This window comes from Variovorax sp. TBS-050B (assembly GCF_029893635.1).
Taxonomy (GTDB): domain Bacteria; phylum Pseudomonadota; class Gammaproteobacteria; order Burkholderiales; family Burkholderiaceae_C; genus Variovorax.
In genome coordinates this window covers 725,409-778,574 of sequence record NZ_JARXYR010000002.1, presented here as the reverse complement: position 1 = coordinate 778,574, position 53,166 = coordinate 725,409, and the positions used below count along the sequence as shown (strand labels likewise).

58 protein-coding genes and 1 tRNA gene (2 of these 59 running past the window's edge) are annotated in these 53,166 nt (G+C 70.1%); 27 read left to right on the top strand and 32 right to left on the bottom strand.

Translation table 11 applies throughout. The annotated features are described in order from the left end of the window. The 3 genes from rpsI to mdtD all read left to right on the top strand — a co-directional run. On the top strand, nucleotides 1-5 hold the end of the coding sequence (gene rpsI, locus M2165_RS06680; RefSeq protein WP_280813892.1) for a 30S ribosomal protein S9. The gene continues 388 nt to the left of window position 1, outside the view; 5 of the gene's 393 nt are visible here — the last part of the coding sequence; its start codon lies off the left edge, out of view; its stop codon occupies nucleotides 3-5. A gap of 184 nt (nucleotides 6-189) precedes the next feature. After that, entirely contained in the window at nucleotides 190-555 is a 366-nt protein-coding gene (erpA, locus tag M2165_RS06675; RefSeq protein WP_007827949.1) for an iron-sulfur cluster insertion protein ErpA, read from the top strand. 120 nt (nucleotides 556-675) lie between these two features. Then, nucleotides 676-2,130: a multidrug transporter subunit MdtD gene (gene mdtD / locus M2165_RS06670; protein ID WP_280813890.1), complete on the top strand. Its 1,455-nt coding sequence runs from the start codon at nucleotides 676-678 to the stop codon at nucleotides 2,128-2,130. 10 nt (nucleotides 2,131-2,140) lie between these two features. On the opposite strand, the gene M2165_RS06665 is transcribed toward mdtD, so the two are convergent. Both M2165_RS06665 and M2165_RS06660 read right to left on the bottom strand, forming a co-directional pair. Further along, nucleotides 2,141-3,274, bottom strand: coding sequence for an anhydro-N-acetylmuramic acid kinase (locus M2165_RS06665; RefSeq protein WP_280813889.1), 1,134 nt, complete (start codon nucleotides 3,272-3,274; stop codon nucleotides 2,141-2,143). 35 nt (nucleotides 3,275-3,309) lie between these two features. Then, a complete protein-coding gene (locus M2165_RS06660) occupies nucleotides 3,310-4,650 on the bottom strand; it encodes a M23 family metallopeptidase (RefSeq protein ID WP_280813888.1) in 1,341 nt (446 codons plus the stop codon). Between the two features lie 158 nt (nucleotides 4,651-4,808). Here M2165_RS06660 and tyrS point away from each other — a divergent pair, with 158 nt between their 5' ends. Continuing rightward, on the top strand, nucleotides 4,809-6,041 hold the full coding sequence (gene tyrS, locus M2165_RS06655) for a tyrosine--tRNA ligase (RefSeq protein ID WP_280813887.1): 1,233 nt from the start codon (nucleotides 4,809-4,811) through the stop codon (nucleotides 6,039-6,041). 28 nt (nucleotides 6,042-6,069) lie between these two features. Here tyrS and M2165_RS06650 read toward each other — a convergent pair whose 3' ends face one another. After that, nucleotides 6,070-6,687, bottom strand: coding sequence for an OmpA family protein (locus M2165_RS06650; RefSeq protein WP_348541045.1), 618 nt, complete (start codon nucleotides 6,685-6,687; stop codon nucleotides 6,070-6,072). A gap of 2 nt (nucleotides 6,688-6,689) precedes the next feature. Then, nucleotides 6,690-7,187, bottom strand: a complete 498-nt coding sequence (locus M2165_RS06645; protein WP_280813885.1) for a FecR domain-containing protein — start codon at nucleotides 7,185-7,187, stop codon at nucleotides 6,690-6,692. Between the two features lie 151 nt (nucleotides 7,188-7,338). Here M2165_RS06645 and M2165_RS06640 point away from each other — a divergent pair, with 151 nt between their 5' ends. Together M2165_RS06640 and dtd are read left to right on the top strand one after the other, a co-directional pair. After that, entirely contained in the window at nucleotides 7,339-8,253 is a 915-nt protein-coding gene (locus M2165_RS06640) for a cation diffusion facilitator family transporter (RefSeq protein ID WP_280813884.1), read from the top strand. After that, entirely contained in the window at nucleotides 8,250-8,690 is a 441-nt protein-coding gene (gene dtd / locus M2165_RS06635) for a D-aminoacyl-tRNA deacylase (RefSeq protein WP_280813883.1), read from the top strand. Before M2165_RS06640 ends, dtd begins: the two co-directional genes overlap by 4 nt. A 14-nt stretch (nucleotides 8,691-8,704) precedes the next feature. On the opposite strand, the gene M2165_RS06630 is transcribed toward dtd, so the two are convergent. From M2165_RS06630 to M2165_RS06620, 3 genes are read right to left on the bottom strand one after another with little or no spacing between them, the layout of a single operon-like run. Further along, nucleotides 8,705-9,337, bottom strand: coding sequence for a class I SAM-dependent methyltransferase (locus tag M2165_RS06630; RefSeq protein ID WP_280813882.1), 633 nt, complete (start codon nucleotides 9,335-9,337; stop codon nucleotides 8,705-8,707). A gap of 2 nt (nucleotides 9,338-9,339) precedes the next feature. Then, the gene (gene ybeY / locus M2165_RS06625; RefSeq protein WP_280813881.1) at nucleotides 9,340-9,804 is read right to left on the bottom strand and encodes an rRNA maturation RNase YbeY; all 465 of its coding nucleotides are present in this window, start codon (nucleotides 9,802-9,804) and stop codon (nucleotides 9,340-9,342) included. Nucleotide 9,805: 1 nt separating this feature from the next. Beyond that, nucleotides 9,806-10,753 (bottom strand): PhoH family protein, encoded by a 948-nt coding sequence (locus M2165_RS06620; RefSeq protein ID WP_280813880.1) that lies wholly within the window; start codon nucleotides 10,751-10,753, stop codon nucleotides 9,806-9,808. A gap of 113 nt (nucleotides 10,754-10,866) precedes the next feature. Here M2165_RS06620 and ruvA point away from each other — a divergent pair, with 113 nt between their 5' ends. Then, complete coding sequence (gene ruvA, locus M2165_RS06615) at nucleotides 10,867-11,439, top strand: Holliday junction branch migration protein RuvA (protein WP_280813879.1); 573 nt, start codon at nucleotides 10,867-10,869, stop codon at nucleotides 11,437-11,439. A gap of 11 nt (nucleotides 11,440-11,450) precedes the next feature. On the opposite strand, the gene M2165_RS06610 is transcribed toward ruvA, so the two are convergent. The 6 genes from M2165_RS06610 to M2165_RS06585 are packed head-to-tail and all read right to left on the bottom strand — an operon-like array spanning nucleotide 11,451 to nucleotide 17,370. Next, nucleotides 11,451-12,410, bottom strand: coding sequence for a phosphatidate cytidylyltransferase (locus tag M2165_RS06610; protein WP_280813878.1), 960 nt, complete (start codon nucleotides 12,408-12,410; stop codon nucleotides 11,451-11,453). Continuing rightward, nucleotides 12,407-13,081, bottom strand: coding sequence for a lysophospholipid acyltransferase family protein (locus M2165_RS06605; protein ID WP_280817483.1), 675 nt, complete (start codon nucleotides 13,079-13,081; stop codon nucleotides 12,407-12,409). Before M2165_RS06605 ends, M2165_RS06610 begins: the two co-directional genes overlap by 4 nt. 58 nt (nucleotides 13,082-13,139) lie before the next feature. After that, on the bottom strand, nucleotides 13,140-13,580 hold the full coding sequence (locus tag M2165_RS06600; protein WP_280813877.1) for a hypothetical protein: 441 nt from the start codon (nucleotides 13,578-13,580) through the stop codon (nucleotides 13,140-13,142). Beyond that, on the bottom strand, nucleotides 13,573-14,922 hold the full coding sequence (locus M2165_RS06595) for a phosphatase PAP2/dual specificity phosphatase family protein (RefSeq protein ID WP_280813876.1): 1,350 nt from the start codon (nucleotides 14,920-14,922) through the stop codon (nucleotides 13,573-13,575). The genes M2165_RS06600 and M2165_RS06595 overlap by 8 nt, the downstream gene beginning before the upstream one ends. A 7-nt stretch (nucleotides 14,923-14,929) precedes the next feature. Beyond that, a complete protein-coding gene (locus M2165_RS06590; RefSeq protein WP_280813875.1) occupies nucleotides 14,930-16,723 on the bottom strand; it encodes a bifunctional alpha/beta hydrolase/class I SAM-dependent methyltransferase in 1,794 nt (597 codons plus the stop codon). Then, a complete protein-coding gene (locus M2165_RS06585; RefSeq protein WP_280813874.1) occupies nucleotides 16,720-17,370 on the bottom strand; it encodes a CDP-alcohol phosphatidyltransferase family protein in 651 nt (216 codons plus the stop codon). Before M2165_RS06585 ends, M2165_RS06590 begins: the two co-directional genes overlap by 4 nt. Nucleotides 17,371-17,482: 112 nt before the next feature. On the opposite strand from M2165_RS06585, the gene ruvB reads away from it, so the two are divergent. The 3 genes from ruvB to M2165_RS06570 all read left to right on the top strand — a co-directional run bounded on the left by ruvB (nucleotide 17,483) and on the right by M2165_RS06570 (nucleotide 20,465). Continuing rightward, a complete protein-coding gene (gene ruvB / locus M2165_RS06580) occupies nucleotides 17,483-18,547 on the top strand; it encodes a Holliday junction branch migration DNA helicase RuvB (protein WP_280813873.1) in 1,065 nt (354 codons plus the stop codon). Nucleotides 18,548-18,556: 9 nt separating this feature from the next. Then, the gene (gene dmeF / locus M2165_RS06575) at nucleotides 18,557-19,525 is read left to right on the top strand and encodes a CDF family Co(II)/Ni(II) efflux transporter DmeF (protein ID WP_280813872.1); all 969 of its coding nucleotides are present in this window, start codon (nucleotides 18,557-18,559) and stop codon (nucleotides 19,523-19,525) included. Nucleotides 19,526-19,595: 70 nt separating this feature from the next. Beyond that, complete coding sequence (locus M2165_RS06570) at nucleotides 19,596-20,465, top strand: UDP-2,3-diacylglucosamine diphosphatase (RefSeq protein ID WP_280813870.1); 870 nt, start codon at nucleotides 19,596-19,598, stop codon at nucleotides 20,463-20,465. Nucleotides 20,466-20,484: 19 nt separating this feature from the next. Here M2165_RS06570 and M2165_RS06565 read toward each other — a convergent pair whose 3' ends face one another. Genes M2165_RS06565 through M2165_RS06555 form a run of 3 tightly spaced genes read right to left on the bottom strand, consistent with a single transcriptional unit; the run spans nucleotide 20,485 to nucleotide 22,701 of the window. Then, nucleotides 20,485-21,771 carry a cytochrome c gene (locus M2165_RS06565; protein WP_280813869.1) on the bottom strand — a complete coding sequence of 429 codons (1,287 nt, stop codon included), beginning with the start codon at nucleotides 21,769-21,771 and terminating at the stop codon, nucleotides 20,485-20,487. A gap of 7 nt (nucleotides 21,772-21,778) precedes the next feature. Next, on the bottom strand, nucleotides 21,779-22,516 hold the full coding sequence (locus M2165_RS06560; protein WP_280813868.1) for a c-type cytochrome: 738 nt from the start codon (nucleotides 22,514-22,516) through the stop codon (nucleotides 21,779-21,781). Continuing rightward, on the bottom strand, nucleotides 22,513-22,701 hold the full coding sequence (locus tag M2165_RS06555; RefSeq protein WP_280813867.1) for a DUF2970 domain-containing protein: 189 nt from the start codon (nucleotides 22,699-22,701) through the stop codon (nucleotides 22,513-22,515). The genes M2165_RS06560 and M2165_RS06555 overlap by 4 nt, the downstream gene beginning before the upstream one ends. A gap of 96 nt (nucleotides 22,702-22,797) precedes the next feature. Between M2165_RS06555 and M2165_RS06550 the strand changes: the two genes are divergently transcribed. Together M2165_RS06550 and alkB are read left to right on the top strand one after the other, a co-directional pair. Continuing rightward, nucleotides 22,798-24,246 (top strand): PLP-dependent aminotransferase family protein, encoded by a 1,449-nt coding sequence (locus tag M2165_RS06550; RefSeq protein ID WP_280813866.1) that lies wholly within the window; start codon nucleotides 22,798-22,800, stop codon nucleotides 24,244-24,246. After that, nucleotides 24,243-24,902 carry a DNA oxidative demethylase AlkB gene (gene alkB / locus M2165_RS06545; protein WP_280813865.1) on the top strand — a complete coding sequence of 220 codons (660 nt, stop codon included), beginning with the start codon at nucleotides 24,243-24,245 and terminating at the stop codon, nucleotides 24,900-24,902. The genes M2165_RS06550 and alkB overlap by 4 nt, the downstream gene beginning before the upstream one ends. A 9-nt stretch (nucleotides 24,903-24,911) precedes the next feature. On the opposite strand, the gene M2165_RS06540 is transcribed toward alkB, so the two are convergent. Together M2165_RS06540 and M2165_RS06535 are read right to left on the bottom strand one after the other, a co-directional pair. Next, the gene (locus M2165_RS06540) at nucleotides 24,912-25,118 is read right to left on the bottom strand and encodes a hypothetical protein (protein WP_280813864.1); all 207 of its coding nucleotides are present in this window, start codon (nucleotides 25,116-25,118) and stop codon (nucleotides 24,912-24,914) included. Between the two features lie 17 nt (nucleotides 25,119-25,135). After that, nucleotides 25,136-25,212: transfer RNA gene (locus tag M2165_RS06535), tRNA-Met, on the bottom strand. A 146-nt stretch (nucleotides 25,213-25,358) separates the two neighbouring features. Between M2165_RS06535 and M2165_RS06530 the strand changes: the two genes are divergently transcribed. Both M2165_RS06530 and M2165_RS06525 read left to right on the top strand, forming a co-directional pair. After that, nucleotides 25,359-26,027 (top strand): sigma-70 family RNA polymerase sigma factor, encoded by a 669-nt coding sequence (locus M2165_RS06530; RefSeq protein ID WP_280813863.1) that lies wholly within the window; start codon nucleotides 25,359-25,361, stop codon nucleotides 26,025-26,027. Beyond that, nucleotides 26,024-27,283 carry a hypothetical protein gene (locus M2165_RS06525; RefSeq protein WP_280813862.1) on the top strand — a complete coding sequence of 420 codons (1,260 nt, stop codon included), beginning with the start codon at nucleotides 26,024-26,026 and terminating at the stop codon, nucleotides 27,281-27,283. The genes M2165_RS06530 and M2165_RS06525 overlap by 4 nt, the downstream gene beginning before the upstream one ends. A gap of 24 nt (nucleotides 27,284-27,307) precedes the next feature. Here the strand turns inward: M2165_RS06525 and M2165_RS06520 are convergent, their stop codons facing one another. From M2165_RS06520 to M2165_RS06505, 4 genes are all read right to left on the bottom strand, one after another. After that, a complete protein-coding gene (locus tag M2165_RS06520; RefSeq protein ID WP_280813861.1) occupies nucleotides 27,308-28,087 on the bottom strand; it encodes an enoyl-CoA hydratase in 780 nt (259 codons plus the stop codon). A 96-nt stretch (nucleotides 28,088-28,183) separates the two neighbouring features. Further along, nucleotides 28,184-30,028: a peptidase M61 gene (locus M2165_RS06515; RefSeq protein WP_280813860.1), complete on the bottom strand. Its 1,845-nt coding sequence runs from the start codon at nucleotides 30,026-30,028 to the stop codon at nucleotides 28,184-28,186. Further along, nucleotides 30,028-30,750 carry a DsbC family protein gene (locus M2165_RS06510; protein WP_280813859.1) on the bottom strand — a complete coding sequence of 241 codons (723 nt, stop codon included), beginning with the start codon at nucleotides 30,748-30,750 and terminating at the stop codon, nucleotides 30,028-30,030. Before M2165_RS06510 ends, M2165_RS06515 begins: the two co-directional genes overlap by 1 nt. Nucleotides 30,751-30,773: 23 nt before the next feature. Continuing rightward, a complete protein-coding gene (locus tag M2165_RS06505; protein WP_280813858.1) occupies nucleotides 30,774-31,907 on the bottom strand; it encodes an FAD-dependent monooxygenase in 1,134 nt (377 codons plus the stop codon). Nucleotides 31,908-31,995: 88 nt separating this feature from the next. Here M2165_RS06505 and M2165_RS06500 point away from each other — a divergent pair, with 88 nt between their 5' ends. Beyond that, complete coding sequence (locus M2165_RS06500; RefSeq protein ID WP_280813857.1) at nucleotides 31,996-32,877, top strand: MOSC N-terminal beta barrel domain-containing protein; 882 nt, start codon at nucleotides 31,996-31,998, stop codon at nucleotides 32,875-32,877. A 19-nt stretch (nucleotides 32,878-32,896) separates the two neighbouring features. On the opposite strand, the gene rbsD is transcribed toward M2165_RS06500, so the two are convergent. From rbsD to M2165_RS06470, 6 genes are all read right to left on the bottom strand, one after another. Next, nucleotides 32,897-33,295, bottom strand: coding sequence for a D-ribose pyranase (rbsD, locus tag M2165_RS06495; protein ID WP_280813856.1), 399 nt, complete (start codon nucleotides 33,293-33,295; stop codon nucleotides 32,897-32,899). Next, complete coding sequence (gene rbsK / locus M2165_RS06490) at nucleotides 33,292-34,263, bottom strand: ribokinase (protein WP_280813855.1); 972 nt, start codon at nucleotides 34,261-34,263, stop codon at nucleotides 33,292-33,294. Before rbsK ends, rbsD begins: the two co-directional genes overlap by 4 nt. After that, entirely contained in the window at nucleotides 34,260-35,360 is a 1,101-nt protein-coding gene (locus M2165_RS06485; RefSeq protein WP_280813854.1) for a LacI family DNA-binding transcriptional regulator, read from the bottom strand. Before M2165_RS06485 ends, rbsK begins: the two co-directional genes overlap by 4 nt. 190 nt (nucleotides 35,361-35,550) lie before the next feature. Continuing rightward, on the bottom strand, nucleotides 35,551-36,531 hold the full coding sequence (locus M2165_RS06480; protein WP_280813853.1) for an ABC transporter permease: 981 nt from the start codon (nucleotides 36,529-36,531) through the stop codon (nucleotides 35,551-35,553). Then, nucleotides 36,528-38,120 carry a sugar ABC transporter ATP-binding protein gene (locus tag M2165_RS06475; RefSeq protein ID WP_280817482.1) on the bottom strand — a complete coding sequence of 531 codons (1,593 nt, stop codon included), beginning with the start codon at nucleotides 38,118-38,120 and terminating at the stop codon, nucleotides 36,528-36,530. Before M2165_RS06475 ends, M2165_RS06480 begins: the two co-directional genes overlap by 4 nt. A 49-nt stretch (nucleotides 38,121-38,169) precedes the next feature. Next, nucleotides 38,170-39,129 (bottom strand): sugar ABC transporter substrate-binding protein, encoded by a 960-nt coding sequence (locus M2165_RS06470; protein ID WP_280813852.1) that lies wholly within the window; start codon nucleotides 39,127-39,129, stop codon nucleotides 38,170-38,172. A 197-nt stretch (nucleotides 39,130-39,326) separates the two neighbouring features. Here M2165_RS06470 and ychF point away from each other — a divergent pair, with 197 nt between their 5' ends. Both ychF and M2165_RS06460 read left to right on the top strand, forming a co-directional pair. Then, on the top strand, nucleotides 39,327-40,418 hold the full coding sequence (gene ychF / locus M2165_RS06465; protein ID WP_280813851.1) for a redox-regulated ATPase YchF: 1,092 nt from the start codon (nucleotides 39,327-39,329) through the stop codon (nucleotides 40,416-40,418). Next, on the top strand, nucleotides 40,418-41,092 hold the full coding sequence (locus M2165_RS06460) for a glutathione S-transferase (protein WP_280813850.1): 675 nt from the start codon (nucleotides 40,418-40,420) through the stop codon (nucleotides 41,090-41,092). Before ychF ends, M2165_RS06460 begins: the two co-directional genes overlap by 1 nt. A gap of 31 nt (nucleotides 41,093-41,123) precedes the next feature. On the opposite strand, the gene M2165_RS06455 is transcribed toward M2165_RS06460, so the two are convergent. Next, on the bottom strand, nucleotides 41,124-41,594 hold the full coding sequence (locus M2165_RS06455; protein WP_280813849.1) for a YqaA family protein: 471 nt from the start codon (nucleotides 41,592-41,594) through the stop codon (nucleotides 41,124-41,126). 181 nt (nucleotides 41,595-41,775) lie between these two features. Between M2165_RS06455 and dusB the strand changes: the two genes are divergently transcribed. From dusB to purH, 3 genes are read left to right on the top strand one after another with little or no spacing between them, the layout of a single operon-like run. Further along, entirely contained in the window at nucleotides 41,776-42,834 is a 1,059-nt protein-coding gene (gene dusB, locus M2165_RS06450; protein WP_280813848.1) for a tRNA dihydrouridine synthase DusB, read from the top strand. Nucleotides 42,835-42,852: 18 nt separating this feature from the next. Next, nucleotides 42,853-43,089, top strand: coding sequence for a Fis family transcriptional regulator (locus tag M2165_RS06445; RefSeq protein WP_007838304.1), 237 nt, complete (start codon nucleotides 42,853-42,855; stop codon nucleotides 43,087-43,089). Nucleotides 43,090-43,104: 15 nt separating this feature from the next. Beyond that, nucleotides 43,105-44,712, top strand: a complete 1,608-nt coding sequence (gene purH / locus M2165_RS06440) for a bifunctional phosphoribosylaminoimidazolecarboxamide formyltransferase/IMP cyclohydrolase (protein WP_280813847.1) — start codon at nucleotides 43,105-43,107, stop codon at nucleotides 44,710-44,712. 34 nt (nucleotides 44,713-44,746) lie between these two features. Here the strand turns inward: purH and M2165_RS06435 are convergent, their stop codons facing one another. Then, nucleotides 44,747-45,478 (bottom strand): TetR/AcrR family transcriptional regulator, encoded by a 732-nt coding sequence (locus M2165_RS06435; protein ID WP_280813846.1) that lies wholly within the window; start codon nucleotides 45,476-45,478, stop codon nucleotides 44,747-44,749. Between the two features lie 136 nt (nucleotides 45,479-45,614). Here M2165_RS06435 and M2165_RS06430 point away from each other — a divergent pair, with 136 nt between their 5' ends. Next, nucleotides 45,615-46,058 (top strand): hypothetical protein, encoded by a 444-nt coding sequence (locus M2165_RS06430; protein ID WP_280813845.1) that lies wholly within the window; start codon nucleotides 45,615-45,617, stop codon nucleotides 46,056-46,058. A 25-nt stretch (nucleotides 46,059-46,083) separates the two neighbouring features. Here the strand turns inward: M2165_RS06430 and hemL are convergent, their stop codons facing one another. Beyond that, complete coding sequence (gene hemL / locus M2165_RS06425; RefSeq protein ID WP_280813844.1) at nucleotides 46,084-47,370, bottom strand: glutamate-1-semialdehyde 2,1-aminomutase; 1,287 nt, start codon at nucleotides 47,368-47,370, stop codon at nucleotides 46,084-46,086. 140 nt (nucleotides 47,371-47,510) lie between these two features. Continuing rightward, nucleotides 47,511-48,473 carry a bifunctional hydroxymethylpyrimidine kinase/phosphomethylpyrimidine kinase gene (locus M2165_RS06420; protein WP_280813843.1) on the bottom strand — a complete coding sequence of 321 codons (963 nt, stop codon included), beginning with the start codon at nucleotides 48,471-48,473 and terminating at the stop codon, nucleotides 47,511-47,513. A gap of 111 nt (nucleotides 48,474-48,584) precedes the next feature. On the opposite strand from M2165_RS06420, the gene M2165_RS06415 reads away from it, so the two are divergent. The 6 genes from M2165_RS06415 to M2165_RS06390 form a co-directional block, all read left to right on the top strand. After that, the gene (locus M2165_RS06415) at nucleotides 48,585-48,755 is read left to right on the top strand and encodes a rubredoxin (protein WP_007838397.1); all 171 of its coding nucleotides are present in this window, start codon (nucleotides 48,585-48,587) and stop codon (nucleotides 48,753-48,755) included. Between the two features lie 80 nt (nucleotides 48,756-48,835). After that, nucleotides 48,836-49,234 (top strand): response regulator, encoded by a 399-nt coding sequence (locus tag M2165_RS06410; RefSeq protein WP_280813842.1) that lies wholly within the window; start codon nucleotides 48,836-48,838, stop codon nucleotides 49,232-49,234. After that, nucleotides 49,234-49,599, top strand: coding sequence for a response regulator (locus tag M2165_RS06405; RefSeq protein WP_015867389.1), 366 nt, complete (start codon nucleotides 49,234-49,236; stop codon nucleotides 49,597-49,599). Before M2165_RS06410 ends, M2165_RS06405 begins: the two co-directional genes overlap by 1 nt. Before the next feature lie 19 nt (nucleotides 49,600-49,618). After that, entirely contained in the window at nucleotides 49,619-50,170 is a 552-nt protein-coding gene (locus M2165_RS06400) for a chemotaxis protein CheW (protein WP_280813841.1), read from the top strand. A 22-nt stretch (nucleotides 50,171-50,192) separates the two neighbouring features. Then, nucleotides 50,193-52,514, top strand: coding sequence for a methyl-accepting chemotaxis protein (locus M2165_RS06395; RefSeq protein ID WP_280813840.1), 2,322 nt, complete (start codon nucleotides 50,193-50,195; stop codon nucleotides 52,512-52,514). 89 nt (nucleotides 52,515-52,603) lie between these two features. Then, on the top strand, nucleotides 52,604-53,166 hold the 5' portion of the coding sequence (locus M2165_RS06390) for an Hpt domain-containing protein (RefSeq protein WP_280813838.1). The gene runs 5,566 nt beyond the window's last position; only the first 563 of its 6,129 coding nucleotides appear in the window; the start codon lies at nucleotides 52,604-52,606; its stop codon lies beyond the right edge, outside the window.

The window sequence follows — 53,166 nt, the reverse complement described above, 5'->3', positions numbered from 1 at the left end:
GCTGATCCTGTTCGCTGCCGAGAAGCCGCCTCCGGGCGGCTTTTTTCTTTTGCCGTCGCGCCTTGGCCGGCCGGTGTTCGACCCCACTTGCATTGGGTGCTCGGTGCCGCCGTCCTGCCAGGAATGCGGCATTGCAGTAGCATTGGTTCCATGGGCCGCATGTCCGGCCTCCCTAGGAGTGATTCCCACATGAGCGCTGTTGCCGAAAACATTCAGACCCAGATGCCCGAGCCGATCGTCTTCACCGACAGCGCGGCCGCCAAGGTCGCCGACCTGATCGCCGAAGAAGGCAATCCCGACCTCAAGCTGCGCGTGTTCGTGCAGGGCGGCGGCTGCTCGGGCTTCCAGTACGGTTTCACCTTCGATGAAATCACCAACGAGGACGACACCACCATGACCAAGAACGGTGTGTCGCTCCTGATCGACGCCATGAGCTACCAGTACCTGGTCGGCGCCGAGATCGACTACAAGGAAGACCTGCAGGGCGCGCAGTTCGTGATCAAGAATCCGAACGCCACCAGCACCTGCGGCTGCGGCTCGAGCTTCTCGGCCTGATCGTCCAGCCGGTGGTGGTGGCCTCCCGCACCAGGCCCGTCACCCCACCCGCTCTCCCTCCAAGCCGCCTCCGGGCGGCTTTTTGCTTCTTCCGGCCGCCATGCGGCCTGCAGACACGCCATGCCCCCGCCCGACACCACCGCCATCGCCGCTGACCCCGGCGCCGCGGCCCCCGTCCGCAAGAGCCTGCTGTGGCTCGTGGCGGTCGGCTTCTTCATGCAGACGCTGGACGCCACCATCATCAACACGGCACTGCCGGCGATGGCCGCGAGCCTGGGCGAGAGCCCGCTGCGCATGCAGTCGGTGGTGGTGGCCTATGCGCTCACGATGGCGATGCTGATCCCGGCCTCCGGCTGGATCGCCGACCGCTTCGGCACGCGGCGGGTGTTCTTCTCGGCGATCGTGCTGTTTGCGGTCGGCTCGGTGCTCTGCGCGGTGTCGCAGGGGCTCGGGCAGCTCGTGGCGGCGCGGGTGGTGCAGGGGCTGGGCGGGGCGCTGCTGCTGCCCGTGGGCCGGCTGGCGCTCCTGCGCACCGTGCCGCGCGGCGAGTTCCTGCAGGCGATGAGCTTCGTCGCGATCCCGGGCCTGATCGGCCCGCTGCTGGGGCCCACGCTGGGCGGCTGGCTGGTGCAGTACGCCTCGTGGCACTGGATCTTCCTGATCAACGTGCCGGTGGGCCTGGCGGGCTGCCTGGCCACGCTGCGCTTCATGCCCGATCTGCGCGGCGCCGCGCCGCGGCGCTTCGATGGCGTGGGCTATGCGCTGCTGGCCTTCGGCATGGTGGCGATCTCGCTCTCGCTCGACGGCGTGGCCGAGCTCGGCCTGCGCCAGGGCGGGGTGATGGTGGTGCTGGTCTTCGGCTTCGCGAGCGTCGTCGCCTACTGGCTGCATGCGGCGCGCACGGCCGAGCCGCTCTTCGCGCCCACGCTCTTCAAGGTGCCGACGCTCTCGATCGGGCTGCTCGGCAACCTGTTCTCGCGGCTGGGCAGCAGCTGCATGCCCTTTCTCGTGCCCTTGCTGCTGCAGGTGGCGATGGGCTATTCGCCGGTGCGCGCGGGGCTGATGATGCTGCCGGTGGCGCTCGCCGGCATGGCGATGAAGCGCTTTGCCACCCCGCTGATCACGCGCCACGGCTATAGGCGGGTGCTGGTGGCGAACACGGTGCTCGTCGGGCTGGCCATGGGCAGCTTCGCGCTCACGGCGCCGGGCCAGCCTTTCGTGGTGCACGTGGTGCAGCTCGCGCTCTTCGGCGCGGTCAATTCGCTGCAGTTCACGGCCATGAACACCATCACGCTCAAGGACCTCGACGGCGGCATGGCCAGCAGCGGCAACAGCCTGCTGTCGATGGTGCAGATGCTCGCGATGAGCATGGGCGTGGCCGCGGCAGGCGCGGTGCTGGCGGGCTACAACGGCGTGTTCGGCACCGACACGCCGGCGCACACGCTCGACGCCTTCCAGTCGACCTTCGCGAGCATGGGGCTGATCACGATCGCATCCGCGTTCATCTTCTGGCATCTGCCGTCGGAAGCGCGTGCGCCGCGCCCGGCGCAGCCCGAGGTCTCGGGCCAGGGCTGAGCGCGCCGGCTCAGCCGGCCGGATAGAGCGCGCCGAGCACGCGCGGGCCGGCCGCGCCCGTCACGCTCGCGAGATTGCCGGCTTCGCGCGCCACCATGCGGCGCGCGAGCCACGCAAAGGCGGCAGCCTCGACCTGCAGCGGCGGCAGGCCGTGCCTGGTGGAAGTACTTACCGCTACGCCCGGGAGCAGCGCGCGCAGCCGCGCGAGCAGATGGTCGTTCAGGGCGCCGCCGCCGCACACGATCAGCAACTTGCTATCGTTTCCGTAGCGCAGAAAATCCGCGGCGCAGACGCTGGCGGTGAATTCGGCGAGGGTGGCCTGCACGTCGGCCGGTGCGGCTGCCGTGGCCGTGCCCAGGCAGGCGGCCAGCCAGGGCGGATTGAACAGGTCGCGGCCGGTGCTTTTGGGCGGCGCCTTGGCGAAATAGGGGTCGGCACGCAGCCGCTCGAGCAGGTCGGGCAGCACGCGTCCGCTCGCCGCCCATTGCCCCGCGTGGTCGTAGGGCGCGCCGGTGTGGTGCTGGCACCAGTGGTCCATCAGCGCGTTGCCGGGCCCGCAATCGAAGCCGAGCACGTCCGGCCGGCCCGCCGCGCCGTCGGCGGGCGGCAGCAGGCTCAGGTTGGAGATGCCGCCGATGTTGAGCACCGCGACCGCTTCGTCGGCGCGGCCGAACAGCGCGCGGTGGAATGCGGGCACCAGCGGCGCGCCCTGGCCGCCGGCCGCCACGTCGCGGCTGCGGAAGTCCGCCACCACGTCGATGCCGGTCAGTTCGGCCAGCAGCGAAGGATTGTTGATCTGCAGTGTGTAGCCGACGCCGTCGAACTCGCCCGGGCGGTGGCGCACCGTCTGGCCGTGCGCACCGATGGCGGCCACGCCGCCGGCCGGCGTGCCGCTGTCCGCCAGCAGCCGGCCGACCACGTCGGCGTAGATCCGCGCCAGGCCGTTGCCGGCGAGCGCGGCGCGGTGGAGTTCGTTGTCGCCCGGCGTGTTGAGCGCCATCAGCTCGGCGCGCAGATCGGCGGGGAAGGGGGCGGTGGCATGGGCCTGCACGGCCATGCGGTCGCCGGCGAAATCGGCCAGCACGCCATCGACGCCGTCGAGCGAGGTGCCCGACATCAGGCCGATGAAGCGCGTGGCGGCCATGGCGGGAGTGCCCGGGCGGGCCGTGCTGCGGAGCCTCAGTCGGCGCTGGCCTGGACCACCGAGAACGCGGCGGCCAGCTCGGTGCGGGCGCCGACGGCGATGCGCTCGAAGGCCGGACGCATCGCCGCGGTGATCGGCGCGCCGCCTTCCTGGGCGATCGAGGTCGGGTCGCGGTATTCGCCGTTCACGCGGAACTCGAAATGCAGGTGCGGGCCCGTGGCCCAGCCCGTGGAACCCACGGCGCCGATCTTCTCGCCCTGGCTGACGCTCTCGCCGGCCTTGACGTCGATGCGGCTCAGGTGCGCGTAGGCCGTCTGCTGGTTGTTGCGGTGCTTGATGATGACGATGTTGCCGTAGCCGCTCTGCGTGCCCGCGAAATCGACCGTGCCGTCGCCGACGGCGCGCACCGCGGTGCCCGTGGGCGCCGCGAAGTCGATGCCGTTGTGTTGGCGCCAGCTGTTGAGGATCGGGTGCATGCGCATCGCGAAGCCGCTCGACACGCGCGTGAACTCGACCGGCGAGCTCAGGTAGGCCTTGCGCAGGCTGTCGCCGTTCGGGCGGTAGTAGCTGCCCTTCTGGCCCGGCGGCTGGAACCACACGGCCTGGTGGATCTTGCCGTTGTTCTCGAACTCGGCCGACAGCACGCGGCCGGTGCGCAGCGCCTGGCCGTCGGCTTCGAAGGTCTCGTACACCACGGCGAAGCGGTCGCCCTTGCGCAGCGAACGCACGTCGACGTCGCCGGCGAAGATGTCGGCCAGCTGGCTGGCCACCGCGTCGGGCACGCGCGCATCGTCGGCGGCCGCGAACAGCGAAGTGCGGATGGTGCCGCTCGCCAGGCGCGAGCCGGGCGTCAGCACATCGTTCTCGGTGAGCGCCACGAAGCCCACTGGCGTGCGCTCGATGACGAAGCGCTTGAAGCCGCCGTCGCCGTCGGGAATCCAGCGGGCGCTGAGCTTCTGGAGTTGGTTCTCCTGCGTGGCCTCGGCCGTGACGGTGCGGCCGGCACGGGCGAAAAGGGCCTTGCGGGCCTCGCCGCTGCCGCGCACGAACGCCGCGGCGGCCGGGTCGGAAATGCCCAGGCGCTTCAGCAGCGCCTCGGCGGTGTCGCTCGAGCGCGTGATGTCGGTGCGAAACAGCGTGAAGCTGAAGTTCTCGAGCGATTCGCTCTGTTCCGCGAAGGACATGGGCGTCGTCGCCTCCAGCACCTGCTGCACCGGGAGGTCGGACGCGTCGGGGCCGAGAGAGGCCACCGCCAGGGTTCCGGCGCTCAGCAAGGCCGCCGCAATCGCTGCGGTGATTTGCTTGGGATAGGTCCGGAATGTATAGGCCACGCGAGAAGCCAGAAGCTCCTCGGCGGCGAGAATGCCGTTGATCAAACTGTGAATTCCAGCTCAGGTTCTGCAAATCCGCGCTGCAAAGCCCAGGACGGTCAGGGCGGCAGGACGGTGCGGAAAGCGGCGCCGCTTAGAATCCGGCGCTCGAAAGTCGGGCTGAGTATAGCTTCGGCAACCGGAAAAACTGCCAAAAAAGCCCTATGAAAGCCGAATCTGTTACATCCGCCAGCCTCTCCGATGGTGTAAGACGAGCGCTCGAAATCTCCCTCCGGGGCGCCGACGAGCTGCTGCCGCAGGACGAGTGGGTGCGCAAGCTGCAGCGCGCCGAGGCCACCGGCACGCCGCTGCGCATCAAGCTCGGCCTGGATCCGACGGCCCCGGACATCCACATCGGTCACACCGTGGTGCTCAACAAGATGCGCCAGCTCCAGGACCTGGGGCACCGGGTGATCTTCCTGATCGGGGACTTCACCACCACCATCGGCGATCCGTCCGGCCGCAACAGCACCCGCCCGCCGCTCACCCGCGAGCAGATCGAGGCCAACGCCCAGACCTACTACAAGCAGGCCAGCCTGGTGCTCGACCCGGAGAAGACCGAGATCCGCTACAACTCCGAATGGAGCGACCCGCTCGGCGCCCGCGGCATGATCCAGCTCGCCGCCAAGTACACGGTCGCCCGCATGATGGAGCGGGACGACTTCAACAAGCGTTTCAAGGCCGGGCAGTCGATCTCGGTGCACGAGTTCCTCTACCCGCTGATGCAGGGCTACGACTCGGTGGCGCTGAAGAGCGACCTCGAGCTCGGCGGCACCGACCAGAAGTTCAACCTGCTCGTCGGCCGGCATTTGCAGCAGGAATACGGCCAGGAGCCGCAGTGCATACTCACTATGCCGCTGCTCGAAGGGCTCGATGGCATCGAGAAGATGTCCAAGAGCAAGAACAACTACATCGGTATCAGCGAAGACGCCAACACCATGTTCGCCAAGGTGCTGTCGATCTCCGACGAACTGATGTGGCGCTGGTACACGCTGCTGAGCTTCCGGTCGATCGAGGAGATCGCGGCGCTCAGGGCCGAGGTCGCGGGCGGCCGCAATCCGAAGGACGCCAAGGTGGCGCTCGCCAAGGAAATCACCGCGCGCTTCCACGACGAGGCGGCGGCCGATGCGGCCGAGCAGGATTTCATCAACCGCAGCAAGGGCGGCGTGCCCGACGAGATTCCCGAGCTGTCGCTGTCGGGCGCGCCGCTGGGCATCGCGCAGTTGCTCAAGCAGGCCGGACTGGCGCCGTCGACGTCCGAGGGCAACCGCCTGATCGACGGGGGCGGCGTGCGCATCGACTCGGTGGTGGTCAGCGACAAGGCGCTCAAGCTGCCCGCCGGCTGCTACGTGGTGCAGGTCGGCAAGCGCAAGTTCGCGCGCGTGACGCTCGGCTGAAGCGGAGGGCGGCGAGGCGCCGCCGGGCTCACCGGACCTCGATCGTGACGCGGCGGTTCAGCGGCTCGTCCACTTCGTCGGCGGTCGAGATCGCGAGTTCGCGTTCGCCGCGGCCCACGGCCTCGATGCGGTTGGCCGGAAACTGCCGTTCGACGAAGAGCTGCGCCACTTCCTGCGCGCGGCGCCGCGAGAGGCCGTCGTTCTGCTCGAGCGCGCCCATCGTGTCGGTGTGTCCGGTCACCACGATGTCGCTCCCGCTGCGGGTCTGCGCCGCCATCAGCGCCTCGGTCATGACGCGCTGCGAATCCGCCGTGAGGGTGGTGGTGCCGGCCTGGAAGTAGACCGTGTAGCGCTGCGGCGGCGGCGGGCGCATGTCGAACAGCGCCTTGTTCTGCGCCTGCACCTTCGCCGGGTCGGCCTGGTCGACCGCCGGTGCGCCGCTGGCGCCCACCGCGGCGGTGGCGCGCTGATAGGGCCTGGAAAGCACCTCTTCGCCGTCCTTCATGCGCACCACCACCGCCGAAGGCGAGCCGTCGGCCTGGGGCAGCAGCACCACGCGGGTGCCGGGCGTGGAACATGCGGCGAGCAGTGCCGTGGCGAGCACGGCCAGCGGCGGGAGGAGGGTGTAGCGGGTCCTGGACTTCATCGTCATTGCTGGGCGTCGGCCTGCACGATGAAATCGGTCCCGCGGATGCCGATGGTGGCGGTCTGGGTCTCCACCCGCACCGCATCGGGGTTCTTCTTCCCGATCAGGCCGGTGATCATGCGCATCGAGCCGCGCAGCAGCGAAACCAGCATGCCGCCTTCCTGCGTGGTGGCATTGAAATGGAATTCCTTCAGGTCGAGCCGTGACGAGGGGCCCACCACCAGCGTGGTGTCGTCGCGCAGCACCACCGAGGCCGACGAATCGGGGCCGGTCACAATGCGGTCGACCGTCGCGAGCGCGTCGCCGGCGCTGGCCGGACGCGCCGTGCCGGCGGCGCTGAGCAACTGCACGTCGCCGCGCACCGACTTCACGAAGCCCGCCTGGGGCTGTTCGGCGGAGGGGGCAGCGGCGGCGGCGGACGACGAGGGCGTCTGCGCGTGGGCCAGGGTCGCTGCGCCCCACAGGGCAACGCTGCCCACGGCAATCAGGAATTTGTTCATTTCACTTTCTACTGTGATTTTTTTCGCGAATTCACAAATATTACGTCTGGCGTGCGGTGCGTGGGACCCCCATTCGATAATTCAGCCGTGATATGAGACCTTTTCCCACATTTTTGCGGTCTTTTCGGGCCTCTGTCTTCGATCGCGCCGAATGAACCTTGCTCCCGCGACGCTTCTGCGCGTGTCCGTCGTGGTGGCGCTGGCCACGATCCTGCTCAAGGGACTGGCGGGCTACCTGACGAACTCGATGGGCCTCATTTCCGATGCCATGGAGTCCTTCGTCAATCTGGCCAGCGCCATGTTCGCGCTGGCGATGGTGACGGTGGCGGCGCGGCCGGCCGACGAGGACCATCCGTACGGCCACCACAAGGCCGAGTATTTCTCGTCGGGCTTCGAAGGCATCCTGATCGTCGGGGCCGCGGCGGCCATTCTCTGGGTCTCGGTGCAGCGGCTGCTTTCGCCGCAGCCCCTGGAGCAGCTCGGCTGGGGGCTCGGGCTCTCGGTGCTCAGTTCGGTCTTCAATGCGGCCCTGGCGTTCGCGTTGTTCCGCGCGGCGCGGACGCACCGCTCGATCGCGCTCGAAGCCGATGCGCGCCACCTGATGACCGACGTGTGGACGTCCGCCGCCGTGCTGGTCGGCATCGTCGCCGTCCATTTCAGCGGCTGGCTCTGGCTCGACCCCTTGCTGGCCATCGGCGTGGCGCTCAACATCGTGCGCGAAGGCGTGCGGCTGGTCTGGCGCTCGTCGCAGGGGCTGATGGACGAGGCCCTCGATCCCGAAACCATCGCCACGCTGCGCGCCACGCTCGACCGCTTCGCGGCGCGGCTGCCCGAGGGCGCGCGCGTCCGCTTCGACGACATGGTGACGCGGCGCGCGGGACAGCGCCGCTTCGCCGACCTGCACATGCACGTGCCCGGCGAATGGACGCTGCAGCATGCCGCGGCCATGCGCGACGAGCTCGAACAGGCGCTGATGGACGCGGTGCCCGGCCTGCGCGTGACGATCCAGCTGCTGCCGCTGGGCATGGAGGCGCGGGCCAATCAACTCGAAGAGAAGAACGGATGAAGGCGGTGGTTCAGCGCGTCGCGCAGGCGCGCGTGGAGATCGGCGGCGAGACCGTGGGCGCGATCGGCGCCGGGCTGCTGGTGCTGCTCTGCGCGGAGCGCGGCGACACCGATGCGCACGCCGACCGCATGCTCGCCAAGCTCCTGAAGCTGCGCATCTTTTCCGACGAAGCCGGCAAGATGAACCGCAGCGTGCAGGACATCGGCGGCGGCCTGCTCGTGGTGAGCCAGTTCACGCTCGCGGCCGACGTGAGCGGCGGCAATCGCCCGAGCTTCACGCAGGCGGCGGCGCCGGACGAGGGGCGGCGGCTCTACGACGCTTTCGTGGCCAGGGCGCGCGCGGCGCATCCGGTGGTGGCCACCGGCGAATTCGGCGCCGACATGCAGGTGCACCTCGTCAACGACGGGCCGGTGACGATTCCGGTCCAGATGAACTGAGCCGCGCGCGGCCCTCAGGCCGGGTCGGGCGTCCGCCGCAGCACGGCCTCCCAGAGCACCTTGGGCATTTCGTAGCGCATGACGGTGCGCTCCTCCAGGCCGATCCATTCCCATCCCGCGGCGAACATCCGCTCGACGGCCGCGCGGTCGAAGAAGCGCTTGTCCCAGCCGTCGACGCGCAGGAAGTCGGGGTCGGCCGGATCGATGCGCGGATGGTCGCCGCCGGCGCCGTGATGCACGTCGCGCACCGAGTTCAGGCGGCACAGCAGCAGTCCGCCCGGCGCGAGCGCATGGCGGATGCGCGCCGCGAGCGTCAGCGTCTCGGGCCAGCTGAAGTAGTGCAGCGACAGGCTCGCGAGCACCGCGCCCACCTCGCCCGGTCCGTGCGCGCCGATCGGGAACGGCGCCCGGAGGTCCTGCTGGTGGAAGACCGCGCCCGCGCGCACCCGTTCGCGCGCCTGTTCGAGCTGGCTCGGCAGCAGCTCGACGGCCACCACCGGCAGGCCGGCCGCCACGAGCGTTTCGGTGTCGCGGCCGGTGCCGCAGCCGAGTTCGAGCACCGGTGCGCCGTTCGCCGCCCGCACGCTCTCGCGCAGGTGCGGCAGCCAGCGCGGCAGCCAGTCGTCGGGATTGCCTTGCAACGACATCGTCAGGCGCCCTGGCGGTAGGGATTGCGGATGCCCAGCCCGGCGAGGATCTCGATCTCGCGCGCTTCCATGGCCTCGGCATCGGCCTCGCCGGTCTCGTGGTCCCAGCCCTGCGCGTGGAGCGTGCCGTGCACGAGCAGGTGCGCGTAGTGGGCGGCGAGCGTCTTGCGTTCCTGCTTCGCCTCGGCGGCGACCACCGGCGCGCACAGCACCAGGTCGGCCATCACCACGGGGCTCTGGGCGTAGTCGAAGGTCAGCACGTTGGTTGCGTAGTCCTTGCCGCGGAACTCGCGGTTCAGGCGCTGGCCCTCGTCGGCATCGACGATGCGCACGGTGATCTCCGCATCGGCGTCGAGCGCGTGGCGGATGCAGCGGGCGACGCCGTGGCGCGGCAGCGCGGCGCGATGGCGGTCGGCGCCCTGGAAGCGGCCGAACTGCAGCGACAGCGAAAGTGCGGGAAGCGCCATCTCAGTGCCCGCCCGCGCGCTTGCGCTGGCTGTCGTAGGCGTCGACGATCTTCGCCACCAGCGGATGCCGCACCACGTCGGCGCTCGTGAAATGGGTGGTCGCGATGCCGTTCACGCGCTTGAGCACCCGCTCGGCATCGATCAATCCGCTGAGCTGCTGCTTGGGCAGGTCGATCTGGCTCACGTCGCCGGTGACCACGGCCTTGGCGCCGAAGCCGATGCGCGTGAGGAACATCTTCATCTGCTCGGGCGTGGTGTTCTGCGCCTCGTCGAGGATCACGAAGGCGTTGTTCAGCGTGCGACCGCGCATGAAGGCCAGCGGCGCGATCTCGAGCGCGTTGCGCTCGAAGGCCTTCTGCACCTTGTCGAAGCCCATCAGGTCGTAGAGCGCGTCGTACAGCGGCCGCAGGTACGGATCGACCTTCTGCGTCAGGTCGCCGGGCAGGAAGCCGAGGCGCTCGCCGGCTTCCACGGCCGGGCGCGTGAGCACGATGCGCTGCACCGCGGCGCGCTCCAGCGCGTCGACCGCGCAGGCCACCGCGAGGTAGGTCTTGCCGGTGCCGGCCGGGCCGATGCCGAAGGTGATGTCGTGCTTCGCGATGTTGTCGAGGTAGCGCGCCTGCGTCGGCGTGCGCGCGCGCAGGTCGGCGCGGCGGGTGACGAGCATCGGCGCGTCCTCCTCGCCCTCGAGCATGGAGCCGTCGCCCGCGAGGGTGAGCTGCACCACGGCCGGGTCGATCGGACGCTGGGCGATCTCGTACAGGGCCTGCAGCACGTCCATCGCGCGCTGCGCGGCGGCCTTGGGGCCGTCGACCTTGAACTGCTCGTGGCGGTGAGCGATCTTCACGCCCAGCGCTTCCTCGATGCGGCGCAGGTGCGCGTCCAGCGCGCCGCACAGGTGGCCCAGACGCGTGTTGTTCAGGGGGGTGAAGGTGTGTCGCAGAATCACGCGGTTTCCATTTCCATCTTTTATTGGCAACCCATGCAAGACCGACCATTCTCGAAGAGACGCGATCCGAACCGGGGAACACCGCGGAACCGGCAAGCAACGGGGGTGGGCCAATGATAGGCAAACTCACGGGCACGCTGGCGGAACGCAATCCGCCGCAGGTGGTGGTCGACTGCAACGGCGTCGGCTACGAGGTCGACGTGCCGATGAGCACCTTCTACAACCTGCCCAACGTCGGCGCGAAGGTCTCGCTGCTCACCCACTTCGTGGTGCGCGAGGATGCGCAGATCCTCTACGGCTTCGGCAGCGCCGAGGAGCGCGCGGCCTTCCGCCAGCTCATCAAGATCACCGGCGTGGGCCCGCGCACCGCGCTGGGCGTGCTCTCGGGCATGAGCGTGGGCGAGCTGTCGCAGGCCATCACCACGCAGGAGCTCGGCCGGCTGGTGAAGATCCCGGGCATCGGCAAGAAGACGGCCGAGCGGCTGCTGCTCGAGCTCAAGGGCAAGCTCGGCGCCGACATCGGCCTGCCGGCGCATGCCGCCAGCGACGCCCAGGCCGACATCCTGCAGGCGCTGGTGGCGCTGGGCTACAGCGACAAGGAGGCCGCCGCGGCGCTCAAGGCGCTGCCGAAGGACGTGACGGTGAGCGACGGCATCAAGCTGGCGCTGAAGGCGCTCGCGAAATAGCGGCGGCGCCCTCAGGGCACCCACCAGTAGCGCAGCGCGTGGAAGTAGATCGGCGCCGCGAAGATCACCGAATCGAGGCGGTCGAGCATGCCGCCGTGGCCCTCGATCATCGAACCCCAGTCCTTCACGCCGCGGTCGCGCTTGATGGCGGACATCACGAGCCCGCCGAAGAAGCCCATCAGGCAGATCGTCAGCGACATCAGCGCGGCCTGCCACGGGTTGAAGGGCGTGGCCCAGTAGAGCGCGGCGCCGAGCGCGGTGGCGCTCGCGATGCCGCCGACCAGGCCCTCCCAGGTCTTGGACGGAGACAGTTCGGGCGCGACCTTGCGCTTGCCGAACAGCTTGCCCCACACGTACTGCAGCACGTCGCTGCCCTGCACCACGATCACGAGGAAGGCGATCAAGAGCAGGTTGCGCCCTTCGAAGCCCGGGATCTGCAGCGTGAGCAGCGCCGGCACGTGGCTGATGCAGAACACGCACACCATCAGCCCCCACTGGATCTTGGAGGTGCGCTCCAGAAAGCGCTGCGTGTCGCCGCCCACGGCCGCGAGGATCGGCAGCACCAGGAAGGCGTAGACCGGAATGAAGATCGAATAGAGCCCGTACCACTCGATCCACACCAGGAAGTACTGCACCGGCAGGCCGATGTAGAAGGCCGCCGCGATCGCGTGGTGGTCGCCGCGGCGGGTGTAGGCGAGGCTGATGAACTCGCGCAGCGCGTAGAACGAGATCAGGTAGAAGAGCACGATCACGCCGCCCTTGCCGAAGGCGAAGGCGAGGCCGATGGCCGCCACCATCACCCACCAGGCGTTGACGCGCGCATTGAGGTTGTCGATCACCGAATGCGGCTGGCCGTGCGCCACGCGCCACTTGAGCGCGGCGCCGATGGCCGAGGCGAGCAGCAGCACCCCGAGCACGCCGCCGAAGAGCTGCAGCGTGGTCTGCGCGAAGGGAGAGAGGCTCGCGGTCATGCGGCGCTCCGCGCGCTTCCGGCGGCGTCTTCGCCGCGGTCGTATTCGGGCCGCAGGTCCAGCATCGCGGCGCGCGCACGCGCCAGGAAACCGGCCTTGTCCTCGCCCTCGGCCAGCACCACGGGCGCGCCGTAGCGCACCGTGCAGGCCAGCGGGATCGGCACCAGCGTGCCCTTGGGCAGCACGCGCTTCAGGTTCTCGATCCACACCGGCACCAGCCGCACGTTGGGGCAGGCGCGCGCTAGGTGATAGAGCCCGCTCTTGAGCGGCAGCAGGATCTCGTCGCCGGTGTTGCGCGTGCCCTCGGGAAACATGATCAGCGAGTCGCCGGACTCGAGCGCGGCCTTCATCTGCTCGACCGGGTTCTCGCCCTGGCCCGTGCCGTCGCGCCGGATCATCAGCGCGTTGAACACGTCCACGCCGATGAACTGCCGCAGCTTCGAGGCCATCCAGTAGTCCAGCCCCGCGACCGGCCGCGTGAGCGCGCGCAGGTCGGGCGGCAGCGTGGCCCAGAGCAGCACGAAGTCGCCGTGGCTCGTGTGGTTGGCGAAGTAGAGCGTCTGCTCGGCCTTCGGGCTGGTGCCGGACCAGATTCCGCGCACGCCGGTCAGCAGCCCGGCCGCGCCGATGATCAGCTTGCCCGCCGCCAGGGCGAGCGCGCGCCGCGCGATGCCGGGCCGGCGGCGGAAGAGGAGGGCGCGGGTGCCCTGGCGGAGAAGTCGTCTGGATTCAAGTGAGGTCCTGTGTCATGAGGGCGAGCAGGAACATCGCGCTCTGGCAGGCCACGACGATCGCGTGGCGCTGCAGCAGCTGGCGGGTGCCGAGCACGCGGTCGGCCAGCGGCCGCGCGGATGCGGTGGATGGCGCGTTGCGCAGCCCGAGGCGGTCGAGCGCCTGGTCGAGCGCATCGAGCGATGCGATGGCGCCGCGCGCGAGGTCGTCGAACAGCGCGCGGTCGAGCCGCAGGCGGAAGGCGAAGTAGCGTTCGAGCGCGCCCAGGATCGCGACCGCGCCGAAGGCCATGCTCGGCGTGGCGGGCAGCGAGCGCAGCGTGAGCGCCAGCACCAGTGCCGAGATCGCGCTCAGCGCGAAGCCCCAGCCCGCGAGCACGCCGGCTGCGCGCAGCAGCCCGGCCAGGGCGCGGCAGGTGGCGCGGTCGGTGTCATTCATGCGGCGTTGCGCCCGAAGCGGCCGCGTCGGGCGGCGCGAGCGACACGCGCCAGGCCGGCCGCAGCACGATCTGGGGCCGTGCACGGCGCACGGTGGCTTCGGCCTGCGCGAGGCCGCCGCCGTCGCCGTAGCGGCCGAGCCAGGCGATCACCGCGGCGGCGCTGCGCGAGAAGCCGAGCGCGCAGCAGACCCACACCGGGCCGCCTGCCGCCGCGCGGCGCTGGCCTTCGATGACCGCCGCCGCGCGCCGCAGCCGCACCGGCGGCGGCACGGCCAGGTCGAGCAGCGGCACGCAGCGCGCGTGCGGCACCACGCGCGGCAACTGCAGTTCGGCGCAAAGGCTCACCAGCCGCGGCCGGCCGGCCGCCTGCCATTCGGCGAGCGTGGGCACGCGGCCGAGCCGGAGCCCCGGCACCACCTCGACCGCAGCGGGCAGCCTGCGCGTCCAGAGCCAGGCGTTGACCGCGGCGCCGAGCCGGTAGGGCGCGAACAGCCAGCGCGCCGCCCAGCCCATGCGGCCGGCGCCGTCCATCTGGAAGCCGCGGGCGCCGAAGCCGGCGTAGTTGAGCGCCACCAGCGCGAGCGCGGCCGCCGGCCAGGCGAGCCACAACGCCATGCCGCCGAGCGCCAGTCCCAGAGAGAGGCACGCCGCCGCACCCGCCGCATAGAAGCCCGCGAGCTTCCAGCGCTGCGGATCGCGCGCGAGCCGCCAGGCGCGCGGCATCGACACCGTGCGCGCCAGCGGCCAGAGCCAGATGCAGAACAGGCCGAGCAGCGCGCCCGTGGGTATGTCGATGAAATGGTGCTGCCAGGTGGTGAGCACCGAGGCGCAGATCGCGAAGGCCCACACATGCAGCACCCAGCGCGCCCAGGCCGCGCGCAGGAACTGGCGGTACCAGTCCCACAGGATGACCGCGAGCGCGATGTGCAGCGAAGGCGCCTGGTTGTAGGGCTGGTCGAAGCCGCGCAGCGCCTCGAACAGGAAGGCCGGCGCGCCTTCGACCGCGGGCTGGCCGAAGCTGAAGTGCAGCGGCCAGATCACGAAGCAGCTGCAGGCGACCAGCGTGGCCGTGAGCAGCCGCGCGCCGTGGCGGTCGAGCGTGTGCCGGTCGCGCGCGAGGAACAGCGACAGCGCGTAGAACACATTGATCGTCCAGTACGGAAAGATCGTCCACGGCCAGAAGGGCACCTGCCGCTCCCACGCGAACACCATCGAGGGCACGTGCGCCCGCGTGGTGGCCCACCAGTTCGCGAGGCCGTAGCTCAGGTAGAAGAGCGGCCCGAGCAGCACCAGCCAGGCGGCGGCCCGCTTCCACGGTCTTGCGGCGAACCAGGCGCGCATCGCTCGTTCAGTGGCCGGTACGAACCGCGAGCGAGACCGTGAAGATGCCCCACTCGTCCACGCGCTGGTCGATCTTGCGGAAGCCCGCCTCCTCGACGAGCTGGTCCATCTCGGCCTGCGTGCGGCGCCGCATCACCCAGGCCTGGCCCTGGCGGTGGCTGGTGAGCGCGCGCGCGATCATCTCGAGCTGCGGATGCCAGGGCTGGCCGGTGTAGACCAGGTAGCCGCCGTCTTCCACCGCGTCGCCCACGCCCGCGAGCGAGCGCTGCACCATCTCGTTGTCGGGGAAGAGCTCGTACAAGCCCGAGACCACCGCGAGCGTGGGCCGCGGCACCACGCTCGCCAGGCTCATGCGGTCGAAGGCGTCGGCCTGCACGAACTGCGCCACGTCCTCCAGTCCCTTCTCGGCGATCAGCGCGCGGCCGTCGCGTACGTTGATCTCGCTGTAGTCGCGCAGCAGGATCGAACTCGCCTTCACGGGGCTCGCGAGCACCGCGTCGAGCACGTAGCGGCCATGGCCCGCGGCGATGTCCATCACGCGCACCTCGCGGTGCATCTCGGCCAGCCGCTCCATCGCGATGCGCAGCAGCTCCTCGACGTGGATCTTGCGCTGCCGGATGCCGCGCCAGCCGATCGCGTCGAGGTAGTTGCGGTCGACCATGCGGCCCAGCGCGCCCTTGCCCTGCGCCTGGTTGCGGTAGACGTAGTCGAGCGTGCTGCCGGAGTCGAAGCCGGTCTCGTGGCCGAGCTTCACGCCGCTCGCGAGCGTGCCGCCGAAGCGCAGCCCCGCGCGCGTGAGCGACCAGTAGAGCCCGCGCGGCGACAGCGCCGGCAGCGGTTCGGCCAGCGCGCGCGATTCGTCGGCGGTCGGGCCGGCGAGATGCGCGGCGCGCAGGTCCACGGGCGCCGGCGGTTCGTCGAACAGCTGCAGCACGAATTCGCGGATCGACTGCACGGCGCTCGCGCGGTCCCGCTCGCCGAGCGTGTCGTGGAAGAAGCCCGGCAGCTCCACCTTGGTCTTGACCGCGCTGCCCAGGCGCTCGAAGAACTGGCGCTGGGGCTTCTGGTGCACCACCCAGTCCGCGCCCGAGATCAGCAGCTGCACCGGCCGCGTGATCGCCTGCGCGTCGGCCACCACGCGCTCGGCCGCCTCGTACAGGCCGAGCAGGATGTTGACCGCGATCGGCCGCGTGATCAGCGGATCGCTTTCGTAGCTGGCGATCCGCGCGGGATCGTGCGTGAGGAACTTGGCCTTCACGTAGCTGTTGACGAAGAACAGGCCGCGCAGCCTGTGCATCAGCGCCAGCCCCGGCCGCGCGAACGGCACGTAGAGCTTGACCTTGAAGGCCGGCGAGGCGAGCGTGAGCCCGCGCACCTTGGGCGCATAGTCGTGCGCCCAGGTCGCGACCAGCACTGCGCCCACGCTCTGCGCGACGACGTGGATGTCGGCCTCGGCCACGCCGTGCGCCCTGACGATGTGCTGCACGAAGGTCTGCACGTCGCGCACCGAGGTCGCGAAGCTCGGGCTGTAGCCGCGCTGGCCCGGCGAGCGGCCGTGGCCGCGGGCGTCCCAGGCGAAGAAATCGAAATCGGGCAGGTCGAGCTCGTCGACCAGGTGCGCCATGCGCGCGCCGTGCTCGTGGCCGCGGTGGAACAGCACGATCGCGCCGCGCCGCGCGCCGCCGGTGGCGGGCCAGTGGCGGTAGAACAGCGACTCGCCGTCGTGGGTGCGGAACTGGAGTTCGGCCAGCGGTCGCCGGGTGATGGCGCCCTGCGGGTCGCCGGTGGTGTTGTCGGTCATGGAGTCCCTGAGGTGGTGGGCCGGGGCGCCTCGGCCCCGGGTTGGCGCTCGGCTTCGGCCAGCGCGCGCCGCACGCGGTTGACCACGGTCCAGGCCACGAGCAGCGCCACGAGCGGCATGAGCCAGGCCGTCCAGCCCGGCAGCGGCCCGCCCAGCGCGACGTAGAGCCCGAGCGCCCCGAACACGAAGGCGCGGTCGCTCTTGCCGAGCGGGCCGTCGTAGCGGCGCGAGGCGCCCACCGTGGGGCCGAGCGCCCCGGCGAATTCGCTGAGCCCCGCCAGCACGATCGTGGCGCCGACCCAGAACGGGTCGAAGGGCGCCACCAGCGCGAACGGCAGGTACAGCGCCGCGTCGGAGAGCACGTCGGTCAGTTCGTTGAGGAAGGCGCCGAGCCTGCTCTGCTGCCCGTGTTCGCGCGCCAGCATGCCGTCGATGGCGTTGAAGGCCATGCGCACGAACATCCAGGCCGGAATCAGCCCGAAGGCGGCGAGCGAGGGTGCCGCGAAGAAGAGCCAGAGGCCGAGCGCGACCGACACCGCGCAGGCGGCGAGCGTGACCTGGTTCGCGGTCACGCCGGCGGCGTGCAGCCGCCCGACCAGGGGGCGCAGCAGCGCCTGGAACCGCGGCTTCAGCTCGTAGATCGACACGTTCTGGCTTCCCCTCGCTTTGTGGCTCGATTGTTGTTTGGCCGAGCATTCTGCCAGTGCCCGGGAGGGGTGCCACGCTCGGACTAAACTTGCCGGTCCGGCCCCTTCCTCCATGACCATCCAGACCGACGATTTCGCCCCCGCACCGCCCCGCGTGGTGTCCGCCGCCCCGGCTTCCCCGCAGGAAGAGGCGATCGAGCGGGCGCTGCGGCCCAAGCTGCTGGACGAGTACGTCGGCCAGGCCAAGGTGCGCGAGCAGTTGGAAATCTTCATCGGCGCCGCGCGCAAGCGCAGGGAAGCGCTGGACCACGTGCTGCTGTTCGGCCCGCCCGGCCTCGGCAAGACCACGCTGTCGCACATCATCGCGGCCGAACTGGGCGTCAACCTGCGCCAGACCTCCGGGCCGGTGCTCGAGAAGCCCAAGGACCTGGCGGCGCTGCTGACCAACCTCGAGCCGAACGACGTGCTCTTCATCGACGAGATCCATCGCCTGAGCCCGATGGTCGAGGAAATCCTCTATCCCGCGCTGGAGGACTACCAGATCGACATCATGATCGGCGAAGGCCCCGCGGCGCGCAGCATCAAGCTCGACCTGCAGCCCTTCACGCTCGTGGGCGCCACCACGCGCGCCGGCATGCTCACCAATCCGCTGCGCGACCGCTTCGGCATCGTCGCGCGGCTGGAGTTCTACACGCCCGAGGAGCTCGCGCGCATCGTGCACCGCAGCGCCGGGCTGCTCAAGGTCGCGACCGACGAGGCCGGCGGCTTCGAGATCGCGCGCCGCTCGCGCGGCACGCCGCGCATCGCCAACCGCCTGCTGCGCCGCGTGCGCGACTATGCCGAGGTCAAGGGCAACGGCCGCATCACCGAGGACATCGCCCACAAGGCGCTGGCCATGCTCGACGTCGATCCGCAGGGCTTCGACCTGATGGACCGCAAGCTGCTCGAGGCCGTGGTGCACCGCTTCGACGGCGGGCCGGTGGGCCTGGACAACGTCGCGGCCAGCATCGGCGAGGAGCGCGACACCATCGAGGACGTGATCGAGCCCTACCTGATCCAGCAGGGCTTCCTGCAGCGCACGCCGCGCGGGCGGATCGCCACGCTCGCGGCCTACCGTCACCTCGGCGTGGCGCCGCCTTCGAGCCGCGCCGACGGCCAGGACCTTTTCGGAATCTGAACCACAGCTATGCACACCCATGACCTGAGCGCCTGGCAGCACGACCACCATTTCGGCGCGGGCAACGAATCGGCCGAGCGCAGCACGCGGCTCGTGATGTGGATCACCGTGGCCGCGATGGTGGTCGAGATCGGCGCCGGCTGGTGGTTCAACTCGATGGCGCTCCTGGCCGACGGCTGGCACATGAGCTCGCATGCGCTCGCGATCGGCCTCAGCGCCTTCGCCTATGCGGCCGCGCGGCGCTACGCGCGCGACCCGCGCTTTGCCTTCGGCACCTGGAAGATCGAGGTGCTCGGCGGCTTCGCGAGCGCGCTGATGCTGCTCGGCGTGGCCGCGCTGATGGTGGTGGGCTCGATCGAGCGCCTGCTCTCGCCCTCGGCCATCCATTACCGCGAAGCGGTGGCGGTGGCGGTGCTCGGGCTGATCGTCAACCTCGTCTGCGCGCGGCTGCTCGGATCGGCGCACCACCACGGGCATGGGCACGGGCATGAGCACCACGGCCACGACCACCACCACCACCACGGGCACGCGCACGGCCACGACCTGAACCTGCGCTCCGCCTACCTGCACGTCGTGGCCGATGCCGCGACGTCGGTGCTCGCCATCGCGGCGCTGCTCGGAGGCTGGTTCTTCGGCTGGGCCTGGCTGGACCCGATGATGGGCATCGTCGGCGCGGTGCTGGTGGCGGTCTGGGCCAAGGGCCTGCTCAAGGAAACCGGCAAGGTGCTGCTCGACCGCGAGATGGACCACCCGGTGGCGGCCGAGATCCGCGAAGGCATCGAGACCGGCCTGGCCGATTCGGAAACCCGCGTGGCCGACCTGCACGTCTGGCGCGTGGGCCGCGAGGCCTACGCCTGCGCCCTCACCGTGGTGACGCACTCGCCCACGCTCTCGGCCGACGAGGTGCGGGCCTGCTTCTCGATGCACGAGGAGATCCGGCACTCGACGGTGGAAATCCAGCGCTGCGGGCACGGCTGAGCCTTCAGGTCACCGGAATGTCATGCGCGCGCCATGATGCGGTCATGGCGCGGTGGGAACCTGCCCGTCCATGCAACGCGACGACGCTTTCCTGCGCGCATGGCGCGACACCGCCACCCGGATCGACGAGCCGGAGGACGACGACGCCGCGCGTCCGGCGCAGCGATTCCGCACCCTCTGGATCTCCGACCTGCACCTGGGCACGCCCGGCTGCCAGGCGCGCGCGCTGCTCGACTTCCTGAAGCACACCGAGTGCGAGACGCTGTTCCTGGTCGGCGACATCATCGACGGCTGGCAGCTCAAGCGGAACTGGCACTGGCCGCAGGCCCACAACGACGTGATCCAGAAGCTGCTGCGCAAGGCGCGCAAGGGCACGCGCGTGATCTTCATCCCGGGCAACCATGACGAGTTCGCCCGCAAGTACCTCAACCACAACTTCGGCGGCATCGACGTGGCCGAGGAATGGATCCACGAGACGGCCGACGGCCGCAAGCTCTGGATCATCCACGGCGACCTGTTCGACGGCGTGATCCAGTGCGCCAAGTGGCTCGCGCACGTGGGCGACTCGCTCTACGAGTTCACGCTCAAGCTCAACCGCCACCTCAACTCGCTGCGCGCGCGCATGGGGCTGCCGTACTGGTCGCTGTCGAAGTACCTCAAGGGCAAGGTCAAGCGCGCCGTGAGCTACGTCGGCGACTTCGAGAACGCGGTCGCGCGCGAGGCCCGCAAGCTGGGCGTGCAGGGCGTGGTCTGCGGCCACATCCACCATGCCGAGATGCGCGACATCGACGGCATCCTCTACTGCAACGACGGCGACTGGGTCGAGAGCCTCACGGCGCTGGCCGAGCACGCCGACGGCACGCTCGAGATCATCGACTGGGCGCAGCACATGCCCGCGCCCGCGAAGGCCGGCGCGCCGCGCCAGCCGGTGGCCGCCTGAGGCCCGGCGGACCGGCCGCTCAGCGGCGCATCGTGTCGAGCTGCGTGACCGGCGCGGCGTCGTTGCCCCACGAGCCCCGGATGTAAGTCAGCACGGCCGCCACGTCCGACGCGTCGAGCTCCTGCCCGAACGGCGGCATGCCGTAGGGCCGCGGGTTGCCCGCGGTCGCAGGCAGGTAGCCGCCATGGGCGATCACCTGGATCAGGTTGGTCGGCCGTGCCATGGTCACGGCGCGGTTGCCCGCGAGCGCAGGAAACGCGCCCGGCTGGCCCTGGCCCTGGTCGCCGTGGCAGTAGGCGCAGCGCTGGTCGTAGATGCGCGCGCCGCGCGCCATGGCGGCGGCGTCGCGGCGCCCTGGCGCCGGCGCGGCGGCCGGGCGCGCCGAGGCGGCGGGGGCGCCGGGCAGGTCCTTGAGGTAGCTGGCCATCGCCGCGAGGTCGGCATCGCTCAGGTACTGCGTGCTGCGGAACACCACCTCGGCCATCGGTCCCATGACCGAGCCGCGCGGCGCCGTGCCGGTCTTGAGCAGCGCGACCACCTCGGCCGTCGGCCAGTCGGCCACGCCGGCCTCGTGCGGATCGGTGAGCGAGGGCGCGTACCAGTTCTCCGCCGCGATCAGCCCGCCCGAGAGCCCGAGCTTGGTCTGCGTGGCGCCGAGCGAATCGCGGCTGCCGTGGCAGGCGATGCAGTGCCCCAGGCCGCCCACCAGGTAGGCGCCGCGGTTCCATTCGGCCGGCTTGCCCGCGTCGGGCCGGAAGGTCTCGGGCTGGAACGAGAGGGCCCGCCACACGGCCAGTGCGGCCTGCGTGTCGTAGGGAAAGCGCAGCCGGTGCGGCTGGTTGGGCACGGCCGCGGCCGGCACGCTGCGCAGGTAGGCGTAGATCGCGTCCGAGTCCTCGCGCGTCACCTGCGTGAAGTTCGGATAGGGGAAGGCGGGGTACAGCAGCCGGCCGTCCTTGCTGCGGCCGTTGTGCATCGCGCGCCAGAAATGCGCGCTGCTCCAGCTGCCGATGCCGGCCTGCGCGTCGGGCGTGAGGTTGCTCGAGTAGACCGTGCCGAAGGGCGTCTCGATCGGCAGCCCGCCGGCGTAGGGCTGGCCGCCGCGCGTCGTGTGGCAGCCGGCGCAGTTGCCGGCGAGCGCCAGATAGCGGCCGCGCTCGACCTGCTGGGGCGTGGACTGGAAGGCTTCGGATGCGGCGGGCAGCGGGTCTTCGCCGCGCAGGTTGAGCGCGACGACGCCGGCGGCCGCGGCCCCGAGCAGCAGCAACAGGGCCAGAACCGTCCAGCCGAGATGGCGCAACTTCATGGCCGCCTCACTTTCCCGGCATCCCGCCGCAGGCCATCGGCAGCGGCGCGGGCAGGGCGGCGACCGGCCTCGGGTCGGCCGGCATCGGCTGCACCGCGAGCCAGCTGGCCACGGCATTCACGTCGGCGGTGCTCATGCGCTGGCCGATCTCGGCCATGCAGTCGGGCGCGAGCGCATGCCGCTCGCGCGTGAGCCAGGCGCCGAGCTGCGACGACACATAGAGCCGCGGCAGCCCCAGCAGTCCCGGAATGGCCGGCTGCACGCCAGTGAGCGCGGCGCCGTGGCACTGCACGCAGGCCGGGATGCGGCGCGCCGCGTCGCCTTCGAGCGCGAGCTGGCGGCCGCGCGCGAGCTGCGCGGGCGTCGCATCGCTGGCCGGCGAGACGGGCGGGTAGGGCAGGTCGAGGCCGGCGAAGTAGGTCGCCATTTCCATCAGGTAGGCATCGGAGAGGTGCTGCACCATGTAGGTCATGTCGGCGTTGAAGCGCCGGCCATCGCGAAAGCTGCGCAGCTGGTTGAACAGGTAGCCCGCGGGCTTGCCGGACAGCCGCGGAAAGTAGCCGGCGTTGCTGGTGGCGCCCACGCGGCCGTGGCAGGCGATGCAGGCGGCGACGCGCTGCGCCATGTCGTTGGCCGCGGGCGCCGCGTCCGTGGCCGCGAGGGCCGTGCCACCGTGGCCGAGCAGCAGCGCCAGCGCCAGCCCCGCGAGCCGGCGAAGCGCGTTGATTCCGTTCCTGCGCCTCATGTGCCGGCCGCGACGTGCGCCAGCGCCAGCAGCCCCGCCACGAGCAGCAGCACGGTGACGAAGGCGACGCCGATGAGCGGCAGCAGCCCGACCCGGGCGGTGCGGCTGTCGGCGTCCGCACGGCGGCCGCCCAGCCCGATGAAGCTCCAGAGAACGGCGCGGATCGCGCGCAAGAGAGAGGACATGCACCGACTGTGCCGCAACCGCGCCGGAAAAAACAGATGCAGATCCGATGCAAATCACCGGAGCAGATAAAGTCGCCCGACCAGACCGCCTGCCCCATGAAGCGCTACGAAGCCCTGGCCGCCGACATCGAGTCATCGATCCGCAGCGGCACCCTCAAAACCGGCGACCGCCTGCCGTCGGTGCGGCACACCGGCGAAAGCCGCGGCGTGAGCGCCTCCACCGTGTTCCAGGCCTACTACCTGCTCGAGGCCCGGGGCCTGGTGCGTGCGCGCGACCGATCGGGCTACTACGTCACGGGTGGCGGTGCGCGCGACGTGCCGCCCGAGGCCAACCTCACCTCGCGCCCGGCCGACGGCCCGAAGTCGCTCGAGGTCAGCGACCGCGTGTTCGAGATCCTCGAAGCCAGCATGTCCCGGCAGGTGGTGCCCTTCGGATCGGCGTTTCCGAGCCCGCTGCTGTTCCCGCTCGCGCGGCTCGGCCAGTTCATGGCCGCGAGCGCGAAGTCGCTCGACCCCTGGCGCACGGTGGACGACCTCACGCCCGGCAGCGCCGCGCTGCGCCGGCAGATCGCGCTGCGCTACCTCGGCGACGGCATGCAGGTGCCGGCCGAGGAGATCGTCGTCACCAACGGCGCGCTCGAGGCGCTGAACCTCTGCCTCGCGGCCGTCACGCGGCCCGGCGACTCGGTGGTGGTGGAGTCGCCCACCTTCTATGCCGCGCTGCAGGCGCTGGAGCGCATGGGCCTGCGCGCGATCGAGGTGCCGACGCATCCGGGCGAGGGCATCGACCTCGGCGCGCTCGAACGCGCGCTCGCCGCGCACAAGCCCAGTGCCTGCTGGCTCATGACCACCTTCCAGAACCCGCTCGGCAGCCTCATGCCCGACGCGAAGAAGAAGGCGCTGGTCGAGCTGCTCGCGCGCCATGCGGTGCCGCTGATCGAGGACGACGTGTATGCCGAGCTCTATTTCGGCGACCGGCGTCCGCCGCCCGCCAAGGCCTTCGACACCCAGGGCATGGTGCTGCACTGCACCTCGTTCTCGAAGTGCCTCGCGCCGGGCTACCGCATCGGATGGGCCTCGGCCGGCCGCTTCGCGCGCGCCGTGGCACGGCTCAAGCTCACGACCACCCTCAGCACCTCCGTGCCCGCGCAACTCGCGCTCGCGGGCTACCTCGAGAAGGGCGGCCTCGACAAGCACCTGCGCAAGCTGCGCCAGGTGCTGGCGGTGCAGCAGGCGAGCTTCGCGCAGGCGCTGGGCCACTACTTTCCGCCCGGCACGCGCGCCACGCGGCCCCTCGGCGGCTACTTTCTCTGGGTCGAACTGCCGGCGCACGTCGATGCACTCGACATCCACCGCCAGGCGCTGGAGCGCGGCATCAGCGTGGCGCCCGGGCCGATCTTCTCGGCCACGCGGGGTTTCTCGCATTGCCTGCGCCTGAACTACGGCCACGCCTGGAACGCGCAGAGCGAACAGGCGATGCAGACGCTGGGCCGGCTCGTCGCCGAGGCAGCGGACCGGCCGGCGCAGCGGCAGGCGGCGCCATGACGCTCGATCTTTTCGACGACGCGCCCGAGGCCGAGCCGCAGCGCGGCAAGGAAGCGATCGGCCCCGGCGCCTTCGTGCTGCGAGGCTTCGCGCTGCCCTCGGTCGGCGAACTGCTGCCGGCGCTGGAGGCGGTCGCCCAGCATGCGCCCTTCCGGCACCTCGTGACCCCCGGCGGCTTCACGATGTCGGTCGCCATGACCAACTGCGGCCGGCTCGGCTGGCTCTCGGACCGCCGCGGCTACCGCTACGCCGAACGCGATCCGCAGACCGGCGCGCCCTGGCCCGCCATGCCTGCGGCCTTCGAGCGGCTCGCCCGCACCGCCGCGGCCGAGGCGGGCTTCGAGGGCTTCGCACCCGACGCCTGCCTCGTCAACCGCTACGAACCCGGCACGCGGCTGTCGCTGCACCAGGACAAGGACGAGCGCGACCACGGCGCGCCGATCGTGTCGGTCTCGCTCGGCATGCCCGCCGTCTTCCTGTGGGGCGGCCTCGCGCGCAGCGACAAGCCGCGGCGCATTCCGCTCGCGCATGGCGACGTCGTCGTCTGGGGCGGACCGGACCGCCTGCGCTACCACGGCGTGCTGCCGCTCGAGGACCGGCCGCATGCCCTCTTCGGCAGCCGGCGCATCAATCTCACCTTCCGCAAGGCCGGCTGAGTGCAAATGTCAAAACAATGACTTGTCCCGCTTTTCTGTGCACAACTCTGTGGGTTGTCTGAGGACCGGGCCCGCCGCAGCCAGCATTGGCGCGGCTTCCCACTGCATTGCCTGCCGAACGGGCACCGGTCCGGGCAGTGGAAAAATCAGGCCGAAAACACGCCCCAAAACCGCACGGCGCAAAACAAAAAAGCCTTGCAAGTCATTGACCTGCAAGGCTTTTTGATGATGTCTGGTGGCTCTTCACGGACTCGAACCGCGGACCTGTGGATTATGATTCCATCGCTCTAACCGACTGAGCTAAAGAGCCGTTCGGGGCAGTGCTGCACCGAGCCCAAGATTATAGCGCAGGCTTTGGGCCCCTGATCAAGTCGCGGATGCGCGGCGGTGTCTTTTTTGGATCGGCCGACCCCGAAGCCTCCCGGCCGCCGTACAAGCCCGGGTGACAATCCGTTCATGTCCGCGCTGCCCCGCGCCCCTTCCGCCAAAGCCGCCTCCGGGCGCGAAGCCATGCCCGACGACCAGTTGATGCTGGCCTACGCGCAGGGCGACGGCGCGGCCTTCGATCTGCTGTACGCGCGCCACGAAGGGGCGCTGTTCCGCTTCGTCAAGCGGCTGCTCGGCACGCGGCTCGCCGCGCAGGCCGACGAGGTGTTCCAGGACACCTGGGTGCGGATCATCACGGCGCGCGAGAGCTTCTCGCCGCAGGGCGCCACCTGGCGCACCTGGGCTTTCACGATCGCGCACAACCTGGCGATGGACCGGCTGCGCGTGAGCGGGCGCGAGGTGGCGCTCGACGCCCATGCCGACGACGCCGACGATGCGGTGCCGCTGCTCGACCGCGGCGTGCGCGGCGCGGCCGCCGACGTGGCGGCGCATCCTTCGGCCGAGGAACTCGCGTTCTGGCGCGCCGCCGGCCGCCGCCTGCTGGCCTGCCTGGACGAACTGCCGCCCGAGCAGCGCGCCGCCTTCCTGCTGCACCACGAGGACGGCCTCACCGTCGAAGCGCTCGCGGCCAGCCTGCAGATCGGCTTCGAGACGGTTCGCAGCCGGCTGCGCTACGGGCTGCAGAAACTTCGCGCCTGCATGTCGCGCTACCTCGCGGTGCTGGAGCAGGGAACATGAGCGGGAACGGCGACAGCGGCAGCGCCGACGACGCGCTGCGCGACGCGGCCCTGCGCCGTGCGCTCGACCATGCGCCCGACCGCGACGCGGTACCCGACCCGCGCACCCGCGACGCGATCCGGAAGATGGCGCACAACCTGACCGCCGTGCCGCCTTCGGCGTCCGCCGCATCCGACGCGGGCGCCGGCTGGTGGCGACGCTGGTTCGGCGGCGGGGCCGCACCCGGCCGGCCGCGCGCCCGCATGCCCTGGAATGCCGCCTTCGCGACCGTGCTCGTGGCGACCTTCGTCACCGTGCTCTGGCACCGCGAGCCGGTTCCCGATGCGCGGCTCGACGGCGAAGCGCATGTCGCGCAGGCACCGGCACCGGCACCGGCACCTGCACCGGCTGCGCCGGTGGCCGAGGCGCCGCCGGCGGCCTCCCCGGCTGCGCCCGAGGTCGCGCGCGAGCGGGCGCAGCAGGGAGGTACGGCGCAGGGCGGGACGGGCGCCGCGCGGGACCTGGCGGCGCCTGCGGCATCGCCGGAACGCCGGGCGAGGGCGCCGGAAACCCCTGCGCCGGTTCTGCGCGCGGAGCCCGCGCCGGCGGCCGAGTCGGCGCCAGCACCTGCGGCAGCACCGGCACCGGCGCCGGCACCGGCACCGGCACCGGCACCGGCACCGGCATCAAGCCTCGCACCGGCGCCAGCCGCACCGCCGCCTCCTCCAGCACCTGCGCCAGCCATCGTCGCCGCGCCGCGCGCCGAGCTTCCACCGCAGGCCGCGCCCGCCGCCCCGCCGTCGGCGCGCGAGGCGGCTGCGGAGAGCGCCGCCGCCCCCGCCGCGCAGCGCAGTCCGGCCGCCGAGGCATCCGGCGCCCTTCTTCGCCAATCACCGGCACCGCGCGCTGCCGCTGCCGCTGCCAAGTCCGCCGCCACGCCGGCGGCCATGCCGGCCTTCTCGGCCCTCGACCGCTGGCGCTTCCTGGAGGCGGCGATCGATAGCCAGCCGCCGCTGCGCCAGGCCCGCGGCGACACCGAAGGACTGGCCGCGCTGGTGAATGCCGTCGCCCGCTCCGCCACCACGCCGGGCGAGGGCACGACCGCCCCGGTCGATCTGCGGCTGGAACTGCATGGCGATGCCGGCCTGCTGGCCGTGCTCGAAGTCGCGGGGGATCAGGTGCGCTGGCTGCCGCAGCCGGGCGGCGCCGGCTTCGTCGGCACGCCGCCCGCATCGGCGCTGGCGGCCCTGCGTGCGGCGCTCGCAGGCCGCCGTTAGCGGCGGCTGCGTTCTCTCACTCTCTCAGGCGTTCTTGAAGTCGGGCTGGCGCTTGGCGAGGAAGGCGTCCATGCCTTCCTTCTGGTCCTGCGTCGCGAACAGCGCATGGAACAGCCGGCGCTCGAACATCACGCCGTCCGACAGGCCGCTCTCGAACGCGCGGTTGACCGATTCCTTGGCGGCCATCACCGCGATCTGCGAGAAGCCGCAGATCACGAGCGCGGCGCCGAGGGCTTCGTCGGCGAGTTTCTCGTAGGGCACCACGCGGCTCACGAGGCCCGCGCGCTCGGCCTCGGCCGCGTCCATCATGCGGGCGGTGAGCGCCATGTCCATGGCCTTGCTCTTGCCCACCGCACGCGGCAGGCGTTGCGTGCCGCCGGCGCCGGGGATCACGCCGATCTTGATCTCGGGCTGGCCGAACTTGGCGTTGTCGGCCGCGATGATGAAGTCGCACATCATCGCCAGCTCGCAGCCGCCGCCGAGCGCGAAGCCGCTGACCGCGGCGATCACCGGCTTGCGGATCGAGCGGATGGTCTCCCAGTTGCGCGTGATGTAGTCGCCCTTGTAGGTGTCGATGAAGCTGTACTTCGCCATCGCCGCGATGTCGGCGCCGGCCGCGAAGGCGCGCTCGCTGCCCGTGACGATGATGCAGCCGATGGCCTCGTCGGCATCGAAGGCCTTGAGCGCCTGGCCCAGCTCGGTCATCAGCGCGTCGTTGAGCGCATTCAGGGCCTTCGGACGGTGGAGGGTGATGATGCCGACCTTGCCTGCTTCGGTCCGCACTTCGATGTTTTCGTAGCTCATGGTGTCTCCGGGGAAGGGGGAAAACGCGCTTCACTATACCGAGCATTCGCGCGCGGGCGATGGCGCAGGGCGGCGGGAGATGACGCCCGCGCCCGGTCAGCGCCGCGCGCCTGCCGTGAGCCAGTCCGCGACCTTCGCCGCGTCGTGCGCGAACAGCCGCCAGGTGGTGGCGCCCGCCGGCAGCGCCAGCGGCAGCCGCAGCAGCTTGCGGTCGCGCGCCACGATGGCGGTGCAGCGCGTGGCGTCGCCGAGGTAGAGCGCGAGGTCGTCGAGCTTGGTGATGCGCCAGGCCTGCACCTGCCCCTTGCGGCCCGCCGCGGGCAGCTCGATGCCGATCCATTCGTCGTTGGCGGAGAAGCCCGCCTTCTCGGCCGCGCCGCCGCGCAGCACCACCTTGATCTGCAGGCTGCCGTTGCTTTCGGCCACGCGCAGGCCCAGGGCCTGCGCCGGCTGCGAGGGGTCGTCGAGCGCGGCCACGCCATGCGCGCGCAGCAGCTGCGCGAGCGGCAGTTCGTCGGTCGCATGCACCCACTGCGCCAGTTCCGCGGCATAGGAGCGTCCGCCCACCGCTTCGAGCGCGGCCGCGATGTCGGCTTCGCTGATCGGGCCGCCGTCGCCGTGCTGCCACAGGTGGCGCATCACGTCGTCGAGCGTGCCGCGGCCTTCGCGGCGCAGCGTCAGGTCGAAGCACAGCGCGACCAGCGCGCCCTTGGTGTAGTAGCTGACGGTGTTGTTGGGCGTCTGCTCGTCCTGCCGGTAGTACTTGGTCCAGGCGTCGAAGCTCGCGTCGGCCACCGGCTGCACCAGCCGGCCCGGCGTCTGCAGCACCTGGTTGATGGTCTTGTTGAGCAGCCGCAGGTAGCCCGCGTCGTCGATGCGGTCGGCGCGCCGCAGCAGCAGGTCGTCGTAGTAGCTCGTGAAGCCTTCGAAGAACCACAGCAACTGCGTGTAGTTCTCTCGGCCGTAGTCGTAGCGCGCGAACTCCGCCGGGCGCATGCGCTTGACGTTCCAGGTGTGGAAGTACTCGTGGCTGATCAGCCCCATGAGCGTGGTGTAGCCCTCGGGCTGCTTCTTGGCGCCGCGCTGGGGCAGGTCGCGCCGGTTGCAGATCAGCGCGGTGGAGTGCCGATGCTCGAGCCCGCCGTAGCCGTCGTCCACCGCGTTGAGCATGAACACGTAGCGGTCGATCGGCAGCGCGGGGCCGCCGCGCCGGCCGGCCTTGTCGCCATGCCAGAAGCGCAGCTCGGCCTCGCAGATGGCCTGGGTGTCGGCGATCAGCCGCTCGCCGTCGAAGGAGGCCGCGGCGCCCGCGACCACGAAGCGGTGCGGCACGCCGCAGGCCTCGAACTCGGCGCTCCAGAAGGGGCCCATCTCGACCGGGCTGTCGGCGATCTCGTCGTAGTCGGCGGCCAGGTAGCTGCCGAAGCCGTGCCTGTCGATCTTTGCGGGGCGCAGCGCGGTCGCGCACGACCAGCGCGGCGCGTCGGGCGGCTGCGCGGGCGCGACCACCTCGAGCGCATGCGGCTCGTCGGTGCGCCCTTCGACGCGCAGGCACAGGCTGGTGCCGTTGAAGAAGCCGCGCGCATCGTCGAGCCAGGCGGTGCGCACCGAGTTGTCGTAGGCGCAGACCTGGTAGTGCAGCACCAGCGGCTGGCCGGGCACGCAGTCGATCTGCCAGCTGCATTTGTCGAGCTGCGTCAGCACCGGCTTGCGCCGGCCCTGCGTGGCGCGCAGGCCCTGCAGGTTCTTGGCGAACTCGCGCACGAGGTAGCTGCCCGGAATCCACACGGGCAGCGCCACGCGCTGCTGCGCCGCGGGCGCGGCGATGGTCAGGGTGACCGCGAACAGGTGCGCATGCGGGTTCGCGCATTCGACGCGGCAATGCACTGCGGCGGCCGGCGCCGCCGCCGCGGCGCGCCGGGAGGAGCTCTGCGCGGCCATCAGTTGATCGACGCGGCGAGCTGCTTCTCGACCTGCTCCGCGGGAATGGCGCCCGGCGTGCGGGTGCCGTCGCTGAAGATCAGGGTCGGCGTGCCGGTGATGTTGTACTTGCGGCCGAACTCCACGTTGCGCTGCAGCGCCGCGGTGTCGCAGCCCGGCGCCGCGGTGGCCGGCCTGACGTTGGATTCCATCCAGTCGCTCCAGGCCTTGCCCTTGTCCTTGCTGCACCAGATGTCGCGCGACTTGGTGGCCGAATCGGGTCCGAGCACCGGGTAGAGGAACAGGTGGACGGTGACGTTGTCGACCGTCTTCATGTCCTTCTCGAAGCGCTTGCAGTAGCCGCAGTTCGGGTCTTCGAACACCGCGAGCCTGCGCTTGCCGTTGCCGCGCACGATCTTGATCGCGTCCTTCAGCGGCAGCTGGTCGAAGGCGACGGCGCTGAGCTTCTCGACGCGCTCCTCGGTGAGGTTCTTGCGCGCCTTCACGTCGATCAGGTTGCCCTGCAGCAGGTAGTTGCCCTGCTCGTCGGTGTAGTAGATCTGGAAGCCGTTCACGCGCACCTCGTACAGGCCCGGCACCGGCGACTTGGTGACCTCGTCGATCGGCGGGAACTGCGGAATGCGCGCAGGGAGGTTCTTGCGGATCTCGGCCTCGCCGGCAAAGGCGCCGACGACCGCACCCAGGGCGCAGGCGGCGAGAAGGAGGTGGCGTGCGAATGTCATTGAAAGTCCGGTGGAAGGATTCTTCATGCCTTCAAGCCCATCGCCTGGCTGGCGATCCATTGCTTGAGCAGGCGTGTCTGGTCGAAGCCGCGCATGCCCCAGTTGCGCAGCGCGGGCAGCGGATCGACGCTGTGCGAGAACAGCTGCTGCAGGCCGTCGGTGGCGAGGCTCATCTGCAGCACGCCGGCGCGGCGTGCGCGCTCGTAGCGGCGCAGCAGGCGCGGGTCGCTCACGCTGCGCCAGTAGTCGCGCTGCTTGATCACGTCGGCCAGCATGGCCGCATCGGCGAGGCCGAGGTTCAGCCCCTGTCCGGCGAGCGGATGCACGGTGTGGGCGGCGTCGCCGGCCAGTGCCCAGGATTGCGGCGCGCCCTGCGCCTGCGGCAGCGTGCCGGTCCAGCGGTCGGCCATCGCGCGCGCGAGCGGCCAGGCGGCGCGCTCGCTCGTGAGGCGCAGCGCGCCGAAGGCAGCGTGGCTGGCCTCGGTGACGGCGGCGTCGAACTGCGCGTCGTCCAGCGCGAGCAGCTCGGGTGCGCGCAGCTGGTCGACCGACCACACCAGTGCGAGCGAGCGTCCCTGCGCGCCGCCCATGGGCAGCAGCGCGAGCACCTCGCTCTTGTCGTTGAACCACTGGCGCGCGGTGCCGTCGTGCGCCTGCGCGGCTTCCAGGCGCGCGGCGATCGCATGCTGGGGATAGCGCGTGACCTGGTAGCTCACGCCCAGCGCCTCGCGCGTGGCGCTGGCCTTGCCTTCGCACACCACGGTGAGCGGCGCCGGCACCGGCGCCTCCACCACCTCGACCTGCGGCTGGAAGCGCACCGCATCGGCGAGCTGCTGCTCGAGCGCGGGCACGTCGACGATCCAGGCGAGCGCATCGACCTTCTGCCGCGCGGCGCTGAACTGCACCCGGCCGCCCTCGTCGCCGTTCACGAGCATCTCGCGCACGGGCGTGGCATGGGCCGCATCGGGCCAGGCGCGCAGCGATTCGAGCAGGGTCCTGGAAGCGGCGTTGAGCGCATAGGCCCGGATGTCCGGCTTGCCCGGCGCGGCCTTCGGTGCCACCAGCGCGACGCGCACGCGCTCGCGCGCGAGCAGCAGGGCCAGCGTCCGGCCCACGATGCCGGCGCCGCGTATGCAAACTTCAGGGGGAAGGGCCATCCGGCCATTGTATGAACAAGCAAAAACCGGGCGCCGCGCGGCGGGTCATCGATGCGGGACAATCGCCGCAAATTCCAAGGAACCCCACGTGCCTCAGCCCGAATTCGACCTCCGCGCCACCATCGCGCGCCTGTTCGTCTACCCCGTCAAGTCATGCGCGGGGGTCGAGCTCCCCGAGGCCCTGCTGACCGAGACCGGCCTGGAGTTCGACCGCGCCTGGATGGTGGTCGATGCCGAGGGCGCGTTCGTCACGCAGCGCCAGCTCCCGCGCATGGCGCTGATCCGGCCGCAGATGAAGCACACCGAGGTGGTGCTGCGCGCGCCGGGCATGCTGGCGCTGCACCTGGCCTTCGACCGCGTCGAGCAGCCGGTGCGCGTGCGCGTCTGGAAGGACGAGGTCGCGGCCTACGACATGGGCGACATCGCCGCCCAGTGGTTCAGCGACTTCCTTTCCGAGCCCGGCCGCCCGCAGACGCTGCGGCTGGTGCGCTTCGACCCGGCGCAGAAGCGCCTGTCGAGCCTGGAATGGACCGGCGGCATCGAGGCCGAGAACCAGTTCGCCGACGGCTATCCGCTGCTGGTGGCGAGCGAAGGCTCCCTCGCCGAACTCAACGAACGCCTGGCCGCCGCGGGTCACGCCGCGGTCGGCATCGAGCGCTTCCGGCCCAACATCGTGCTCGCGGGCATCGAGGCGCACGACGAGGACCGCGTCGATGCGCTGCACGTCGCCACGGCCGAGGGCGAGGCCGAGCTGAAGCCCGTCAAGCCCTGCACGCGCTGCCCGGTGCCCGACATCGATCCCGCCACCGGCATCAGCAGCCCCGAGGTCGGCGACATGCTGCGCACCTACCGCGCCGATCCGCGCGTGGACGGCCGCATCACCTTCGGCATGAACTGCATCGTGGTCCAGGGTGTGGAGCAGATGCTCAAGGTGGGGCAGGCGGTGGGCGCGAACTACCGGTTCGAATAGCGCGGGGCGGGTCCGTTGCTCAGTCGAAGGCCACGCCCGCCACCAGCATGATGTTGGCGTAGGGCGTGCATTCGCCGGTGCGCACGATGGCGCGCGCCCTGGCGCTGCGGCGCTTGAATTCCTCGTGCGACACGGTCTGCGGCGCCAGGCCGAGCGACGACGGATACCAGCCGGGCAATTGCGTCGCGCTGTTCGGCAGCGCCTCGTCGGCGATGACGACGGCCTCGACCTGCATCTCCGACAGCACCGCCTCCAGCACCTCGGCCAGCCGCGGCACGCCGCGCGCGACCGCGAGGTCGATGCGGCGCGGGCCGTCGGGGATCGGCAGGCCGGCGTCGCCGATCACGAGCATGTCGCCGTGGCCGAGGGCGGCGATGACCTGGGAGAGTTCGGCATGCAGCAGGGGAGAGCGTTTCACGGCAGCGGAATCCAGTCGGGTGGCAGGGGGCTTCGCAGCACGGCATCGCGCCGCGGGATGGAGGGCTGGGCGCCGGGCTGCTGGATGCACAGCGCCGCGGCGCGGATGCCCAGGCGCACGGCCTCGTCGAAGGACGCGCCTTCGCCCAGCGCCACGGCGAGCGCGCCGAGGAAGGTGTCGCCGGCCGCGGTGGTGTCCACGGCCTGCACCTGCGGCGCGGGATGGTGGCGCGCGCCATCGTCGTCGATGGCCACCGCGCCGCGCGCGCCGAGCGTGACGACCACGCGCGCGATGCCTTCGGCGCGCAGCGCCCGGCCCGCGAGCGCGGCCTCCTGCGGGCTGTCGGCCGCCTGGCCGCAGAGCGCGCGGGCCTCGAGCTCGTTCACCACCAGCGTGTCGATGCGCGGCCACAGCGGCGCGGCGATCGGCTGCATCGGCGACGGGTTGAGCAGCACCTTGCAGCCCGCCGCGTGCGCGGCCGAGATCGCGCGCTCGACCTGGTCCATCGGCGTCTCGAACTGCGTGACGAGAAAGGCCGCGCCCTGCAGCTGCGCGCGCAGCGCGGCCGCGTCGAGGTCGACCGCGGCATTGGCGCCGGGCACCATCACGATGCGGTTCTGGCCGCCGTCCTCGACCAGGATCAGCGCCGTGCCCGTGGGCGCGGCGGTGGTGGTGCGCAGCGCGGCGGTGTCGATGCCGTCGGCCTCGAGCGCTGCGCAGAGCGCCCGGCCGTTCGCGTCGTCGCCGACGCAGCCGATCATCGCCACTTGGCCGCCTTCGCGCGCGCAGCTCACGGCCTGGTTCGCGCCCTTGCCGCCGGGGATGTGGTCGATGGAGCGGCCGAGCAGTGTCTCGCCCGCGGCGGGTGCATGCGGCACGCGCAGCACGATGTCCATGTTGAGGCTGCCGAGCACGACGATGCGCGGCGGCGCGGCATGAACGGGGGAGGGCGGATTCGGGGCGCTCACGGCTTGCGGGGCTTTCGGGTGTCCGCCGCGGCGGCGGCGTCGGACGGGGAGGGCGCGGGCGCTTCGCGGAAGCTCGCATGGCGCGCGGTCGAGGCGCGCACGCGCAGCTCGGGCTGCAGCACCACCTTGCGTGCGTCGCGCCGCTTGCCGCCGACGCGCTCCAGCAGCATGTCGACCGCGAGCGCGCCGATGCGCTCCTTGGGCTGCGCCACCGTGGTGAGCGGCGGGCTGGTGTAGGCCGAGAGTTCGATGTCGTCGAAGCCCACGATCGAGAGGTCGTCGGGCACGTGCACGCCGCTCTCGTGCGCGGCGCGCAGCGCGCCGATCGCCATCAGGTCGTTGCAGACGAACACGGCCGACGGCGCCTGCTCGGTGCGCAGGATCGCATGCATCGCCTCGTAGCCGCCCTGGCTCGTGAAGCCGCCGCGCCACAGCAGCGCATCGGCGCCCGCGCCCTGGGGCTGCGAGCTGGCGCCGGCCTCGGCCAGCGCCATGCGCCAGCCTTCGATGCGCTGCTCGCTCGGCATCACGCCCACCGGGCCGCCGATGCAGGCGATGCGCCGGTGCCCGAGCGACAGCAGGTGCCGCACCGCGAGCAGGCCGCCCTGCATGTGGGCCGTCTCGACCAGGTCGCAGGCGGGGTCGGCGATCTCGCGATCGACCAGCACCGTGGGAATGCGCAGGCCGTGCAGCTGCGTCACCAGCGAATCGTCCTCGCCGGCGCCGGTGGAGACCACGATCAGCCCGTCGATGCGGCGCTCGGCCAGCACCTGCAGGTAGACGCTCTGGCGCCGGGGCTCGTCGTCGGTGTTGCACAGCACCAGCGTGTAGCCGGCGCCGAAGCAGCGGTCTTCCACGATGCGCACGATCTCGGCGAAGTACGGGTTCGAGCTGTTCGGGATCAGCATCCCGAGCGTGGAGGTGGTGTTGCTCTTGAGGCTGCGCGCCATCGCGTTGGGCACGTAGCCGAGCTCGCGGATCGCCTGCTCGACGCGCTCGCGCCCCTTGGCGCTCACGTGGCGCGTGTCGTTGACCACGTGCGAGACCGTGGTCACGGAAACCCCCGCGCGCAGCGCGACGTCCTTGATGGTGGCCATCTTCCGCTCTCTCTTCAGTTTTCCATCGCGCTGCGCGCCATCCCCATCGCACGACGCAGGCAACGCAAGTCGGCGAGCGCAGCGAAGCCCTCCGGGCACCCGCGGAACTGGCTTTGCCAGGCCGCCGGGTGCGCCCCCCTCCCGCCGAAGGCGAGAGAGGGGGGAGCCGCGAAGCGGCATGGGGGGTGTTTCATTTCAGTTCGGCGCGGCGCTGGCGCAGGGTGTCGATGATCACCGCGACCACGATCACCGCGCCCGTGATGATGCGCTTGCTCGGTTCGCTCGCGCCCACCTGCGCGAGCCCGGCCTCGAGCACCGCGATGATCAGCACGCCGAAGAAGGTGTTGACCACCGAGCCGCGCCCGCCCATGAGGCTGGTGCCGCCGATCACCACGGCCGCGATCACCTGCAGCTCGATGCCGACGCCGGCGTTCGGGTCGGCGGCCTCGAGCCGCGCCGACTGCATCAGGCCCGCGAGCGCGGCCAGCAGGCCGGTGGCGGCGAACACGAGGATGCGGATCGGCCGCGGATCGACGCCCGCGAGCCGCATCGCCTCCTCGTTGGTGCCGATGCCCACCACGTGCCGGCCGAACACCGTGCGCGTGAGCACCAGTTGCCCGGCCACCACCAGCAGCACCGCGATCACGAAGGCGGCCGAGATGCCGCCGGCCCACGGGGCGGCCAGGCCCGAGATCGCATCGCCCACGTACTGGGTGCGCGAATCGGTCACGAGGTACGCGCCGCCGCGCACCGCTTCGAGCATGCCGAGCGAGACGATGAAGCTCGGCAGCCGCCAGGCCACCGAGACCGAACCCGTGACCGTGCCGCAGACCAGCCCGGTCGCGAGGCCGAGCGCGGCGGCCAGCGGCACCGAGAGCTTCCATTGGAGGATCGCCGCGGCCGTGACCGCCGCGCTGAGCGCCAGCACCGAGCCGACCGAGAGGTCGATGCCCGCGATGATCAGCACGAAGGTCATGCCGACCGCCATCACCGCGAGCGCGGGGATCTCGTTGGCGATCGAGACGAAGGTCTCGCGCGTGAGGAAGTAGTCGCTCAGCGTGCCGAAGAGCGCGACCATGCCCACGAGCACGACGGTCAGGCCGAGGTAGGTGCCCAGCTGGCCCTTGAGGGCGGAGGGCGGGGCGGCGTTGGGTGCGGCGGCTGCGTTCATGGTGTCTCGGCCGGGGCCGGCTGGTTCTTGTTCGGTTCGGAAGGTGCGGCGATGGGGTCGGCGGTGCGTCCCGCCGCGTCGCTGAAGGCGGCGGCAAGGAGCGATTGTTCGCTCCACTGGCCGCGCTCGAACACGGCGACCAGCCGTCCGGCGCTCATCACGCCGATGCGGTCGCACATGGCCATCAGCTCGCGCAGGTCGCTCGACACCATCAGCAGCGCGCGGCCGGCCTCGGTCATGCGGTCGAGCTCGGCGTAGAGGTCGGCGCGCGCGCCCACGTCCACGCCGCGCGTGGGTTCGTCGAGCAGCAGCACCTTGCATTCGCGGTGCAGCCAGCGCGCGAACACCACCTTCTGCTGGTTGCCGCCGCTGAGCGTGGCCACCGGCTGCTCGATGCTGCGCGAGCGGATGCGCAGCAGCTCCACCAGCCGCCGCGCGATGCCGCGCTCCCGGGCGTGCTGCAGCCAGCCGCCCCTGGAGATCGCGCCCAGGTCGCTCAGCGTGGCGTTGACGCGGATCGACTGCGGCAGCAGCAGGCCCTGCGACTTGCGGTCCTCGGTCACGAGGCCGATGCCCGCGCGGATCGCCTGCATCGGCGAGCGCCAGCCCTTTGGCACCTGCTGCACCGTGCGGCCGTCGGCATCGTGCAGCGTGATCTCGCCGCGGTCGGCACGGTCGGCGCCGAACAGCAGCCGCACGAGTTCGGTCCGGCCGGATCCGACCAGGCCTGCGAGGCCCATGACTTCGCCCGCGTGCAGGTCGATGTTCACGTCGCGCACGACCTGCGCCCGGCCGATGCCGCGGGCGCGCAGCAGCACCGGGCCGGCCACGCGGCGCGCGCGGCCCTCGTGCTCGTGCACCGCGCGGCCGACCATGCGCTGCACCAGCTCGGATTCGCGCACGCCGGCCATGGCGCGCACGTCGACCAGGCGGCCGTCGCGCAGCACGGCCACGCGGTCGGCGATGCGCTGCAGCTCCTCGAGCCGGTGCGAGACGTAGACGATTGCCACGCCGCGCGCCTTGAGCCCTTCGATCTGCTCGAACAGGTGCGCGGTCTCGCGCGGCGTGAGCATGGCCGTGGGCTCGTCGAGCACCAGCACCCGGGTGTCGTCCTGCAGGTTGCGCGCGATCTCGACCATCTGCTGCTGGCCGATGCCGAGCCGCGCGACCGGCATCGCCGGGTCGATGTTCTGCATGCCGATCTTGGCGAGCTGGCGCGCGGCCAGCTCGTGCAGCTTCGCGCGGCGGATCCAGCCGGTCCTGTGCGGCAGCCGGTCGAGCAGCAGGTTCTCCGCCACCGACAGCGTGGTGACCAGCCCCAGTTCCTGCATCACCATGCGCACGCCCAGGCGCTCGGCGTCGCGGCGCGAGGCGGGCGCGAAGGCCGCGCCGTCGAGGAGCATGTGGCCGCGCGTGGGCTGCACCAGGCCGCAGACGATCTTCGACAGCGTGCTCTTGCCGGCGCCGTTCTCGCCCGTCAGTGCGAGCACCTCGCCGGCGTTGAGCACGAGCGACACGTCGTCGAGCACCGGCGCCGCGTAGTCCTTGCCGAGCCCGCTCAGGGAGAGCACGGGCACGGGGGCATGCATGGCGGCGGCGGAGGTGGTCAACGCGGGCTCTCTTCCTTCGGGTCGCGGCTTACTTGGCCGACGACGACTTGGTCACGAGCACCACGTCGGTCTTGACCTCGGCCGGCATATCGGACTGCTTCTTCTTCTCGGCCAGCGCCTTCAGCGCGGTCTCGATGCCGAACACCGCCTGCTTGGCGGCGAACTGGTCGGCCGTGGCGAGCACGCGGCCGTCGGCCAGCATCGGCTTGATGGCGCCGATGTTGTCGTAGCCCACGACCTGCACCTTGCCGGTCTTGCCCGCGGCCTTGACCGCGGCGACCGCGCCGAGCGCCATGCTGTCGTTGCCCGCGAGCAGCGCCTTCAGGTCCGGGTGCTCGCGCAGCATGCCGGCGGCCACGGTGTTGCCCTTGTCGATCTCCCACTGGCCCGACTGCACGCCGACCACGGTGACGCCCGCGGCCTTCATCGCGTCCTGGTAGCCCAGAGTGCGCTGCTGCGCATTGAAGGTGGTCGACACGCCTTCGATGATGCCGACCTTGTCGCCCGCCTTCAGGCTCTTGGCGAGTTCGTCGCCGACCAGCTTGGCGCCGGCGCGGTTGTCGGGGCCGACGAAGGGCACCTGGATGCCCTTTTCCTTCAGCGCCGCGGCGTCGAACTGGTTGTCGATGTTGACCACGAGGATGCCGCGGTCGATGGCCGTCTTGACCACCGGCACCAGCGCCTTCGAATCGGCCGGGGCGATGACCAGCGCGTTGATCTTCTGCGCCATCATCTGCTCGACCATCTTGATCTGGGCGGCGGTGTCCGTCTCGTCCTTGATGCCGTTGGCCACCAGCGTGTACTTGGCGGCGTTGGCCTTCTGGTGCGCCTTGGCGCCGTCTTCCATGGTGCGGAAGAACTCGTTGGCCAGCGATTTCATGACCAGCGCGACCTTGGGCTTGTCCTGCGCCAGCGCGGGGGAAGCGCCCAGGGTGCCGAGCAGGGCCAGGGCGGCTGCGCTTTGCAGGGTGCGGCGGGTGAACTTCATGGTGTGTCTCCAGGAGATGGTTGAGCGGGCGCCGGTCTCTGCCGGGCTCGGCATTATGAAACGAAAACGTTTGCGCAAACGTTTGCTATTTTGCGATTTCACCCGGGCTAACCCTGAAGAACCGGCATCGAAGACCGGTCCGCGGGCGCGCCGGCGGCCGCGACTTAAAATCCCCGGTTACCCCAAGAGGACCCCCCATGAGCTTGAAGTGCGGCATCGTCGGCCTGCCCAACGTCGGTAAATCCACCCTTTTCAATGCGTTGACCAAGGCCGGCATCGCAGCGGAAAACTATCCTTTCTGCACCATCGAGCCCAACGTCGGCATCGTCGAGGTGCCCGACCCGCGGCTCGCGCAGCTCGCCGATATCGTCCAGCCCGAGCGCGTGGTGCCGGCCATCGTCGAGTTCGTCGACATCGCCGGCCTGGTGGCCGGCGCGAGCACCGGCGAAGGCCTGGGCAACAAGTTCCTGGCCCACATCCGCGAGACCGACGCCACGGTGAACGTGGTGCGCTGCTTCGACGACGACAACGTGGTGCACGTGGCCGGCAAGGTCGACCCGATCTCCGACATCGAGGTGATCCAGACCGAGCTCTGCCTGGCCGACCTCGCGACGGTCGAGAAGGCGCTGCAGCGCCACACCAAGGTCGCGCGCTCGGGCGATAAGGACGCGCAGAAGCTGGTGGGCCTGCTGGAGCGCTGCCAGGCCGCGCTGAACGAGAACACGCCGGTGCGCGCGCTCGAATTCACCAAGGAAGAAATGCCGCTGGTGAAGAGCTTCACGCTGATCACCGCCAAGCCCGCGATGTTCGTGGGCAACGTGGCGGAAGACGGCTTCGAGAACAACCTCTACCTCGACCGCCTGCGCGACTACGCCGCGAAGCAGAACGCGCCCGTGGTGGCGATCTGCGCCAAGATCGAGGCCGATCTCTCGGAGATGGACGACGAGGACAAGAAGATGTTCCTCGCCGAGATCGGCCAGGACGAGCCCGGCCTGAACCGCCTGATCCGCGCCGCCTTCAAGCTGCTGGGCCTGCAGACCTACTTCACCGCCGGCGTGAAGGAAGTGCGCGCCTGGACCATCCACGTCGGCGACACCGGCCCGCAGGCGGCCGGCGTGATCCACACCGATTTCGAGAAGGGCTACATCCGGGCCCAGACCATCTCGTTCGACGACTACATCGCCTACAAGGGCGAGCAGGGCGCCAAGGACGCGGGCAAGATGCGCTCGGAAGGCAAGGAATACGTCGTGAAGGACGGCGACGTGATGAACTTCCTGTTCAGTTCCTGATGCTCACCGTCCATCACCTCAACAACTCGCGTTCGCAGCGGGTGTTGTGGCTGCTCGAGGAACTGGGCCTGCCCTACGACATCGTCCACTACCAGCGCGATCCCCAGACCATGTTGGCGCCCGCTTCGCTGCGGGCGGTGCATCCGCTCGGCAAGTCGCCGGTGGTCACGACGGACGACGGGCTGGTGCTGGCGGAATCGGGCGCCATCCTCGAGACGCTGATCGAGCGCCACGGCCAGGGCCGCTTCGCGCCCGCGCCCGGCACGCCCGAGGCGCTGCGCTACCGCTACTGGATGCACTTCGCCGAAGGCACGGCGATGTCGCCGCTGCTGCTCAAGCTCGTGTTCGACAGGATCGAGGGCAGCAGGATGCCGTTCTTCGTGAAGCCGATCGCCAGGACCATCGCGGCCAAGGCCAAGGCGGCCTTCATCGTGCCGAACATCGAGAGCCACCTGAGCTTCATGGAAGCCGAACTCGGCAAGAGCGAATGGTTCGCGGGCGGCGAGTTCACGGCCGCCGACATCCAGATGAGCTTTCCGGTCGAAGCCGCGCAGGCGCGCGGCGGCCTCGATGCGAAGCGGCCGCGGCTCATGGCCTATCTGGCGCGCATCCACGCGCGGCCGGCCTACCAGCGCGCGCTCGAACGTGGCGGCCCCTACGGCCTGCTGAGTTGAATGGCGCGGGGCTGCACGCCGGCGCGCAGCCTCATGACGGAAAGATATAGAGCAGCGCCACCGTCATGCACACGTAGCGCAGGAACTTGCCGATCGCCATGTAGCCCAGGCATGGCCAGAACGGCAGCTTGAGCCAGCCCGCGACGGCGCACAGCGGATCGCCGACGATCGGCAGCCAGCTCAGCAGGCAGGCCTTGGGGCCGAGCCGTTCGAGCCAGCCCAGCACGCGCACATGGTGCTTGGAGTGCGAATACTTGTCGGCGACCTTGTGCGCGCCGTAGCCGATCCACCAGTCCACCGCGCCGCCCAGGGTGTTGCCGACCGTGGCCACCAGGATGGCCGACCAGAACATCTCGGGGTTCAGCTTCAGCAGGCCGAAGAGGATCGGCTCCGAGCCCACGGGCAGCAGCGTGGCCGAGACGAAGGCCGCGATGAACAGCGTGGACAGGCCGTATTGCGGCAGCGCGAGAAGCGCGAAGAGTGCGTCGAGCCAGGCTTGCATAAGGTGGAATGGACGGCGCAGTATAGGCAGCCCGCGGGCCGCGGCGGGTCGGAGAACCGGCCGCCGTCGATGGGTGTTTGCACCTGCATGGCATGCGCAAATCGTTTCAGCGGCCGAAATGCCGCGTGGCTACAATCGTGCCTCATTTTTCAGCAGCCCGACGCGCGACGCTTCCTCCCCCATGACCTTGCAGATCGGCAACCACACGCTGGAAAACAGGCTGTTCGTCGCGCCCATGGCCGGCGTGACGGACCGGCCTTTCCGCATGCTGTGCCGCGAACTCGGCGCGGGCTATGCGGTCAGCGAGATGGTCACCTCGCGCAAGGAACTCTGGAACACGCTCAAGACCTCGCGGCGCGCCAACCACGACGGCGAGCCGGGCCCGATCGCGGTGCAGATCGCCGGCACCGACGCAGCCATGATGGCCGAGGCCACGGTCTACAACATCGAGCGCGGCGCGCAGATCATCGACATCAACATGGGCTGCCCGGCCAAGAAGGTGTGCAACAAGTGGGCCGGCTCGGCGCTGATGCGCGATGAGCCGCTCGCGCGCGGGATCGTGCAGGCCGTGGTCGATGCGGCGCTTCCGTTCGGCGTGCCGGTCACGCTCAAGATGCGCACCGGCTGGAGCGAGGGGCACCGCAACGCCGTCGGGCTCGCGCGCGATTTCGAATCCATCGGCGTGCAGATGCTCACCGTGCATGGCCGCACGCGCGAGCAGGGCTACAAGGGCGAGGCCGAATACGAGACCATCGCCGCGGTGAAGGCGGCGGTGCGCATTCCGGTGGTGGCCAACGGCGACGTCCGTTCGCCCGAGAAGGCGCGCGACGTGCTCGCGGCCACCGGCGCCGATGCGGTGATGATCGGCCGCGCGGCCCAGGGGCGGCCGTGGATCTTCCGCGAGATCGCGCATTTCCTCGCGACGGGCACGCACCTGGCGCCGCCGCTGGTGGCCGAGGTGCGGCGGCTGCTGCTCGACCATCTCGTGGCGCACCATGCGCTCTATGGCGAGTTCACCGGCGTGCGCACCGCACGCAAGCACATCGGCTGGTACGTGCGCAGCCTGCCGGACGGCGAGGCCTTCCGCGCGCGCATGAACGCCATCGACGACGCGGCCGCGCAGCTGCGCGCGGTGGGCGACTATTTCGACGGGCTCGCGGACCGCATGGACCGCATGCCCGCACACCAGGCGGCCGAAGAGCTGTCCGGTGAAGAGGAGGCGGCCTGCGCCGCTGATTGAGAGAAGAGAAGAAAAAGCATGAGCAAGAAACACATCGAGGACTGCGTGCGCACCAGTCTGGACAGCTATTTCCGCGATCTGCGCGGCACCGAGCCCGACGGCATGTACGAGATGCTCGTGCGCGTGGTCGAGAAGCCCCTGCTCGATGTCGTCATGACGCGCGCCGAGGGCAACCAGTCCAAGGCCGCGCAATGGCTGGGCCTCAACCGCAACACGCTCCGCAAGAAATTGGTCGAGCACAAACTTTTGAAATAACTCCACGGCACATCCATGGCTCAGACCGCACTCCTTTCCGTTTCCGACAAGACCGGCATCCTCGAATTCGCACAGGCGCTGCATGGCCTCGGCATCAGGCTGCTGTCCACCGGCGGCACCGCCAAGCTCCTGGCCGACGCCGGCCTGCCGGTGACCGAGGTCGCCGACCACACCGGCTTTCCGGAAATGCTCGACGGCCGCGTGAAGACGCTGCATCCGAAGATCCACGGCGGCCTGCTCGCGCGGCGCGACCTGCCGGCGCACGTGGCGGCGATCGAGCAGCACGGCATCGACACCATCGACCTGCTGGTGGTCAACCTCTATCCCTTCGAGGCCACCGTGGCCAAGCCCGGCTGCACGCTCGAGGACGCGATCGAGAACATCGACATCGGCGGCCCGGCCATGGTGCGCAGCGCGGCCAAGAACTGGAAGGACGTGGGCGTGCTGACCGACGCTTCCCAGTACCCGGTGGCGCTGGCCGAGCTCAAGGCCGGCGGCAAGCTCAGCGACAAGACCAGGTTCGCCTTCTCGGTGGCCGCGTTCAACCGCATCGCCGACTACGACGGCGCGATCAGCGACTACCTCTCGGCCATCGACTTCGACGCCAGCATCGGCCAGCCCGCGCCCGCGCGCTCGATGTTCCCGGCGCAGAGCAACGGCCGCTTCGTCAAGGTGCAGGACCTGCGCTACGGCGAGAACCCGCACCAGCAGGCCGCCTTCTACCGCGACCTGCATCCCGCGCCGGGTTCGCTCGTGAGCGCGAAGCAGCTGCAGGGCAAGGAGCTGAGCTACAACAACATCGCCGATGCCGACGCGGCCTGGGAATGCGTGAAGAGCTTCGACGTGCCCGCCTGCGTGATCGTGAAGCATGCCAACCCCTGCGGCGTGGCGGTCGGCAAGGACGCGGCCGAGGCCTATGCCAAGGCCTTCAAGACCGATCCGACCTCGGCCTTCGGCGGCATCATCGCCTTCAACCGCCTGGTCGACGGCGAGACCGCGCAGGCGATCGCCAAGCAGTTCGTCGAAGTGCTGATGGCGCCGGGCTACACGCCCGAGGCGCTCGCGGTGTTCCAGGCCACCAAGGTCAAGCAGAACGTGCGCGTGCTCGAGATCGCGCTGCCGCCGGGCGGCAACACCGACTGGGAGAACGGCCGCAACCTGATGGACGTGAAGCGCGTCGGCTCGGGCCTGCTGATGCAGACGGCCGACAACCACGAACTCGCTGCGAGCGACCTCAAAGTGGTCACGAAGAAGCAGCCGACGCCCGAGCAGCTGCAGGACCTGCTGTTCGCATGGAAGGTCGCGAAGTACGTCAAGAGCAACGCCATCGTGTTCTGCGCCGGCGGCATGACCATGGGCGTGGGCGCGGGCCAGATGAGCCGCCTCGATTCCGCGCGCATCGCGAGCATCAAGGCCGAGCATGCGGGCCTGTCGCTGCAGGGCACGGCGGTGGCGAGCGACGCCTTCTTCCCGTTCCGCGACGGCCTCGACGTGGTGGTCGATGCGGGCGCGAGCTGCGTGATCCAGCCGGGCGGCTCGATGCGCGACCAGGAGGTCATCGACGCGGCCGACGAACGCGGCGTGGTGATGGTGCTCTCGGGCGTGCGCCACTTCCGGCACTGACGCCTCGCACCCGCCGGCCGGGCCGGACCGCCCGCTAGCGCCTGGCTGGCGCGCGCGGTCCGGCCTTTTTTGCGGCCGGCGCTTCCGCCGCGGCGGCGGTCGGCGCCGCGGACGCCGCAAGCAGCGCCATGAAGAAGTCGAGCGTGTCGCCCATCGTCCGGGCGGTGGACTGGCGCGACAGGCTCCATTCGGGAAAGTGGCCGTCCACCGCCATGCGCGCGAGGCCGTAGACCAGCGCGCGCGCCGCGATCTGCGCATGGGCGGCATCGGCCTTCGCGAGCGCGCCGCCTTGCGGGAAGGCCTCGTCGAACAAGGCGCGCATCCGCGCCCGGATCGCGTCGTTGTCGCTGCGCATGCTGGGCGAGCCGTCGTAGTCGACCAGCGCACGCTCGCTGATCACGCGAAAGTGCGTCGGATTCGCGAGCGCCCATTCGAGGTAGGCATGGCCGATCGCACCGAAGCGTCCCAGCGCCGGCGCGTCCGCCGCGGCCGCCAGCGCCTGCTCCACATGGATGCGCAGGCGCTGCGTCGCCTGCTCGGCGACCGCGGTCAGCAGGGCGGTCTTGGTCGCGAAATGGCGGAACGGCGCGCCCGGCGAGACGCCGGCGCGCTTGGCGGCCTCGCGCACGCTGAGCTTGTCCAGGCCGTCGCGCTCGATGAGCTCGACCGCGGCCTGGATCAGCGCTTCGCGCAGGTTGCCGTGGTGGTAGGCGACGCGCGCTTCGGGCGCGGCCAGCGGAGAAGATCGGTTGGAGCGGGCGGTCATGCGGCGAGCAGTGTGAACTCCTTGATGTAATCGGTGCTTATTTTGCGCTAGACTGCGCCCGTCGTTGATGTATTCATCGATTACATCAACGGCGAACAACCTCTTCTTCCACGCTTCCTCCCGATCGGAGTCTTCGATGCGCATTCGTCTCAGCTGTCTTTTCGCCGCGATCTTCTGGGCATGTGCCGCCCAGGCGCAGGAGCCGCCGGCCACCCTCCGGATCGTCTGGCCGCCCGAAGGCGCGGCGATTCCGCTCGGCACCGATGCGCAGCGTTCGGTCGGCGTGGTGGTGCAGAGCAACTTCAGGCTGATGCCCGCGGGCCAGTGCGGCGGCGATCCGCGCTGCGGCCACGTGCACATGAAGATCGATCCCGACGGCGACAGCTGCAACCTGCCGGGCCGCCCCTACAACAGCATGAACAGCGATTTCGGCGGCGACCTGATCAAGGCGAACTTCGCGCCATGCCCGTCGCCGACGGGAAGCCATGTGATCGGCGTGCTGCTGGCCGACGACCATCACCGGCCGGTGCTGGTGAACGGCAAGCCGGTGACGGGGCTGGTGAGGGTCACGACGCGCTGAAGCCGCGGCGCGCCGCGAGGCGGGGCTACGCCGCCTGGAAGACCTGGCGCGCGGCCTCGATGGTCGCGGCGATGTCCGCGTCGCTGTGCGCCGCGCTCACGAAGCCCGCTTCGTAGAGCGCCGGCGCGATGTACACGCCGCGCGCGAGCAGCCCGTGGAACAGCGTGTTGAACTTGGCGCCATCGGTGGTCATGACCGTGGCGTAGTTCTGCGGCAGTTCGTCCATGAGGAAGAAGCCGAACATGCCGCCTTCGCTGTCGGCGCTGAAGGGCTGGCCCTCGGCCGCCGCGGCGGCCTTCAGGCCGTCGACCAGCGCGCGGGTCTTCGCGGCGAGCGCCTCGTAGAAGCCGGGTTTCGCGATCTCCTTCAGCGTCGCGAGGCCGCAGGCGGTCGCCACCGGATTGCCCGAGAGCGTGCCCGCCTGGTAGACGGGGCCGAGCGGCGCGAGCTGTTCCATGATGGCGCGCGGTCCGCCGAAGGCCGCGAGCGGCATGCCGCCGCCGATGACCTTGCCGAGCACGGTGAGGTCGGGCCGGATGCCCAGCACGCCCTGCGCGCCGTGCAGGCCGACGCGGAAGCCCGTCATCACCTCGTCGAAGATCAGCAGCGCACCGTGCTGCGTGCAGAGTTCGCGGCAGCGGCGCGCGAACTCGGGCGTGGCGCGCACGAAGTTCATGTTGCCCGCGATCGCCTCGATCATCAGGCCGGCGATGTCGTTGCCGTGCAGCGCGAAGGCTTCCTCGAGCTGGGCGATGTTGTTGTACTCGAGCACCAGCGTGTGCTGCGTGACCTCGGGCGGCACGCCGGCCGAGGTGGGATGCCCGAAGGTCGCGAGCCCGGAGCCCGCCTTGACCAGCAGCGCGTCGGCGTGGCCGTGGTAGCAGCCCTCGAACTTGATGATGTGCTTGCGCCCGGTGGCGCCGCGCGCGAGGCGCAGCGCGCTCATCGCGGCCTCGGTGCCCGAACTCACGAGCCGCACCATTTCCATCGACGGCACCAGCGCGAGGATGGCTTCCGCCAACTCGATCTCGCGCTCCGTCGGTGCGCCGTACGAGAAGCCTTCGAGCACCGCCTTCTGCACCGCCTCGACCACGGCCGGATGGCCATGCCCCAGGATCATCGGCCCCCAGGAACCGATGTAGTCGATGTAGCGGCGGTCGTCGGCGTCCCAGAAATAGGCGCCCTCGGCGCGCCGGATGAAGCGCGGCGTGCCGCCCACCGCCTTGAAGGCGCGCACGGGCGAATTGACGCCACCGGGAATGACCGCGCGGGCACGGTCGAAAAGAAGGTCGTTCTGGTCAGCTGAAGGCATGGCGTCGAAAAAAAGAGCAGGGTGTCGAAAAAGGGCAGATCGGGAAACACCGCGGATCCGGCTCCGCCGGTCCGCCGGTGTTGCCCCCTCGAGGGGGGAGTCGAGCTACACGAAGTGAGCGAGGGACGGGGGTGGCTCCCTCAATGTCGGGTGTCGTGAGGCGGCAGCGCGAAGTCCTGCGGCGCGTCGAGGTCCTGGTCGCCTTCGTCGTCCTCGGGTTCGGCCCAGAACAGCCGGTCGGGCAGCACGTGGCCCATGCCGGGCCTGAAGCCTGCATCGAGGCAGCGGTCCATGTAGGCCAGGGCTTCCGTGGTGGCGGCCACGAGGTCGGTTCCGCTCGCCAGCAGCGCGGCCAGCGCGGCCGACAGGGTGTCTCCGGCGCCCGAGAAGACGGCTTCGAGGCGTTCGTATTTCTCGCTCGCGAGCACCGACTGCGGCGAAGCGAGCACGTTGTCGATGAACTGGTCGGGCAGCACCATGCCGGTCACCAACGTGTAGGAGACGCCGAATTCCCCGGCCGCCTTGGCGATGTCGCGCGCGCTCGGCGGGCGCTCGCCGCTCCAGTCGGGCAGCAGCCAGCGCCAGAGCGTGCTGTGGTTGCCCACCAGCACCGTGGCCTGGGGCAGCAGCAGGTCGCGGAAGGCATCGTGGTAGGCCTCGATCTGGTTCTCGTCCCACCACGACAGGTTGGGCATGTAGGCCACCAGCGGCACCTCCGGGTAGTCGGAGGCGGTCTCGGCGATGGTGCTCAGCGCGTCGGGGCTGCCGACGAAGCCGACCTTGATGAGCTGGACCTCCACGTCCTCGAGGATGGTGCGTGCCTGCTCGGCGATCGCTTCTTCCTCGAACGGGAAGTGGTCGAAGATCTCGGCCGTGTCCCGCGCATAGGCGCCGGTCACCACCGGAAGGATGTGTGCGCCCACTGACCCCATTGCCAGTGTGTCCGCCGCCAGCCCGCCGGCGCCGCTCGGGTCGCTGGCGTTGAAGACCAGCACGCAGGGCGGATTGGCGCTGCCTTCGGCGAGTTCTTCGGCGTCCTGCAAGGGGTCGTTAAGATCGCCCGGGTTGCGGGCGTCTTCCGTGGGATGTAAGTGAATGGTCATATGCCGGTGGGGTGCGCCTCGATGGTGGCATAAGCGCGACGTTTACAGTCTGCGAGTGAGATACGCATAGATACACTCGTTGCATTTAATGAACAAGGACTTTAAGCTCCGATGAATACGAAAACTTGGATGTGCCTGATTTGTGGGTGGATCTATGACGAAGCGGTTGGTGTGCCGGAAGATGGCATCGCGGCAGGCACGGCCTGGGCCGATGTTCCGATGAACTGGACCTGTCCGGAGTGCGGTGCACGCAAGGAAGACTTCGAAATGGTTGAAATCTAGAGCATGGCATAGGGCTACGCGGTTCTGCGCCGATGTACGGCGCGGCGGGCATCCAAGTCTCATCAGCAGGAGTGTGCGCAATGGGGCCGAATGGATCAGGTTACAAGGTGCTTGTCATCGACGACAGCAATACGATCCGGCGCAGTGCCGAAATATTTCTGAAGCAGGGCGGGCATGAGGTTCTTCTTGCGGAGGACGGCTTCGACGCGCTCTCCAAGGTCAACGACCACAAGCCGCATCTGATTTTCTGCGACATCCTGATGCCGCGCCTCGACGGCTACCAGACCTGCGCCATCATCAAGCGCAATGCGCGTTTCTCCAATGTGCCGGTCGTGATGTTGTCCTCGAAGGACGGTGTTTTCGACAAGGCCCGCGGCCGCATGGTCGGGTCGCAGGACTACCTGACCAAACCCTTCACCAAAGACCAGCTGCTGCAGGCCGTACAGCAGTTCGGCAACGTTCAACAGGAAGTGCAGTGATGCCCATTCGAAAAATCCTCGTCGTCGACGACTCCAAGACGGAACTGGTGTTCCTCTCCGACCTGCTCCAGAAGAACGGCTTCGCCGTCAAGACGGCCGAGAACGCCGAAGACGCGATGCGCCGCCTCGAGGAAGACCAGCCCGACCTGATCCTCATGGACGTGGTCATGCCCGGCCAGAACGGCTTCCAGCTCACGCGCGCCATCGCCCGCGACCCGCAGTACGCCGCGATCCCGATCATCCTGTGCACCAGCAAGAACCAGGAGACCGATCGCGTCTGGGGCATGCGCCAGGGCGCGCGCGACTACATCGTGAAGCCCGTCAACGCGGCCGAGCTGATGTCCAAGATCAGCGCGCTGGCCTGAGCGCGGACCTGCCCAGTCCATGGCGAATCGCGACGCTCTCCGAGCCTTCCAGTCCCGGCTGGCGAGCCGCCTGCAGGCGGCGCGCACGACCGGCATCGCGGCCACCTGGCTCGCGGTGGAGGCGGGCGAGGGCAAGTACCTTTTTCCCCTCGGCCACGCAGGCGAGATCTTCCCCTGGACGCCACCTCAGCCGGTGCCCTACACGGAGCCCTGGTTCCTCGGCGTCGCCAACCTGCGCGGCGGCCTCTACGGCGTGGTGCACCTGGCGGGCTTCGCCGCCGGCACCGCGGGCGCGGTGGCCGGCACGGAGGCAGCCCGCATGCAATCGCGGCTCGTTGCCTTCAACGAGCTGCTCGAAGTCAACTGCGCATTGCTGGTCGATCGACTGGCGGGGTTGCGCGGTGCCGAGGCCTTCGCGGCCGCGGAGCCGCCGGGCGCCGACGCGCCGGCCTGGTTCGGGCATCTGTACACCGATGCGGCGGGTGAGCGCTGGCAGGAAGTCAACCTGCAGGCCCTCTCGCAGCAACCCCAGTTTCTGAGTATCGGCGCCAGTGCCCTGCACGGCGCCTAAGACAACCACCGAAGGACCGACCGTGAGCTCGATCGCCGACAAGTTCAAGAAATTACTGCCCGCGAACAGCGGCAACGACAAGGCCCGCGTCGACGGCTCCGGTTCCACCTTGTCGCTCGACAACGTCGACACGATCCAGGGCCTGGACGAAAAGACCGTGCGCCTCGATCGCAAGAAGGGCAGCGCCGCGCCCGCGAACACCGGCTTCGCCGACCCCGGACCGCTGGTCGGTGGCGAAGCGGCCAACGAGGCCGATGCCGCCTCGGGCGAAACCACCGCGCTCCAGGGCGCGGGCGGCAAGGCCGGATCGAGCCAGGCACGCCAGCAGCGGATCCTGGCGATCATGCTGGCGCTGGTGGTGCTGCTGCTGTTGCTCGTGGCCGGTTCCGCCATCCTTCGCGCCGAGCGCCTCGCGCAGCAGGTGGCCGCCACCGGCCAGTCGCTGATGCAGTCGCAGCGCCTCGCCAAGTCGATCTCCCAGGCCCTTGTGGGCAGTGCGCCCGCCTTCGTCGAAGTGAAGGACGCCGCCGACGACCTCACGCGCCGCGTGCAGGGCCTGACCAACGGCGACGACGCCCTGCGCCTCGAACGCGTGGGCAACCAGTACGACGAGGACATGGCCAAGATCAACCCGCTGGTCACGCGGGCCGACGCCAGCGCCAAGGTCGTGCTCGCGCAGCGCCAGATCCTGACGCAGGTGGGCGCCGCACTGCGCGACATCAACCAGCAGTCGTCCGCGCTGCTCGAGATGACCGAGACCGTGGCCTCGCTGAAGATGCAGCAGAACGCCACGCTGCCCGAAATCTCCGCCGCCGGCCAGCTCGTGATGCTGACCCAGCGCATCGGCAAGTCGACCAACGAATTCTTCACGGTCGAAGGCGTGAACCCCGACGCCGTGTTCCTGCTCGGCAAGGACCTGAACACCTTCCAGGAAACCGCGCGCGGCCTGCTCGACGGCAATGCGCAGCAGCGCTTCCCCGGTTCGCGCGATGCGCAGACGCGCCAGCAGCTCGAAGCCATCCTGAAGACCTACGAGCAGATGCGCACGCAGGCCTCCGCGATTCTGGGCAACCTGCAGGGCCTGGTGGCCGCGCGCGAGGCGCAGGCATCGATCCTGACCGACAGCGAGCCGCTGCGCAAGGCGCTCGGCGAGCTGCAGGACAAGCTCTCGGCGCGCACCGGCCTGGGCGCCGGAACGATCGTGATGCTGTTCGTGCTGTCGCTCGCCGCCCTGGCGCTCGCCGGCGCCATCGGCTACGTGCAGGTGCGCGAAGGCCGCGAACGCGCCGCCGTCGCCGAGCGCGAGCGTCTCGCGGCCGAGCAGGCCAGCGAGGAGGCCAGCCGCATCAACAACGCCAACCAGGCCGCCATTCTTCGGCTCATGAACGAACTGCAGACGGTGGCCGAAGGCGACCTGACGCAGGAAGCGACCGTGACCGAGGACATCACCGGCGCCATCGCCGACTCGGTGAACTACACGGTGGAAGAACTGCGCCTGCTGGTGGGCAACGTGCAGAACACGGCCACCCGCGTGGCGCAGACGACGTCGCAGGTGGAAAGCACCTCCACCGAACTGCTGGCGGCCTCGACCGAGCAGCTGCGCGAGATCCGCGAAACCGGCCAGTCGGTGCTCACGATGGCCGAGCGAATCAACGGCGTGTCCTCGCAGGCGCAGGAATCGGCCACGGTGGCGCGCCAGTCGCTGCAGGCTGCTTCCTCGGGCCTGCAGGCCGTGCAGAACGCCATCGGCGGCATGAACGCCATCCGCGACCAGATCCAGGAAACCTCCAAGCGGATCAAGCGCCTGGGCGAATCCTCGCAGGAGATCGGCGAAATCACCGAGCTGATCTCGGACATTACCGAGCAGACCAACGTGCTGGCGCTGAACGCCGCCATCCAGGCCGCATCGGCCGGCGAGGCGGGCCGCGGCTTCTCGGTGGTGGCGGAAGAAGTGCAGCGGCTGGCCGAACGTTCGGCCGACGCGACGCGCCAGATCTCGGCGCTGGTGAAGGCGATTCAGACCGACACGCAGGATGCGGTGGGCGCCATGGAGCGTTCCACGCAGGGTGTGGTCGAAGGGGCCAAGCTGTCCGACAATGCCGGTACCGCACTGTCCGAGATCGACCGCGTGTCGCGCCGGCTTGCAGACCTGATCGAGCAGATCTCGCAGTCCGCCTCCCGCGAAGCCGATTCGGCCAACGTGGTGGCGGCCAACATCCAGCACATCTTCGCGGTGACCGAGCAGACCGGAGAGGGCACCCGCACCACGGCCCAGCAGGTGCGCGAGCTCTCGCAGATGGCCGAGGAACTGCGCCGGTCCGTCGCCCGCTTCAAGATCGCGTGATGATGCCCCTCTCGGCAGCGGCTTGGAATATTCGGGGCGCCAGGCGTCCAATGGAAAACTGACAGATCAAAGAACGGCGAGCACCCAACGTGTCGACTCCAACCCCTGCCACGGCCCCACTCGCTGGCAACGTGCCGGCCAATGAAGACCTCGGGCCGCTGGCCTGGGTCCTGGGCGAGATCCAGAAATCCATCGACAGCGTCGGCAAGTCCCTGCGGCGCTTCGTGCGCGAAACGGGCAGTGCGCCGGAACTCGAAAGCGGTCCGCTGCAGATGGCCCGCCAGCAGCTGCACCAGTCCGTGGGCGCGCTGCAGATGGTGGGCAACAACGCCCCCGCGCTGGTGCTCGGCGCCGTCGAATTCGCGGTGCAGGGCTTCATCGCCGAACCGCAGCGCTGCACCGACAGCGCGGTCCAGAAGATCGAGCGCGCGGGCTTCGCCGTCATCGACTTCCTGAACGCGGTGCTGGCCGGCAAGCCGGTCTCGTCGGTCGCGCTGTTCCCGCAGTACCGCGACGTGCTCGAACTGGTGGGCAACGAGCGCGTCCATCCGGCCGACCTCTGGAGCGTGGCCTGGCGCTGGGTCGAAGTCCGTCCGGCGCTGACGCAGGCCGCGCTGGCGCCCGATCCGGGCGTGCGGTCGCGGCTGGACCG

Bases quoted from the DNA above. Each gene is read 5' to 3' on its own strand.
- M2165_RS06480 (WP_280813853.1), bottom strand. From the start codon at position 36,531: ATGAACGCAGCCGCCGCACCCAACGCCGCCCCGCCCTCCGCCCTCAAG.
- hemL (WP_280813844.1), bottom strand. From the start codon at position 47,370: ATGCCTTCAGCTGACCAGAACGACCTTCTTTTCGACCGTGCCCGCGCG.
- M2165_RS06640 (WP_280813884.1), top strand. From the start codon at position 7,339: ATGAACCTTGCTCCCGCGACGCTTCTGCGCGTGTCCGTCGTGGTGGCG.
- M2165_RS06435 (WP_280813846.1), bottom strand. From the start codon at position 45,478: ATGACCGCCCGCTCCAACCGATCTTCTCCGCTGGCCGCGCCCGAAGCG.
- M2165_RS06400 (WP_280813841.1), top strand. From the start codon at position 49,619: ATGGCGAATCGCGACGCTCTCCGAGCCTTCCAGTCCCGGCTGGCGAGC.
- M2165_RS06445 (WP_007838304.1), top strand. From the start codon at position 42,853: ATGAGCAAGAAACACATCGAGGACTGCGTGCGCACCAGTCTGGACAGC.
- M2165_RS06665 (WP_280813889.1), bottom strand. From the start codon at position 3,274: ATGGCCGCCACGCGCTTCATCGGCCTGATGTCGGGCACCTCGCTCGAC.
- M2165_RS06565 (WP_280813869.1), bottom strand. From the start codon at position 21,771: ATGAAGTTGCGCCATCTCGGCTGGACGGTTCTGGCCCTGTTGCTGCTG.
- M2165_RS06520 (WP_280813861.1), bottom strand. From the start codon at position 28,087: ATGAGCTACGAAAACATCGAAGTGCGGACCGAAGCAGGCAAGGTCGGC.
- M2165_RS06455 (WP_280813849.1), bottom strand. From the start codon at position 41,594: ATGCAAGCCTGGCTCGACGCACTCTTCGCGCTTCTCGCGCTGCCGCAA.
- ychF (WP_280813851.1), top strand. From the start codon at position 39,327: ATGAGCTTGAAGTGCGGCATCGTCGGCCTGCCCAACGTCGGTAAATCC.
- M2165_RS06505 (WP_280813858.1), bottom strand. From the start codon at position 31,907: ATGGCCCTTCCCCCTGAAGTTTGCATACGCGGCGCCGGCATCGTGGGC.
- M2165_RS06430 (WP_280813845.1), top strand. From the start codon at position 45,615: ATGCGCATTCGTCTCAGCTGTCTTTTCGCCGCGATCTTCTGGGCATGT.
- M2165_RS06590 (WP_280813875.1), bottom strand. From the start codon at position 16,723: ATGACCGACAACACCACCGGCGACCCGCAGGGCGCCATCACCCGGCGA.
- M2165_RS06405 (WP_015867389.1), top strand. From the start codon at position 49,234: ATGCCCATTCGAAAAATCCTCGTCGTCGACGACTCCAAGACGGAACTG.
- M2165_RS06550 (WP_280813866.1), top strand. From the start codon at position 22,798: ATGAAGCGCTACGAAGCCCTGGCCGCCGACATCGAGTCATCGATCCGC.
- dusB (WP_280813848.1), top strand. From the start codon at position 41,776: ATGACCTTGCAGATCGGCAACCACACGCTGGAAAACAGGCTGTTCGTC.
- M2165_RS06415 (WP_007838397.1), top strand. From the start codon at position 48,585: ATGAATACGAAAACTTGGATGTGCCTGATTTGTGGGTGGATCTATGAC.
- erpA (WP_007827949.1), top strand. From the start codon at position 190: ATGAGCGCTGTTGCCGAAAACATTCAGACCCAGATGCCCGAGCCGATC.
- ruvB (WP_280813873.1), top strand. From the start codon at position 17,483: ATGACCATCCAGACCGACGATTTCGCCCCCGCACCGCCCCGCGTGGTG.
- M2165_RS06650 (WP_348541045.1), bottom strand. From the start codon at position 6,687: ATGAAGTCCAGGACCCGCTACACCCTCCTCCCGCCGCTGGCCGTGCTC.
- M2165_RS06600 (WP_280813877.1), bottom strand. From the start codon at position 13,580: ATGAATGACACCGACCGCGCCACCTGCCGCGCCCTGGCCGGGCTGCTG.
- M2165_RS06410 (WP_280813842.1), top strand. From the start codon at position 48,836: ATGGGGCCGAATGGATCAGGTTACAAGGTGCTTGTCATCGACGACAGC.
- alkB (WP_280813865.1), top strand. From the start codon at position 24,243: ATGACGCTCGATCTTTTCGACGACGCGCCCGAGGCCGAGCCGCAGCGC.
- M2165_RS06560 (WP_280813868.1), bottom strand. From the start codon at position 22,516: ATGAGGCGCAGGAACGGAATCAACGCGCTTCGCCGGCTCGCGGGGCTG.
- M2165_RS06475 (WP_280817482.1), bottom strand. From the start codon at position 38,120: ATGCATGCCCCCGTGCCCGTGCTCTCCCTGAGCGGGCTCGGCAAGGAC.
- dmeF (WP_280813872.1), top strand. From the start codon at position 18,557: ATGCACACCCATGACCTGAGCGCCTGGCAGCACGACCACCATTTCGGC.
- dtd (WP_280813883.1), top strand. From the start codon at position 8,250: ATGAAGGCGGTGGTTCAGCGCGTCGCGCAGGCGCGCGTGGAGATCGGC.
- M2165_RS06645 (WP_280813885.1), bottom strand. From the start codon at position 7,187: ATGAACAAATTCCTGATTGCCGTGGGCAGCGTTGCCCTGTGGGGCGCA.
- purH (WP_280813847.1), top strand. From the start codon at position 43,105: ATGGCTCAGACCGCACTCCTTTCCGTTTCCGACAAGACCGGCATCCTC.
- M2165_RS06570 (WP_280813870.1), top strand. From the start codon at position 19,596: ATGCAACGCGACGACGCTTTCCTGCGCGCATGGCGCGACACCGCCACC.
- M2165_RS06555 (WP_280813867.1), bottom strand. From the start codon at position 22,701: ATGTCCTCTCTCTTGCGCGCGATCCGCGCCGTTCTCTGGAGCTTCATC.
- M2165_RS06460 (WP_280813850.1), top strand. From the start codon at position 40,418: ATGCTCACCGTCCATCACCTCAACAACTCGCGTTCGCAGCGGGTGTTG.
- ybeY (WP_280813881.1), bottom strand. From the start codon at position 9,804: ATGGCGCTTCCCGCACTTTCGCTGTCGCTGCAGTTCGGCCGCTTCCAG.
- M2165_RS06485 (WP_280813854.1), bottom strand. From the start codon at position 35,360: ATGGCCACCATCAAGGACGTCGCGCTGCGCGCGGGGGTTTCCGTGACC.
- M2165_RS06530 (WP_280813863.1), top strand. From the start codon at position 25,359: ATGTCCGCGCTGCCCCGCGCCCCTTCCGCCAAAGCCGCCTCCGGGCGC.
- M2165_RS06510 (WP_280813859.1), bottom strand. From the start codon at position 30,750: ATGACATTCGCACGCCACCTCCTTCTCGCCGCCTGCGCCCTGGGTGCG.
- M2165_RS06525 (WP_280813862.1), top strand. From the start codon at position 26,024: ATGAGCGGGAACGGCGACAGCGGCAGCGCCGACGACGCGCTGCGCGAC.
- M2165_RS06595 (WP_280813876.1), bottom strand. From the start codon at position 14,922: ATGCGCGCCTGGTTCGCCGCAAGACCGTGGAAGCGGGCCGCCGCCTGG.
- tyrS (WP_280813887.1), top strand. From the start codon at position 4,809: ATGAAAGCCGAATCTGTTACATCCGCCAGCCTCTCCGATGGTGTAAGA.
- ruvA (WP_280813879.1), top strand. From the start codon at position 10,867: ATGATAGGCAAACTCACGGGCACGCTGGCGGAACGCAATCCGCCGCAG.
- M2165_RS06420 (WP_280813843.1), bottom strand. From the start codon at position 48,473: ATGACCATTCACTTACATCCCACGGAAGACGCCCGCAACCCGGGCGAT.
- M2165_RS06610 (WP_280813878.1), bottom strand. From the start codon at position 12,410: ATGACCGCGAGCCTCTCTCCCTTCGCGCAGACCACGCTGCAGCTCTTC.
- M2165_RS06630 (WP_280813882.1), bottom strand. From the start codon at position 9,337: ATGTCGTTGCAAGGCAATCCCGACGACTGGCTGCCGCGCTGGCTGCCG.
- mdtD (WP_280813890.1), top strand. From the start codon at position 676: ATGCCCCCGCCCGACACCACCGCCATCGCCGCTGACCCCGGCGCCGCG.
- M2165_RS06515 (WP_280813860.1), bottom strand. From the start codon at position 30,028: ATGGCCGCGCAGAGCTCCTCCCGGCGCGCCGCGGCGGCGGCGCCGGCC.
- M2165_RS06470 (WP_280813852.1), bottom strand. From the start codon at position 39,129: ATGAAGTTCACCCGCCGCACCCTGCAAAGCGCAGCCGCCCTGGCCCTG.